This is a genomic window from Nonomuraea sp. NPDC049421, assembly GCF_040677005.1.
GTDB classification, from domain to species: Bacteria; Actinomycetota; Actinomycetes; order Streptosporangiales; family Streptosporangiaceae; genus Nonomuraea; species Nonomuraea salmonea.
In genome coordinates, this window is the sequence record NZ_JBFAQA010000011.1 from 1 (window position 1) to 57,671 (window position 57,671).

Below are 57,671 nucleotides of genomic sequence, written 5' to 3' on the forward strand. Positions count from 1 at the left end.
GACCAACATCACCGCCGCCACCGACCACTACCGCAGCCACCCCGCCGACGGTCTCCAGCTCCTCGGTCTCACCACATGAGAACGCTTCAGCCCTGCGTAAGACAGGTCTCCGTAGAGGTTGTAGTCCTTGGCGATGACGGTTCGGTAGTCGGTCAGAGTGCTGGGGTTGACCCAGGCCGACAAAGTGAGTGAGTCGGTCGGCCGGAGGGAGGAGGAGCTGTTGATGGCGACCCAGCTGGATCTGCCATCGAACGACAACGCTTTGCCGTACTTGCCGTCGACCCAGGTGGCGCTGCTGGCGGTGCCGTTGTTTTGGCCGGTGGCGTCGGTGACAGTGGTTCCGGTGCCCTCGTTCATGCCGTAGCCCGCGACGAGCCCGTCGGGCAGCGGAGGCGTTGTCGGGTCCGGCGTGGGTGTCGGATCGGGATCGGGAGTTGGTGTGGGGTCGGGAGTGGGTGTCGGGTCCGGGTCGGTATCGCCGTCGCCGCCGTCCTGTGGAGCGGTGACGCAGGTGGTCATCTGCCACTTGTAGGTGGTACCGGGCTGCACGGTGTTGGCCGGGATCTGGTAGGAGGCGCGTTCGCCGCCGTTGACGGTGCGGCTGCCGAGGGGTGCGGAGCCGACGGGCAGTCCCTGGTTGTCGTACAGGTAGTACTTGGCGGTGACCGGGCCGCCCGAGGGGCGGTTGACCATGCCGGACAGGATCGGCTGGGTCGGATCGGCCATGCCGGTCTCGGTGTCCGACGGAAGCACCGGAGCGTCGCTGGTGATGCGGTACGCAGGGCTTTCATTGCAGACCGGTGGGGTGACGCCGGTGCGGCATGCCTTGACCACGAACTTGAAGCTGGCCGGGTTGTCCAGGGTGAACACCTTGTCCAGCGCCTGGCCGGAGGGGATGTTGTTGTGGGTGGTGGTGGTCGGGACGCCGACCATGGTGCGGATGTCGGCTGCGCTCAGCACTCGCTGGTATACGTGGATGTCGTCGAGGGCGCCGTCGAGGCCGGCGTTGTCGGGGTCGAGGCTGTCGGTGAATCCGTCGCCGAGCTGGAAGGGGCCGCGGGCGTTCCAGCCGACGCTGACGTCCCGTTCGGCGGACAGTTCGCCATCGACGTAGAGCCGCATCTTGCGGGCGGATGCGTCGTACTGGGTCGCCAGGTGGGTCCATTGGCCGACCTTGGCGAGGTTCTTGGATTGGATCAGCGTGTCCCGATAGGCGTCCGGGTTGTCCTGTGCGGCCAGTGAGAGCAGCCAGTGCTGGTCGAACTCGGGTGCGTTACTCACTGCGTAGTACAGGGAGAAGGCGGGATTGTTGGTGCCCATTTGAGACCAGACGGCCTGGTCGCGGTCGCTGCTGTCCAGGCGGACCCATCCGGCCACTGTCCAGCTCTGGTTGGTGTTGAGCACCGGGCCGCTGGTCCTGGCACGGGAGGTGCTGCCGGAGAGCTTGACCGCCTGGCCGAGCTGGCCGGGCACGCGGCTGTAGGTGCCGGACAGGGTGGCGGCGCGATTGTTGCCAGAGGCATCGGTGAGCGTGGCTCCGGATGCCTCATCAAGCTTCCAGTACGCGGCCTCGCCGGTCGGTAGCTCCTGAGCGGGCGGTGCCATGGTGGAGTCGTTGACGGTCACGGTGTAGTCCAGCGGTGTCACCTCGGCCACGCTGGACTTGTAGGTGACCTTGACATTGGTACTGCGAGCGATGGCGTCGTTGCCGTCCATGGAGTCGATCGACTCGGCGGTAACAGTGGGGATCGCGGGAGGCAGCACCCAGTCCACGCTGAGCTTGGGGACGTTCTGACCCCAGAACTGCGGCCAGAAGCTGTAACCCTCGGACGTGTAGAGGTCCATGGGCAGCTCTTGGCTGAGGCTGAGCATCACGCCGTGGTTGGGTGTGTCCCCAGCCCACAGCCGGGCCATGGCGGTGAGGTCCCAGCTCCACACCGACCCCTCAGATCGCGGCAGCGCGCAGGGGTTGACCAGGGCTCGCCCTTCGTTGGTGGTGTCGGGCTGGTTGTCCCACCAGGTGTCGTCGGCCTCCCAGGAGGAGGTGATCCGTCGAGCGGCGACGCCCTGGAACTCATCGCACAGGGCCTCTTCCCGCAGCGTCAGCTGCATGGTGGCCCTGACCACCTGCTTACCCTTGATCGCCTCCGTGTCGAATTCCATCAAGGTCCGGATGAGGGTTTCCTCGCCTGTGTAGGAGTAGCGCTCGACCCTTCCCGGCGTTCCGGTCTGCCCATTGGGAGACATGATGCCGATTTCCTGGGTGACCCCAAGGGTGGTGGTGGGGTCTACCGTCACCGGGTACTGAGTGGCCGGATCGGCCAGCCACTTCGGGTCGGGCTTGAGCACCAGAACGGTGGCGCCGTTGTCAGTTTGCACTTCGGCCTCGACCTTGGCCTGCCGGCCTCGGTTTTTGGCGTCAGTGTTCGGGGTGGCCTGGGCGGCAGTGGCATCCCACATGCGCGGGGCAGGCGCGGACGCCACCTTCTTGCCCTTGGCGCCGGTCAGCGTGAGCATGCCGGACTTGGTCTCTTTGAGCTTTAGGCTCGGAGCGTGCACCGGCAGCCGGTACTCGACCGGACCAGTGGGCCGCTCACGGAGCACCACGTCGTGCCGGAACCCAGTGGGCAGTGCGGTGACCACCAGGTCCGCGGACGGGCCGGCGGCCCCTACGTAGGTGGCGACGTTGCCCTTGATCTGCGGCTTGGGAAGAGGGGTGGGCCAGGACAAGCCGAAGCTGTCGGTACGCCCGATCCGCATAGTGGCGAAGGGATCAGTGCCGCCGGCTGATAATCGCAGGTGGGACTTGGCCAGACGAGGCTTGAGGACGCCGTTCTCCTCGACCAGAGTTGTATCGATCCACGCCCAGGAGCCGTCGTCCTGCCGCATCTGCGCCGGACCAGTGTAGGACTGGGTGGACAAATGCCCATCCGGGTACGCCCACGTGCGCGATGTCTCGGTGAAGACCGCCTCCACCGGCACCGGTACTACATCCGTAGATCGCGTGGTAACGGGTCGCCTCGTCGGCGGTAGTGGCTGATAACAGCGCGGGTCTGGTGGGCTTGCCGGAATCTGGACCAGGCCAGGACATGCTCGACGGCGCTGGCGGCCGGCACGACGAGGCGGGCGAAGACACGGCGGATCTCAGCCAGGGACGGCCGGATCAACCGGCCCGCACTCAGCTGTGACTCTCCTGATGTTGCAGGCCTTTTCCCTGATCAGCGGCGGGTGGCACCGGCTCGGGAGCGCTCTGGCCGTCCAGGCGCGCGCGGCTGACGGCAAGAAAAGCCAAGGCGAGCATGGCCGTTGTCACATGGCGGTGCCAGCCGTCCCACTTGCGGACCTGGTACTCCGTCAGGCCGAGCAGGTCCTTGCCGGTCTCGTTGTTCTCCTCGATCTTCCAGCGCAGCCCGGCGACGGTGATCAGCTCGGTGACGGGCGTGCCGGCCAGGGCATGGGCCAAAAAGAACTCGACGTCGTCGGGATCTCTGACGCCGCGGCGGACCAGCAGCGTATGCGTATGGCCGTCAGCCGGGCACTGCCCCGCCGGACTCACCGCGACCGTCGCCCACTCGTAGGCGCGTGTGCCCTTGGTGCCCTGGCCACAGGAGCGACGCTCCCACAAACCCGGGACGGCCTGGGCCAGCAGCCGGTCCAGCACATGCCCGGCCGGCTCCTCGCCGCCCCGGGCGGTCACCAGCGGCAGATCCACCGGCACGGCCATCACATAGCCGATCCGATGGGTGTGGCAGTAGGCGCGCAGATGAGGATCACGGCCGTAGCCACAGTCGGCGGCCAGATAGCGAAACGGCGTGCCCACCCGCTGTTCCTCCTGCAGCATGTCGATCACCAGCTGAGGCTTGGTCGCGAACGCCACCCGCTCCGGCACGCCCGCCACCCGCCGCCGCTCGGCGTCACCGGCCCAGTCCTCGGGCAGGTAGAGCCGCCGGTTGATGAACGCGTGCCCGACCGCGGAGGCGTAGGTGAGCATCGGCATCACCTGGCAGTTCTCGACCTGGCCGGTCAGCCCGCAGTACTGGCGGGCCACCCCGACCGACCGGTCACCCTTCTTGATCGCCTGCGTGTCATCGGCGATCAGTACCCCGTCCGTGCTGCCCAGATGCTCCACGACGTAGGCGCGCACGTCATCGCGGAGCGCGTCGGCGTCCCACTTGGCCCGTGACAGCAGCCACTCGATCGGGTTGGCGGTCGGATGCCCGACATGGTCGGCCAGTTGCCAGGAGTTCTTGCGCGGCACATCGGCCAGCAGCCCGCGGACCAGGTCTGCGAAGGTCGTCTTCGGCTCGGGCCGCTTGAACAAGCGATCAGCGATCCGCGAGGTCACCGCCGTGAGCTCGGTATCCCAGGACACGACGAGATCGTAGGTGAGGCACAAGGTCACTCGCAGACCATCGCCGATACACCCACAGTCACGCTGGTGAACGACTTAAAGATCTACCGATGTAGTACCGGCTTGTTCTGCTTGATGGCCTCCTCGACGGCCGCGCGTAAGGGCGCGTCCGGGTCCTCAGGTTGGGGGAAGGTGGTTACGGAGGGCCTCGCGGAGGCCTCGGTGGGTTCCGGCTCCGCCTGAGCGGCACCATTCGCGCCTGCGACCAGCAGCGATGCTGCCACCGTGAGCACCGTCGCCATCGCTACCTGCCGGGTAGCCGGTCGGCCGCGCTTTCGCGTGCTGACTAACTTGTTCACTGACACCTTCAATCTGGTGTGAGTAGGAAACAGCAAACAAGCTTTACCTTTGATCAAGATCACCCGGCAATATGAGAAAACTCACGCCACATGACCCCCTCAAAGCCGTAACACCTATCCGCGCAGGGACGATGTACATGGTCAAAAAGGGTGCTCGAATTGGTAATCGGAATTGTCGAATACTACGTGTGAAGTCGCCGATGGCCGTACAAGAGGACAGCGAAGAGGCGTAGGCTCGACCTGGTGGCAACAGCTGCCACCTCGCTACTAGTGATCACTCGGCAGCGACTTGGGTGCTTGCAGCGTACGAACCGGCACTCACCCTGTACCGGAGATATACGCCCGACGGTCGCAACCTTTGACCTGCGGGACCTTGCCTCCTTGGCGGCAGCCGCGAGTTGAACGAGGCTACGCCGACCGGTCGCGGCAGGCTTGCTTCTCGCTTGCAAGACACGGCATACAAGCTGATGAAACGACTGCCCTCTACTTCGTGACTGACCCTGTCGACGACGTTCGCGGATACCGCTGTACTGCAGGTTTTTAGCCGCCTATCTAGTCGCCGCTCTCGTGGGCGAAGGCCCAGTCACACGCCATTACGAAACAGTTGCGCACTGTCACCGCGCCATGGTGCAGCTTCATGTGGACGGCCTTCGCCTCTTAGCACTAACGTTCTTCTCCCGAACGTATAAATCTATACGCGCGAAAAGGTCGGCCTGATAGCAGCAGGCCGACCTTCTTCATTTCGCTACGGCCGCCGTTCGAGCGTCGATGTCGAGGTGGACCCACACTGTGTGTCCGGTCGCCGGGCTGCCGATCTGGGAGAGCTGCACGACGAGGTCTCTGACGATCGCGAGCCCGAACCCGCCCACCGTCAGCTTCCCGTTTGCTGGGCGGCGGTCGAGCAGCGGCCTGCCTGCTCCTCCGAGATCACAGACCCCGAGGTAGGCCGGGCCCTTCTCCGGGAGGTGCATCTCCACCCCGAACCAGCCTCCGGCGCGGCCGGAGCGGGTGTGCAGCAGGGCGTTCGTGGTGAGTTCGGAGACGATGAGTCCGGCGTCGCCCTCGCGGCCTGTCCCCTCGAACAGTGCCTCGACCATGCGGCGTACGCGGCTTATCTGATCGCGTTCGCCGGGGAACACGCCTCGCCAGTCCATCCGGTCGGACGAGCGCATCCATTCCCATCGTTCGGGCGTATGCATGGTTTCGATCATTCGCGGTGTTCCTCCTGGTTGTCGGTGGCGATCCGCACCCGCGCGGACGCGATGGCCCAATGGGCGCTCGACTTCATGGCAGGGGTCAAGTTGTCCCCCGGTTGCGGGACTGCTCAGGAAGCTGTGCGATGCCTCGTCGATAGCGCGGCGGCCAGCGCTTCCTGGGCGAGCTTGACCGAGGCGGTGATCGAGTCGAGCAGCGGAGCGGCAAGGCTGCCGCTGCCGAGGCCGGCCGAGGTAACCAACTTGGTGAGTCCACGACGGTGGGCACTGGCCAGCTGTGTCATGGGGTGGTGGCGCAGAACGTCGCGAGCGGCGTACCCGTCTCTCGATGTGAGTGCCTCGGTCGCTACCTGGGTTAGGACATGGTCTGCAATATGCGGGTCGAAGGCGCCGGCCAAGGTGGCCACGGTCAGCCCGTAGCGGGCGCGGTAGACCGCGTAACCCGGCATCGGCTCGCTGCCGAGGAAGTGCTCCGCCATCGCCTGGCCGTCCCGGTTGAGCGTGCTGCCTGCGGACATCACGTTCAGGCAGGTTGCGACCTGTCGTTCCCATGGCTCGGTCAGGTTGCACTCCTCCAGGACGTGCCGGGCCGCTCTGGGTGCACTGTGCAGGCAGTGCGCGATGATCTCGGCTTGCCGCCCCTCCATCAGATGGACCCCGATGCCGTTGTGGGCCTTGGCATGTGCGACCGCCTCGTCCCAACGCCCGGCCATGGCCAGCACGCGGATTCCTTCCGCCAGGTATTGGAGCCACGCCCACTCGCGGAGCTTGTGACGCTCGTGTCGCGTCCCTTCCAGGGCGGCTGTGGGGAGGGTCTGCCTCTCAACGACGAGGTCGGTGCATGTGGTCGCCGCCTGGTAGACGGCAGCGAGGAGCCGCAGGGCCTTGTCGCCGTTCTCCGCGCGGATCTGCAACCGTGCGAGGTTGAGTACTGGTTCGAGCATGTACCGGGCCTGCAGCACGGTGAGGGGTTCGCCGGCCTGCCGGTAGACGTTGATGTGCTGCCAGCAGAGCTCATGGGCAAGGTCGCTCAGGCCGCAATCGCTGGCAACCAGGGCGGCCTTGTTCAGGGCGTGGGCCGCCTCGTGCAGACCGTTGTCGCCCTGGTGCCACGCGGTCTCGGCGATTCCCGCTATCTCCCGCACCCTCTCCTGGAGTGAGGGGCAGGCCGGGCGCGGGCGGCCGACGAGGGGGAAGCGGCGCACGGCGTTGTGCAGTGTGGTGAGGTCCAATGCTCAGCTCCGAGGCAGGAAGGCGGCCTTCGCCGCGTGGGCGAGGACGCCCTGGGTCGTGGCCGACAGGCCGAAGCGGTTCCAGTGGAAAATCAGTACGTGGGTGAGTACGGCTCGGAGCCCTCGATCAAGGCGTCCTCGGGCGGCCTCGTCACCAAGCCGCTGGCCGGCTGTCTCGTATGCGGCGAGCCAGGGTTCGGCGAACGCCACGGTGTCCGCGAGCAACCTGCGGTCGGCCTGCCTGGGCACCAGCAGAAGAGTGCGTACGTTGAGCGCCAGCTTCTCCACCGCTGAGGTCTGGTTGCCAGGCGGCGCCGGACGGATCGCGGCCACCCGGCCGAAGACGTCGCCGCGCTCGAACCAGTCCAGTCCCGCTTCACGGAGCAGGGCATTGATCAGCAGGAGTGAGAGTTCTCGTCGTCCTTGGTCGGCGGCCTTTTGGCGGGCGTAGGCAAGCACGCCATGGCTGTCGGCGCAGAACAGTTGGTGGGCGATGTCGGTCCCCTCTGGACCACCGAAGGCAAAGGTCTCCGGCTCGTAGATGGTGGACCACCAACGAGCGATGACGCGCTCTTCAACAAGCTCGCGGAGTGCTCTATCGACAGCAGTGCGGTCCGTTGTGTGCACCCGGAGCCGCCAGCCCGGCGGCTTGCGCAGGAACCACCAACCCTGCACGACGCCCTGGTCCTGTAGACGGTCCAACCGGAGTCCCAGGTACATCGCTCCAGCCGATTCGGCCGTACGTTCCTCTGCGAACTCGATCGCGAGCTGGTACCACTCGCTCCGCTGTTCCAAGGCGGTGAGACCGGCCGCTTGGAACAGCTGAACGGCATCAGCCAGCTCGACAGGGGACATCCTCGTCTCCGTCGCGGTGCTCTCCAGGTCCGCCCCGGAGAGTACGACGAGGACGGCGGCGGCGATCTTCGCCGGCGAAGCAGTGGTCAGGTGATCAGCAGGCATGAGTCCCATCCCGATCGGGGAGGCGTGTGTGTGGTCTCCATCGCCAGCCGAACGCCTGCCTCGCCCGTCAGCAGACCGGCGCCCTCGACATGGAGGGCCGCGGCCTGCTTCCTGAGGAGCGATGCCAGCTCGGGGAGGCACGCTGTGACGGCTTCACTGTCAGCGTCCTGGGCGGCTCTGGAGGCCGTCTGGTACACGCCGGCCAGGCCGTGGCACAGCCCCGCCTCACTCAGCCGAGCGAGCTGTCCAGCGGTCAGGCACGCTGCCATGTCTTCCTCGGCTGTGCGCTGTCGCTCTTGGTCGCCGAGGGCTATAGCGCCGAGCTGAAGGGCTCGGGTGATGCCGGGCGTGCCGTAGCACCACGACGGGCGGCCTGGACCGGACTGGGCGGGCCGTCCGCTCCGCAGATCCTCTTGGGTTAGCCACTGCGGCCACCAGGGGCCATCCCCCGAGAACTGCCGCCAGCGGTCGAACCACAGCATCAGGAAGGTGATCGCCTCGCGCTGCCCGAGCACGACGCATCCACGGCGGGCGGCCAGGGCCAGTACGGCGAGCAGCCCTGCGGCACCGTGCGCCATCCCCAGGTTGGCGTGCCCGCCGGGAGTAGGCAGGAGCGGGTCCGGGTCGTGCGGCACCCACCAGCCGGGAATCTCCAGCCCATCCTCGACGCGGGGACGGGTCAACCGGACCAAGTACCGAAGGATCTGGGCCAGGACGTCACTGCGCGGCATGCGGTTCAGCAGCAGTGCCGCGATGCCGATCAGTCCGGAGAAGAGGTCGTACTCGTGGAACGTCGCCGGCGCTCCCCCATCCATTCGCGCTGTGGCGGTGGCCAGGCGACGGCGGGCGATGCCGAGCACGAGTTCGTCCAGCTTGGCCGCTGTCGAGGGGTAACGATGTTCCCCGTCAGCGCTTGCGGCGTGCAGGACGAACGCGATGGCGGGTGCGCCGTAGTAGAGGCTGGCGTGCTCAGCGGCGACGACCCTTCCGGCAGCGGCCTGGCGGATGTGGGCGTAGATGTTCCGCCACTCCTCCGTTCCGGACAGCGCTCGCTCGATGTGCAGCAGCGCGATCCCGGCTGCTCCTCGCGAGAGCGACTGGGCGGTCATCTCATCCGCGGTCAACATCTCCGAACTCACAGGGCACCTGCCAGGGCCAGACGGCGCAGCGCGACCGCGCGAGCCAGGCGCCCGGTCACCTTCTCGAAGGCTGGATCGACGCCCAGTGCTCGTACGTGGTGCTCGTGCAGGAGGGCGCGCAGCACTGTCTCCGGGTCGCGTTGCTCGACGAGCATGCGGTGGTACGTGCGGAGAGCGTCATCGCGTGCGCGCCAAGCGGAGACGACGGCATCCCCCGCTGGCAGGGCACCGACCTGGGCGAGATCGCCGCAGCGGAGTGCGTGATCCCGTAGAACGCGGTCGAGCTGGCCCGTTGTCCGTTCCAGGCACCTGACCAGCCATCGGCATCCGGTGAGGGGGTCTGGTGCGAACGCCGCCGCGAGGTGAGTCATCGATGCTGCGGCCAGCGCTTGACCGGGCAGGTGCGAACGCTCGACTGCCGTTATCTGCGCGATCGCGGCCAAGGTGTCCGCGGCCGAGACCTGCTCGGCGACCTGCAGCGCCGCGCCTTCCCCGTACCTGCCAGGCTGCTCGTAGTGAGTGGTCAAGGTGAGGTGCGCGAGCAGGCCCCCTACTTGAAGTCTCTCGGCGAACGCCGCCAGGCACTCGGCGACCTTTCCGAACTGGCGGCGGTCGGTCAGGCGTATGAAGAGTGCAAGGTGCTGGTCCGTGTCGAGACGGATCATGTCGCGGTGCCGGCTCACCCACCAGCGGAGAACGACGTCGCCGAGTTCGTCAATGAAGGCCGGTAGGTGTCGGGTCAGGATGGCGTCGAACCGTACGGGGTTGCCGATCAGATGGGCACGTACGACCTCGGAGGCACCCGGCCGGTCCACAGCTCCTGGTGATGCGGTAGCAGGAAGCTTCGATAGGGGCGGCTGGATGGCCGTCATGGGGATCAACAGTTCGGCCGGACGCCCTATCCAGTTCTGGCCCTTGGGCGGGCTGTCCTCACACAGCTCGATCCGTTCCGCGCGGTGCAGGTGAACACGGAGCACGGCGCGATCCAGCTGCTGATCGAGGTTGAGGGGCAGGCGCAGCTCTCCGTGGCACAGCACTACTCGCGCCGGTACTTGCCACCGTGCTCGCCATGCGCGAAGTCCCTCCTCCCATTGACCAGGTAGGTCTGCGGCAGTGAGAAGCCAGCGCGCCGGGGACAGGATGGTGCGCCGGTAACGGATGCGCGGGACGTACGGCAAGGTCCGAGCGGCGCCCAGGGTGAATGGCGTGAAGACCGCGCTGCGGGCTTCGGCGACCTCGGCGAGGAATCGGGCCAGCGGCGGACTTTGAACGACGGTGTCCAGCGCGTGCGGCACCTGGGTGAACACACGCCGGCCGGTGGAGCGCTGCACCAGGTACATCTGCGCGGCATCGGCGGTGACCGCCAGGTCGTCAAGATCGATCATTCCGCGTTCGGCGTGCTCACCCAGGTGGAGGGTGTCTTGGAGAAGCTGTGGAACGCGTACGACGTTCTCGTTGTGCGGGCGCCGAGGTGGGAAGGACAGCTGGACCACCACCGCGTCTTCCCCTGCGTGCTGGTACCCGGCGGCGAGTCGGGCTCGGTCGTCGTCATCGAGCAGGTAGGCGAAGCGCCCCGCCATGCTCGTGTGAGCGCGGGGTGCGGCCGTGATCCAAAGCTCGAAGTCGCCGCGATCGATCATCTCGGAGGACTCGGCGTGCAGGGTCACGCCCAGCTCCACCCGCCGCGGCGGTACGACGGTGGTGTGGTCACCCACGGTCAACGCCTCAAGCTGCGCCTCCGTCAGCGTGATCTCCTCACATCGGGAAAGCGTCGTTTCCTGAATGAGCGAGAGGAGGGCCGCGTCTCGTTCGGTCAGCGTGCGCCATGTGGGCCTCGCGCGGGGTGCGCCGAGGTAGCCGGAGGGATAGCCGAGAGCGGAGTCGTCCACCAGCTCTCGTACGGGTACGAGGGCGCCGCGGCCGTACCTTGCGAGGAACCGGGCGTGGTAGTCCATCCATGCCGTCCGGCCGAAGGGCTCGGTGCACAGGCGTAGCAGTGCGGTGGCGGCGAGCTCTGCCTCCTTGAGCACGACTTCGGGGATGGCGATCGTCGCGTCGAGCCGTACATCAGTGGCAAGGCTGGCTTCCGGGCTGAGTGCGCTCATCCGCTTGCAGGCTTCGTCGCGGACGATGGCAGCTTCGGTCGGGTCTGTGAGAGCGTCATGGCGGGTCAACAGTTGCCCGATGCTTTCGAGTCGGCGTAGCAGCTCCGCGATGTCCGGCAGGTCTGAACAGCTCGCAGCGAGCAAAGTCTCGATCAGGTATCGCAAGGGATCGGCTGCGGTCGTCGGCGGGCGCAAGCTGGTGATGAGAACCCGCTGATCGACCAGAGCGTTCAGCAAGGCATGGATCTTGTCTGGCGATGTCGCGGGAAAGCGCCGGACCAGGTCACTGGTCAGTTCGTCAAAGCGCTTTGGGTGAGCGGCTGCCATCAGCGCCCGCCGTACAGGCCGAGTCAAGCGTACGGACGCCTCACGAAGAGGCCCGGGAGTCCTCGCTCCGACCTCCGCGCGAGCAGCGACGATGAAGCGGCCGTCGCGGACGATGCCGCAGTTGTCGGTGACCATTATCAGGCGGGGTCGCAGGCCGGGATGCTGTTCGAGCTGGTCGATCAGGGTTATGAGCCATTCGGCGTCCACTCGGGCTCGCGTTATATGGCACGTTCCAAGGCTTGCCTTGGCAGGACCGATCGTGGCCGTAGCAACCCCGGCGAACAGCCCGAACGGGGTTGTGCGTCGCTGCCAGCGCAGAAGGTATGAGGTGGTGGCGAGGATGGCCCTGCGCAGGTCCGTAGTGGCCGGGTGCTCGGAGTTGAGCATCCGGTCGATACGGCTCGCGAGGGCAGGACTCGCCACTCGAACAGCCTCGCGTACATCGCCACGCGCCCAAATCTTCGCCAGCCAAGGTCGGCCCTCGTGCTGAATCGCCGACTCATTCGAGAGGTCGAGGTCTGTCGACAGGTCAAGGTCGCCTGGATCGGTGCTCGCGCGCACCATCACCAGGCCGGTGTGTTCATACCGCGGGAGGACGGTCACCGTACTTCTTCCTTCGTCGGTTACGAGCTGGGCCGCCAGCGCCCACAAGGGTCTGGGGCGCCGGCGACCGCGAGGGCGATCAGGAAGGGTCGTTGGAGCTGGTGCTGCATGCGCTGGTGCTGCAGGTGTTGCCGCACCCGTCGCTGGTGTCGCACATCATGACGACCAGCGACGTCGTCGCCTCGACGACGCGCATGTCCAGCTCGAACTCCTCGTCAGCCACGACATCCGTGGACACGTCGGCGGCGTCAAGGGCCAGCAGTGGTGACATGGGATACGTACTCCTTGGTTGGGTTCGGTGTGGACGGCCTGGCCGTACGCGGTCACTCAGCCGCAGGCCAGGAGATCGTGAGAAGGCCGTGGGCCTTGCGCAGGACGGCCACGTTCTCGGGGATATGGGTGGGTGAGGTGCCGGTCGGCCAGTAGGCGAACGTGGGCTCAGACCGGTCCCTGGCTCGCGCGTCCCACGCCCGAATCTGGTCGACCAGCGCGTTCGCCGGCTGGCCACCGTGCGGACCGTAGGCACGAGCTCCGAACTCGACCCCCTTCCCCTGCGGCAGCGGCCTCACCGACAGGTAGGCGAAGGAGTCACCGCGCACCACGGCGAACGGGAACCAGGTCTTGCGCTCCTGAGCGAGCTCCGTCCCCTCGTCGACGGCCATCCTGCAGAAGCCGGGCAGGAATCCCGCGAGCCAAAGGTGCAGGTCGGCGAAGGACACCCCGTTCCCGATCGTCACGCCGGACCACACCTCAGTGCGTTCGCCGGCGAGGACACCGTCCAACGCGCTCGGGTCGTCAGGCGCTCCGGCGTCGAACCGAAGCGTGATCACGTGCCCCTGCGGATCCGGCAGCCGAAACTCCCGATCGGCGTGCTCCCCCGTCCCCTGCATCGGAACGAACCCACACACCACCGCAGAGGTGCTGACCAGATGGTCGCCCTCGCGCCGGAACGCTATGGATCGGCTGACACCGTTCATGCGCAACGGCAGCACGAGCCTTCCGTCTGCCTTCAGCTGGCTCAGCCAGGCCGGAGCGACGTCCCACGCGCCGACGGTCACGATGATCGCGTCGATCGGCCCATGCCCCGGTAGCTCGTTGTGCGCGTCAGCCGTGATCACGGTGACCCGATCGGCGTACCCCGCGGCTTCGAGCAGTTCCGTCGCGCGCTCGGTCACCTCAGGATCGATGTCCACGCTGACCACCTGGCCGCCCGGTCCGACGACCTCAGCCAGCAGGGCCGCGTTGTAACCCCCGGAGCCGAACTCCAGCACGCTCATCCCCGGCCGCACCTCGGCCTGCTCGATCATCGCCACCTGGACGAAGGTCGCGCTCACCGAGGAGATGGCGACGCCGCGCTCGTCCCTCTTGGTCACTATGGCGCTGTCGACGTCGTAGGTGACTTCCAGCGGCGTATCGGCCGGAACGAACGCGTGCCGCGGCACCGTACGGACCGCCTCCTCCACCGGCTCGGACCTGATGTATCTCGCCGCGATCAGCTCGTCTGCGAGTTTGTCCCTAAGCTCCGCAGCCCGAGCCTGCTTCACGATTTCGTCGATCACGATTCGTTCCTCTTTTCTGGATCTTGCTGAATGGCGAGGGGCGCAGTCGGTGCTCGTCTACGAGAGTGGGTTCACGCTGGACGAACCGATGACAGGAAGCCACCGGCCACGCCGTCAGACAGCCCAAGCGGCTATGGAGATGCCTGCGGATCGGCGAGCACAGCGAAGGCCATGGAATTGACCTCCGGTGGCCCGCCCGCACAAACGTGTCTGCTCGATGCTCGGAATGGGCACCGCGCCAGAATCAGCGAATGGGCACCACATCCTCGAGTCGCAAAGGCTTGGATGACCAGCCGGGAACCGAAGATCGTCATGTGAGTCCCTTGATCGGTGATGAGAGCAGCGCGTTTGTGAGTCTCCGAGGATTGCTCCCGGCGTGGGTCCCGGCAATGGTGACGGCCGCTTTGCCGTGCCCCTATGACTCCAGCCGTCACTACTTCAGTCACTAGAACGGGGTAGACGTAGCCAGCGACCTAACTAAGCGTGATGGACTGCTTACGCTGGATCAGCCCAGCAAGCGGACGGAGGCTGGACATGGCGCATAAACGGTCGTGTGCCGCCCGATGGCGGCAGAGGGCCCAACAATTTGGATGGGACCTCTCCCGAACGGTGGACGAGATAGTCGCATGCTGTCAGGTGAGCCGCTTGCGCGCGCAACGCTTGGCCCGCGGCTGGACCCTCGCGGACGCGGTCACCCACCTGCAAGCCCTCTGCGAGGACTTGGCGGTTGAACCACCGAAGACGGACATCCAGCAGTGGGGTCAGTGGGAAACCCGGAAAGGCCGTGTACCCCTGCCGAGAACCGTCGACCTCCTGTGCCGGCTCTACTCAGCTGACGCCGCCGACCTCGGCTATGCCACTAGCGAGGACGTCCCTGCGCACCCCCAGCGCGCAAGATCGGCTCCGCCCTCGATCTCGAAGCTGGACATGCCTCCTGGCCGACTGGGAACGAACAGCATCTCCGGAGAGCTGCTAGCTTCCACCCGGCAGATGATCGACCGCACGCTCGCCTCGGGCAGCGTGACCAAGGTCCAGCTCGACCTCCTCAATGAGCGGTTGAAGTGGCTACGGGAGCAGTACATCGTCACGCCTCCGCAGACGATGATCCCTCGCCTGCTGACCGAGCTCCGCGAGGTACAGGTTGTGGCCCGCGACAGGCAGCCTGCCACCACGCAGGCTCGCCTGTCAGAGATGACGGCGATGCTGGCCACGCTCATCGGAGACTCGTTGATGAAACTGGGCGAGATACCGGAGGCACACGCGTGGTACGGCACCGCCCGCGCCGCCGCCGACGACAGCGGCAACCGCCTGCTACGTTCCCGCGTACGAGCTCAAGCGGCAATGCTGCCCTACTACTACGGACCCATCGAGGCCGCCGTCGATCTGGCGAAGGAGGCGAGCGAGCTCAGCGCCGGCCGAGCACCGACCATCACAGCGGCCTTCGCCGCGGTGGCCGAGGCCAGGGCACAGGCCCGCATCGGCACCACGACCGCAGCCCTGCACGCCCTGCACAAAGCGCAAGACCTCTTCAGCCGGACCGTACCGGGAGGTCAGGACGACTACGATGCCTTCGGTTTCCCCGAGCGCCGTCTTCTCCTCTACATGAGCGGCGTCTTTACCAACCTGGGGCAGCACGCCAAGGCCCGTGCTGCCCAGCAGCGCGCACTCGAGCTCTACGGCGACAACCCCTGCATAGACCCTGCCCTGCTACGTATCGAGGAAGCAATCTGCTTCGCCCAAGGGCACTCTCTCGACGAAGCCTGTCAACTGGCTATCAGCGCCTATCTCAGCGTGCCCGCCGGACACCGAACCCGCATCCTGGACGTTCGCGCCCGTGACGTCATAGTCGCCATCCCAGCACGCCTGCGCGCTGCCCGACCGGCACGGGAGTTGAACGAAGTGCTGGCGCTGCCCCCGGCGCAGATGTGAGTCTGACAAGCATGAATGGTGTCCCCGTCCACGGCGGCTTCACCGAAGCCCAGCTGTCCGACCTTCTCCGACGCGCTTGCGACGCAGCGGGATTGCGTGCTGACGGCGCCGTGGTTCTTCGAGGCCAAACCAACGCCGTCATCCGGCTACAGACCGCACCAGTCATCGTGAAAATCGCCCGCGTGGGGACCGAACCAGCGGAGGTCGAGCGGACAGTACGCTTCGTCAGCTGGCTCATGAAACTGGGCTTCCCCACCGTCCCCCTATACAGGCCCGAAATCCAGCCCCTGCTCGTAGACGGCCACGCCATCACCCTGTGGGATTACCTCCCCCAGCCACCCGAACCGGTCCCTACCGAGACGCTGGCCAAGCCCTTAAGCCGTCTCCACAGCCTCGACAACCCGCCTGTTTCACTGCCCCAATCCGACGCCATTCAAGCCATCCGGCGCTCCCTCCGTGCAACCACTCTCCTCCCCGAACCAGATCTCCGCTTCCTACAAGAGCGCGTCGATCAGCTGGAGGCTGAATTGGCAAACGTCCAATACGCCCTCGACCCCAACGCGATCATCCAGGGCGACCCTCACCATCGAAACGCCCTGCACAGAGTGGAAGGGGTTGTCCTGTGCGACTGGGACAGCGCCTCCATCGGCCAGCCCGAATGGGACCTGATCACAATCGAAGTTCACTGCCGACGCTTCGGCTACGGCCAGTCCTCCTACAACGACTTCGCTCAGGCGTACGGCTTCGATGTCGCCGCATGGAGCGGCTACCGTGTCCTGCGCGATCTTCGCGAACTACGAATGATCACTACAAACGCCCGGAAGTCGATCCACGCATCCGAGAAAGCTGCCGAAGTCATCAGGCGCGTCCGCAATCTCCGCCAGGGCGCTCACGGGATGGCCTGGAACATCCTTTGATGATCTACAGCAGTGACACTCTCCTCGGCTCATAGGGTGAAGTGCGATTGAGGGCGGACGACTGACCCTGACATCAGGAATACCCGAACTGGCCGAGGCGGCGGCTGGCGATCTCAACCTCGGCAGGGCTGAACAGGCTCGCGAACTGGGGCTGTACGACCAGAGCCTCGACGGTAAGATCCAGCCTGCCCCGTTCCCAGAGGGCCGCGAACCCGTCGGAAACCGCTGGCGTGTTGAGCAGCTTGCGAGCCGTCGCAAGGCTGCCGTGCTCAGCCAGCATGCTCAGGAAGTAGCTCGCGTGATAGTTGGCCTCGCTTCTGGCCCTGTCATAGATGGAGCGCATGGCCTGATCGAACTCCGAAGGCGCCTCCTCTGAAGGCTCTGCGGGCTGCTCGACATCGCTCTCCCCTGCCCGGGTCCTATTGAGCCGCTCGGCGTAGCCGAGGAGCGCGTCCACGGAGGTAAAGACGATGAACCCAAGCTCCTCCAGACGAGCGACGTCCGAGGTCTCGGGGTCGAGTTCCAGAACGACCGGCTTACCTTGACCTGTCTGGAGCCCCTCAGGCCAGAAGGCCTCGGCCACGGCCAGAACGCGTCCGTCGGCGGGATCCGCTATCTCACTGTCGAGAGCCGGCTCCACGTAACCAAGCTGCCGCATCCTTTCGACCATGCCCTTGATCTGAGCCACGCGGACATCGTCCTGCGTCTCGCTGACACCGACGGGCACCAACTGACCAGCCTTCAGAGCACCGTCCCTGAGTTCCGTCAGGAAGGACTGTGCCGCCTCGGCCAGCAGCTCGCGCCGGGCGGCCAGGAAGTCGAGATAGCGTTCAGGGCGCCACAGGTCGGGATCCTCCGGAATCCACTGCGAGGCGAGGACGCCTGGATGCTTGTCCTGTGCTTCGGCGAAGTAGTCCTCCGGCGACCTCTTGTTGATCTTGAGGTTAGTGTCCTGGGTGAGGAAGCAGAAGTTCGCGATGGCGTTCACCTGGGCGCGGTCGTAGCCGACCCGGTAGAGCAGCGCCTTCGGGAAGATGTGGTGAACCTGCAGTGAAGCGAGTTTGCCCAGCATCTCGGCTTTCAGCTCTAGACCGCTGCCGAGGTCACGCGCTCCCTTGACCCGGGTCAGCATGTAGAGCAGCGGGTAGAACCGTGAGCCCTGGGTGGATCCTTCGAAATCATGCGGCTGGATGTCGAGATTGCCGCCACGCCAGCGCTCGAGGGCGGTGATCAGTCCGTCGATGCCGGCCCGCTCGGCGACCTCGTAGTCCTGCGCGAGCGCTGTCTCCGTCGAACCCGCGAAACGACCCCACAAGGCGGTGTGGATGTACCAGTAGAGCACGCGGTCGCGGTGGGAGCTGTCGGTGAAGGTTCCGCCGGAGGTGAGGTGGAGCAGGCGGGAGATCACGGGAATGGCGTAACGCCCCATGAGCACGCGGTCGTGGTCGAGGCCAAGTCGGCCGGAGACAGAGTCCAGCACATTGCCTATATAGCCCACTGCCTTGTTCAGCGCGGTCTCGAACTCCTCCGCCGACACCTCGTTGAGCGCGGTGAACACCGCACGGCCTGTCGCCACCGCGGTCGTGTTCCGCAGCAGCCAATCGAGGGAGAACGTGAACCCCGCCTCGGACCACTTGTTGAGCTGTTCCCGCATGACGTGGCGGGCGGGTGCCCACTGCGCGCAGATCTTGGCCAGCGCGAGGTCACCTTTGGACAGCGCCGTGCCGCCGGAGTTGACCCGGTTGAAGATGTCAACGACGACGTCGACGTCCTTGTCCGGGCCGGTGATCTTCTCTTCGTGGAATTCGCGCTGCTCGATGTTCTTCAGCCGGTTGAGGCGCTCGAGATAAATCGCGAACTTGTCCGGAAGCTGGGCGAAGTCTTTGATGAACGGCTCCAGGCCCTCTGTGAACAGGCGGGTGACGTCCACCCACCGCACATCATCCTTCATCTTGGCCGGGCCATAGAACTCGAACGCCTCCTCCTCGACGTTGAAGCGAAGGCCGGTGAACGCGGAGACATCACCTTCGAAGAAGGCCGGCGCGCGCCCACGCATGACACCGTAGAGGGAGGTGATGCGTTGCTGGCCGTCGAGCAGGAGCCGCCGCACGCCGCCGTCCGGTGCCGCCCCCCGGACAGAGGCCGGGCCCGGCTCCGTCTCCCAGATGAGCAGGCCGCCTACCGGATATCCCTTGTATAGAGATCGCATCAGGCCGCGCACCTGGTCGCGATTCCAAACGTAGCCGCGCTGGAACTCCGGCAGGAGCACCGTGCCGTTGTCGATCTGGTGGAGCAGCACCGAGAGAGTCGCCATCATCCGTCCTGTGAGATGAGAAAGGGGCTTGGCGCGCCGTGCCATGACACATAGAGGCGTTCTCTCGCCCTGGTGCAGGCGACGAAGAGCAGACAGCGTTCGCGCTGCAGGTCGTGCGCGTGTGTCAGCTCGTCCTCGGCGGCCGGTGTGATCGCGCCGGCGGGCGGAAGCTGGTGTTCGCCGGCGCCGATGACGGCGACGCAGCGAAACTCCAGGCCCTTCATACGATGCATCGTCCCGGCTCGGACGACGCCGTCGTCCTCCCGGGCCTTGGCCAGAGATTTGGCGGGAATGCCGGCGCGCTCCAGCACCGCGATGGCGGAGTCGGCCAGCATGCTGGAGCGCGCCGCGATACCGATCGCAGCCGGCTCCACGCCTGCTTCCAGCCATTCGGCGACCTTGGCGGCCAGGGCATCCAGCTCGTTGCGTTGCGAGCCGAAACCGCGCGTTTCCGGCGGCATGCCGTGCACCAGAGACCGGTATCCGGCGACCGTCTCGAGCCCGCCGTTCATGTCGTCGACTTTCTCCCCGCGAATCATGCCGAGGCTCCACGCCAGGATTTCGGCGGTCGTCCGGTAGTTCACGTTGAGGCGGGTGGAGCGTCCGGTCACATTGATCCCGACGTCCCGCAGGGAGACTCGGTTGTCGTAGATCCGCTGGTGGCTGTCACCTGCTATGAAAATGTCATCTGGTCCTTGGGCAACAGCGGCCCGTAGCAGCCGCCACTGCACTGGATGCAGGTCCTGCGCTTCGTCGACGATGACATGCCGGTACGGCTTCGTCTCCCGAGCGCTCAGCAGGCGGGTGGCCTCCATGCATACGGTTTCGTACGTCCATACGCGGCGCCGCTTGAGCTCCTCCTGAAACTCCCATAATGCCTGCCACACCTGGGCCTTCTGCCTGGCGCCCAGGCGCCTGCCTCGCCCCGCCCGCTTGGCTGCGAGATAGTCCGCGGCGCTGCTCACCTGCTGCGCGAGAACGACGTGCCGCCACTCCTCGGCCAGGAAAGCCACGCTGAAAGGCACATCGAGCTTGCGGATCACGCGGCGCCAGATGTCTTTCTCCTCGCGATCAGCCAGGATGGCGGGACGCCCGTGTTCCTCCGAAAAGATGCTGTAGGACAACTGGTCCACGTGACGGACCTCGATGGCGTCACGCACTTTGTCGGAGTCGGCCAGCAACCGAAGGCCCGCTTCCAGCGAAGCGGACAGGGTCGAGGTGAAGGTGGTCACCAGGATCGGCCCGGCTCCCAGTGACGCGAGGTGGTGGGCCCGATGCAGAGCGACGACCGTCTTCCCGGTGCCAGGACCGCCCGTGACCCGGGCGGATCCGCTGTAATCGGCTTTTACCACGCGTTCCTGCGAAGGATGCAAATAGATTTTCCACGTGGCGAACGGGTGCCGGAAAACCTCCATCAGCTCATCCGGCCCGGCCACCAGGACGACGCGTTCCGGCGTACGTTCGATCGCGGCCACGAGGTCCTCGGTGTCGTATCGCTCGGCCGACACGCTGCCGCTGATCTCCTGCCACACCTCCTCCGGCGTCAGGCCCGCCGCCAGCCCGAGAAGGGCGTCGTACTGTGTCTCCGGCAGGAACCCCTGCGCCGCCTCCAACTGGATGATGTCGGTCAGCGCGCGGGCGAAGGTGAGGACCTGCCCCTCCACGCCGAACTGCGCGAGGACCGCGTCGTCGATGTGATCGAACAGGCGCCGAGGTGCCGCGCTCGCCATCTCGGTGAGCTGTGGCAACGTCGCCTCGACCGCCGCGGTGTCCCAGATCTCGATGCGGCCGGTCGCCGCGTTGACCGAGGCGTGACGGCGCTCGGCCCAGCGATAGGCCGCGTCATGCCCCAGAACCTTCAACAGGAGATAGAGGTCGCCCGTATCGGGGACCAGCACTACTCCGCGCCAGTATTGGTTGATGCGGATCGTGCGGAAGCGCGGGTCGGCTGCTTTCTGTATGCGTTCAAGGTGCAGGCCGGCATGTGTGGCGTGCTCGAACTCGCGGAAGACCTCGTCCACGCGGTCTTGAACGGAACGCTCCAAACGCGCGTAGTCCCGCAGGAAGTCGCGATAGATGCCAAGCCTCGCCATATCCAGCGCTCATCTCCCAGATAGTCGCCGACGATCAGACCCGTATCAGGGTTCCAGGCTTTCGAGGACCTCACGGACCGCTCTCGCACTGGGATGGTTGGTACCGTACCGCCGTTCAAGATCCGCCAGTAGAGGAACGAAGGTACCCTTTGCCCGTACGGCATCGCCGGCGCCCAGCTCGAGCAGGCCGATCTGACGTCGCAACTCAAGGGTGCGTTCCTCGTCGATGCCCCATCGCTGCTCATCCGCCAGCAGTTCGCGGAGCTTGGACAGGGCGAGGCGCGTGTCGCCAAGCATGGCCAGGCAGTTAGCCTCCATCATCCTGCACCGCAAGGCCAGGTCGGTAGCTGGTCCTTCCTCCCGGGCGATGTCCGTGGCAAGGTCGGCGAACTCGGGCGCGGCTCGCCGGTAGTTGCCTCCCAGGAAGAGCACGTCCGCCAGTTCGATTCGGAGCGCGAGTACTTCAGTGTCCATGGTTCCGAGGGTCTGCGCGGCGGGCTGCACAACTCTCCTGAGGACTTCCGCTGCTTGAGTGAAGCGCGACTCCGCCTTGAGCGCTTCGGCGTCCTTTCTCGCGAGCGAGATATCACTCGGCCGGAAGACGGTGTCCGCGACGACAGGGCGGGGCGATGTCGGCAGGGGCGCTGTTTCGACGGGTGCCCCTACGTTCTGCGTGCCGATGCGGCCTATCACTCCGGCGTACATGCGCACCGGATGCGGAGAGCCGGTGCCTACATAACCGATGAAAGGCGGCAGTTCCGCACAGAACTCCAGCAGCCTTGCGTAGACGTCCGCTGCGGATGTGGGCCGCTGTCGCGGCTCCTTCTGCAGCAGCCACAGGACCAGCTGCTCCAGCTTCTCGGGAACCCCTGTCCTGCGATGGCGTAGTGGCTGCGGTCGTTCGCGCATGTGATTGTGCATGGATGCGAGAGGAGTGGGACCGCCGAACTGATTCTTGCCGGAGATCATCTCATCCAGCACGACGCCCAGGGAGTAGAGGTCAGCCTGGGGGCTGGTCGTGCCGGCCATCGCCTGTTCGGGCGCCATGTATTCGGGTGTGCCCACGGTCATGCCGGTTCGGGTCAGGCGGGTGGCGGTGGGCGAGATGGCCGCAGCGACCCCGAAGTCGAGCACCTTGACGGCGCCTTCCGGCGTCAACATCAGGTTGCTGGGCTTGAGATCCCGATGGACCAGGGAGTTCGCATGAGCCGCCGCCAGCACCGAACACACCTGGGCGGCGATGGCCGCAGCCCAGGGGATGGGGATTTCGGTCTCATCCAGCAGCGTTTGGACGGATACGCCGGGAATTTGCTGCATGACCAGGTAGAGATTGTCCTGGTGCGTGCCGCAGTCGTACACTGCGGGAACACCTGGGTGTTCAAGCCGGGCGGTGATGCGAGACTCTCTGACGAATCGCTTCGTGAGTTCATTGTCCGGTTTGCCGTCCGGTAGACGGTCCACTCTGATGAACTTGATGGCGATGGGCCGGTCCAAGCGTTTGTCGTAGCCGAACCACACCTCCCCCATGCCGCCGCCGCGACGCGACAAAGGGTCGAGTTCGTATCGGCCGCCGATCGTCTGCTTGGTCATCCGGCCGCCTCTCCATCGAACTCTGCTGTCCAAGAGGAAATTACCTGATCTCAGCGGCGTTCACAGGTGCCATGTATACCTTTGTTTTGCTTAGGATTCGCGCTATGGTCCGGCAGAACGATCGCGGCAGTGCTCCTCCTGCGCCCACGCATGTCAGGCCTCCGCTGCTCGACACCTTGAGTTTCGTGTGGGTGATCGTTCCACTCCTGTCAGTCGGCTTCCTCGCGCCCCTGAGCATCGGGTTCGCCGCCTACCGGCTCAGAAGCCGGTTGGTCGCCATCACCGCCGCCGGATACCTGAGTCTGGCTCTGGGGCTCGTGGCGACGAGAGGGATTCGCGACTGGCCTTCGGGCGACTGGCGGAACGAGTTCGTCTGGGCACTGTGGTGCGCGGGCCCCTGGTTGGGTGGAACGCTACAAGGGTTCCTGCTCAGGACCAGAGTCTTTCCGGCGAGAGCCTTGTCGTCCCCGACAGCCGATCCCTCGGACACCGGACAGGAGCCCTCGATGGCGTCATGGAATCCCTGGGGGGCTCCGCCCTCGACCGCGGACGCGCCGATACCTGAGCGGCCAACGAAGCGCGTCCTGGCAGGTCCAACGGGAGCGGCCGTTCCGCTCAGCTACATCTGGGCGGTCATACCACTCCTCACGCTCGGGTTCACCACCTCCTTGGTCATCGGCTCAGCCGCGGTGCGGCTGCGTAGCTGGAAACACGGGGTCGCGGCGGCGGCCTACCTGGTGGCCCTGGGGATCTTCGTCATCACGAACGAGCCGATGTCCAAGCTGCCGAGCACGTCCTGGCAGTACCAACTGATGCTCTGGTCCTGGTCGCTGGGACCGTGGTGGGGTGGCACCTTTCACGCCTTCATGCTGAGGCAGTCCGTCTTCCGCAGACGTCCGGCACCGGCGCCGACACCGAGTCAGGTCTCCGATGCCATCGGGTCCTATCGTCTGGTCAGGCGGCTGGGTGCGGGTGGTCAGGCGACGGTGTATCTCGGTGTGGATCCCGCCGGTAGGCAGGTCGCGGTCAAGGTCATCCATCCGTCGCTCGGTTTCGCTCCCGCCGAGCACGAGGCGTTACGGCGGGAGATCGCCGCCGCCCAGCGAGTGCCTCCGTTCGCGACCGCACCCATCCTGGATTTCGGGATCACCAGCGATCACGCCTACATCGTCAGCGAGTACATTCCGGGCCCCTCCCTGCAGGACTCGATCAGTCAAGGCGGGCCGTTGGACACGCATGCGTTGATCCGGCTCGCCATCGCCACGGCCGCGGCTCTGCGCGGGATTCACAACACCGGGATCGTGCATCGGGATTTCAAGCCCGCCAATGTGCTGCTGGGCCCCGACGGCCCGCGAGTGATCGACTTCGGCATCGCCCGCGTCCTGGACCGCGTCACCATGACATCGGGAGGCATCAAGGGGACACCGGCGTACATGTCACCTGAGCAGGTGTCCGGCCAGTTCGTCGGCCCACCGTCCGACGTGTTCAGCTGGGCGTCCACCATGTATTTCGCGGCGACCGGGCGGCTGGCTTTCGACGGACCGACGTTCGCCGCCGTCGCCTACCAGATCTGTACGCGTCCACCGGACGTAAGGATCTTCCCGCCTACGCTGCAGATGCCGATGGCCGCCTGCTTCGACCCCAACCCGCAGGCCCGGCCCACCGCGGCCCAGCTCATGCTGGCGCTCAGCCAGTGACGGGCTGAAGAGCACCTCCCGTGAGCCCTTCCAGGATCTGTGCGGCCAACTGCCTGCCCACTCGGGCGGTCTCGTCGATCGCCCGCTCGTAGACCTCCAGTTGCCGGAAGGCTTCTCCGTAGCGGCGCTGCTCGTCCAGCGGTAGCCGGGGAATCTGCGCCCTCCGTACGTCTACGCGAAGGGTCCCGGACATGGTGCTCGCCGTGCGCTCGGCGGACAGCCTGAGGAAGCCAGCGAGGAAGTGCGGATCGAACAGCTCCTGATCCACTCGGATCATGAACAGGTGGGGGCCGAGCGTCACCTCTTCAGTGATCACTCGGGCATGGACAACCCTCGTGATCGCGGGGATGACCACATCACCTGGCTGAGCGGTGATCGTGCCGGACTCGACCGTGCCCTTGCCGGTCGGCCCACGGCCCAGCGTGACGTCCTTCGCGGTCAGCAAGGGCACATCGCCGGATTCGATCTCCATGCGCATCGGCGTCTGCTCGAGTTGGACCGCGCCGGCTCTGATGAGCTCGCCGAGCGTGGTCATCGTGAGAGCGCGCGGCTCCTGGAGCACGTTCGGCACGGCATCGGCCAGCTCGCGGGCGAGCGCTGCCAGCTCCGCCCGTGACTCGTCGACGCTCCGCGTAAGAGGCGCCACTTTGCGAACCAGGTACCGGGAAGGCGTGAGATCGACCTCGTCGTCGAGGAGGTCGATGATCGCCATGGCTCCTTTGGATTGCTCGAGATAGGACCGCCATGCGGGAAGCACGTCCTCCAACTCGCAGTCGGCCATCAGGACCTGGGAGGGGACGGCATCGTCGTCGCTGGGGCGACGTAGCAGCCACAGATGTGGTGGTTGCGTCGATTGTGGAGCGGAGCCCGCGGGAAGCCCGATAATCCCTTGGAGGGCCCCGGTGCGGAGCAGCTGCGAACGGATGCGCCGGCCGGAGCGGCGCGTGGCGGCGGCAGGCGGCATCAGCACGACGACTTGGCCTCCGGGTCTGACTCGTGCCAGGCAGTGCTGTACCCAGGCCAGCTCGGATTCCCCTCGGGGTGGCAGGCCGTATTGCCATCTGGGGTCATTGGTGAGCTCTTCGTAGCCCCAGCCACGCTCGCTGTAGGGAGGGATGCAGATCGCCGCGTCCGCTGCCATGTCGGGAAAGGCGTCGGCGGTAAGGGAGTCTCCGGCTCTGATTTCCGCCTTGACGCCGCGAGCCGAGAGGCGGGCGGCGGCCAGTCTCGCCATGGCCGCGTCCCGCTCCTGGCCGAAAACCCGCCCAGCATGCCGGCGGGCCGCGTCGAGGGCGGCTACGAGAAGCCCGCCGAAGCCGCAGTGCGGGTCGAACACCATGTCCGGTGATTCGAGCAGTGCCGCCATCGTGGCGGCCACTTCCGATGAGGGAACCTGGACTCGACGAGAGTTGGTCTCGACATAACGACGGTAGAGGAACTCGACCGTTTCCGGCGTTCCGAGCTCTGCGGCGAGCCGACTCGCGGCATCGGCCAGATCCGCCGGTGGCTCGGTGCCTCCTCCGACCAGTGAGCAGGCCACATCACTCACGACGGACAGCAGTTGAAGGTCGTCGGCGGAGTTCCGAATCTGCTGCCAGACCCGCTCATCGAAGGGAAGCTCGTCCAGCTTGCCCTGGCTGCGGAGCCAGGACTCGACCTGGTTGAGGGAGAACAGCGGATTCGACGACGTCCCGCCGACGGGCCCAGGGAAGTCCTGAAATCTCCGGCGCCAATTGCTGACGGCCGCACGGCCGACACCCGCCAGCCGGGCGATGTCACCCGCTGTCACCGTGGCATCGTCCCGCATGACATCCCTCTTTCTAGGTCCGGAACCCAATTTAGTGGTTCACCGTAATCGCTCGAGAATGCCCTTCGCGCGCAGCTCTGCGATGTGCTCGGCGGCGCGGAGCGGAGCGGTGCCACCTCGTACGAGCAGACCGGCCTCGATGTTCTTCGCGACTCCCGACTGCGTCAGGTTGGCGCTGGAGACCAGCAGAGTCCGCCGGTCGGCCACCGCGAGCTTGGCGTGCATCTTGGCTCCGGCCTTGTCACGCTTGCCCAGCGGCCAGTGCCACAGCTCTATCCCGGCGACCGAGGCGAAGGCGGCGGCCGGCTCACCACCGTTCATGGCGGAGCCCGCTCCAGCTAAGGTCTCGACGACGATGGTCACCGTCACCCCGCGATCGACCGCGTCGGCGAGTGCGGCCAGCAATGGCTCGTACGGCTTGGCGGAGTACGTCATGATGGCGAGCTCCCGCCTAGCCTCGGATACCACCTCGGTCAGCACGTTGCCGGTGGCCCGGACGGGCACGGGCAGCGTGCGCGGGCCCGTCCACACGGGCTCCACCCGTACGCGGTCGGCCTGCGCCTCCAGGCCTGCGGCGAGGCCACGGAGGTAAGCGGCCAGCTCGGCACCTGCCTGGCCGGCGTCGAGCACCTCCGCGGCCACTTCGGCGAAACCCGCGCGCGGCACGGCGGCCAGGATGGCCTCGCGGTGCCAGTTCTCTTCTATGCGGGTGGCGAGCAGGCGCAGGTCACTCGCGCTCAGGCGGCTCGCCGCCCGAGCGACCGTCCTCTCCGCCCTCGCTCTCTCTGTCATAGCAGGCCGGCGAAGAGTGCCAGATCGGGGTCTTCAGCGAGCGGAACGACGAAACGGCGGTCCAGGTAACGGTTGCCGCGCTCGCAGGTCGTCTCCGAGACGAACAGGCACACGTGGCAGGCCGCACCGTGCAGGAAGTCCGCCGGCGCCTGCGGGCTTCGCTCGGCGCACAGCGGATCTGATGAGCAGTGCCGTGCGTCATGCAGGGCCCCGGACGTGAGCTCGACCAGCCGGTCAGGCTCGGCGAGTGAGACGAGGCCGCCCAGGGTGCCCTCCGAGTCGGGAACGGCGGTGTAGATGAGGATGCCGCTGCGAGGGTCGTCGGGGGTGCCGGCGTAGATGCGCTCCGACAAGCTCGCCGAGCTGTAGCCGCATTGCAGCGCGATCGTGCGGATGAGCAGGTGGGAAAGCGTGTGGAGGGCATAGAAGCGCGGCCCTGGCCAGCCACGCGCGGCGTCGAAGCCTCCCTTGATGCGGTCGGAGTACCGGTAGCTGCGGAAACGGATGTACGCCTCTAGGTGCTCCTTCATGGCCTCGGACTCGATGACCCGTTCCTCCCAGCCGCGCAGCAGATCTTCCGGCAACCGCAGGAAGATGCCTTCGCCGCGCACCTGGCTGGCCGGCACCCAAAGCGGTTTGGACCTGCTCAGCGGCGCGCGGGTGACCAGATCGGGGTCTTCTGGGTCAGGAGCGTCCAGCCGGGTGAAGCCGATCAGCGCGCGGACCTCGCGCAGCCGTTCGACCTGCAGCACGTCCGCATAGATTTCCTTGAGCCGGCCGGGAACCTCGTCGAGCCGCCGCACGGCGAAGTCGTCGTTCGGCTCGGGAAGGTCCTCGGCGGAGAACACCTCCCACTCCGGAGAGCGCAGGTCCGGGTAGGCCGGGGGCTTCTTCTCCACCTCCCCCGCCTCGATCGCGCGGCGGCGCTCCGTGGCCTCCCATACTTCCTGATCGGACCATTTGGCGAAGTGGTCACGCATGGCGGGCAGGTTCTCCCTGGCCCACGGATACATGGACAGGACCAGCGGCTTGATGGCCTCCCAGTGCCGCTCCACCATGGTGTCGATGGCCTTCGCGCCGGTCTGAGGCACGGCCAGCGCGGCCAGCGTCTGCGGGAACCACTGGTTGGACGCACCGACCACCAGGACATGCAGCGGCCTGTCGCAGCCGTTTTCGTCGAAGTAGGACAGGTGCGGGTGCCGGCCTCGGCAGCGCGGCAGCTGTTCCTGCCCTCGACGTCCCAGGGCAGCCCGGATGTTGCGCTTCTCCTCGCAGTTGGTGCACCGGACCTCGACGTTGGCTCCGAGGTTGCCGCCACGGTCGGTCATCTGCAGCGTCGGATGGCTGACCTTGGCGCACGGCCGCCCGTGATGGACGAACTCCACGTAAGGGAAGTCGTCCAGATGGCCGCCGGTGCAGGCGAGGACGAAGCGAGCCGCCACGGCGAGCGGCTTGCGTCCCTTCCGCTTGCGGCCACAGCTGTCATGAAAGAAGCGAGCCTCATGCGGTTTGCGCGGCTTGTCATTCTCGAAGCCGAAGACCTTGGAATCGATGGGCGCGAGGATGTTGCACGCCGTGCAGCGCATCCATCCGGGGAAGGGCACTGTGGGGACGCCGACCTTGGACGCCGGCCCGGACGGTTCACGATCGATCCCGGCCAGCCAGGGAGCCGGGCGCAACTCCTTCACTGAGCGGAGGTTCAGGTACTCCCGGTCACCCTTGCGGAAAGGGAAGGACTGGATGGCCGCGAGCAGTCGCGGCTCGGCGATGGCCTGCCATCCATAGGCACCGTCGTAACGCCAGTCATCGAGTCCTGAGACCAGCACGGAGAAGTTCGGCAGGTCGACGAGGGAGCCGACACCGCTGGTGAACATCAGGTGGCTGGGGCGCACCGCTCCAGCGCGGACCCGGTATTTGTCGCCGGCCAACTATCTGCCCACCTCTCCGAGTTCGTCGCCCTCAGGAATGTCCGTCGGATCCTGTTCTGTGTCCGTCCCGGAGAACGACCAGGCCGGAGCTCCGTAGGCCGGCGCGAAGATCTGGCCGCCACCCGGAAGGATCAGGTTGATCTCGTTCTCCGTCTCCCGCATCGACTGGCCGACGGTGAGGTCACCCCATTTGCCGTCACCGGCCGTTTCAAGCAGTCCGACGAGCGGCTGCTTCTTGTAGGTTCCCTCGCGGTAGCCGAGCCGCGTGGAGCCGGTCTTCTTCAGCGTCCACAGGTCGACGATGACCTTCAGCCGTTCGAGCAGGTACTCGCGAGCCCTGCTCTCCCCGACGGCTTCCGCCCGATCGAGGAACCTGCTCGTGATGCCCTCGACGATCTCCCCGTCCAGTGGGACGTCGTGCGCGTCGAGTTCGCGCGAGTACCCCTCAGCCGCCTGGCGCACCGCGGCGACGAAGGCGGCGGTGGCGCCGCGATCGAGCGCCCGCCGCGTGAACGGCGTCACCGACAGTGCCTCGACCTGCCGATAGAAGGTGGCGTGATAGTGCTCGAAGTCCTCGAAATGGGCCAGGTCGCGAGGCCTCGACCAGTTGTACAACGTGAGGACCAGACCGGGTCTCGCCGCATCACGTCCGACTCGAGAGGAGGCCTGGATGTACTCGGCGGTGTTCTTGGGCTGCCCGATGACCATCATCAGGCCGAATCGGGAGACGTCCACGCCGACCTGCAGCATGGAGGTCGCAAGCGCGACGTCCACAGGCATGCTGTCGTCGTCGTTGCGATCCGCCCACTTCCTGGCCAGCGGATGTGGTTTGCGACGCTTGTCGCGGTCCTTCTCCTTGAGCACGTCCGACCATTCCGCCGGGATCTCCAGGCGGCGGCGCGAGGTGTCGAGGTCAGGGTCGAAGCGGTGCTCCAGCCGGCGCAACACCTCGCTGATGTCTCCCGACGAGATACGCGACGTGAGCTCCTGGACGGCGAGCATCCCGGTCCTGCTCACGATCCGGTTCGACAGGCCCTTGAGTTTGCCGTGGCGGCGTACGCGCGTGGTGACGTCGTCGTCGACATAACGACGCATGCCGGCGAGCTCCCTGGTGGCGTTGAAGTAGCCGACCAGCGACATATAGGGGTCGGCGGGAGCGCCGTACTTGTCGAAGAGAGTCTGGCCCGCGATCAGCAGGATCTCCGCGAGGCGGATCTCGGCCGACTTGAGCCGTACGCCGTGCGCGCAGAGGCCGAGGTAGCGGCGGCCGGGGTGCTCGCGGGAGAGCGGGACCTGCCGGGAGAAGAAGGTGTCGCCGATGTCGACGACCTGCGGCGGGAAGATCGCCAGGTCCTTGCCGAACACTCCGAGCACCTGGGCCTTGGCCCGCTTGGTGGTGGCCGTCGAAGCGACGATCTTCGGACCGGTCTCCTGACCGTCCGGCAGCCGCCAGGTGCACAGCTCCGCGATCGCGGTCTCGAACAGGCCCACCGTGGTTCCGAGCGCGCCGGAGATCAGGTGCAGCTCGTCCTGGATGATCAGGTCCGGGGGGCGCAACCGGGTCACGGGCTCACTCTGCGGGACTGCCGGAAGGTCGTTCTTCTTGAAGTGCCGGTCGCCGCAGTCGGTCTTCAGGTCCAGGTCGTCGTGGCGGTAGCCGTGCCGCGGGCACCTCCGGGAGACCCGGCCGAACAACAGCCCGGCGTAGCCTTTCCAGGGCAGCTGCGCGAGCTTGTCGACGGTCGCGATGACCAGGCTGGGCGCGTAACGGTAGATCTCCTCGTCGATCGTGAGGATCGGCAGGCCCTCACGGTGCGTGGCCAGGGCCGCCTTCAGCTCCTCACCCTCGCGGCCGGCGAACAGCTCGCGCAGCATCGCGTCCTCGCCCCGCTTGGAGAACGGGCAGGGGTCGTCGCCCTCGCCCCGGCGGCAGTAGAGCAGGACGCGGCGGCGGTCGCCATCGGGGTGCAGATCCTTGTGACCGGCCAGTTCCTCGCCGCACCACGGGCAGATCAGGGTCTGCAGGACGTTGGTACGTTTGCCGTCACCCGCCTGCCTGGCCTCATCGATCTGATCGATGGCCTCGTCGAACCAGTTGGGCGACACCCCCGCACCCACCCACAGGCCGATGCGGAACGGCTCAGCTCCCCACGTCACCGGTTCCTCCCTGCGCAGCACCTCGGCCGCACAGATGAGCGCCGCGGCGCGCTGGAACTGCTGGGCGGTCAGCAGCCGGAGGGTGTACCGCATAAGCACGGCCACGCCCGCCGACCCGTCCCGGGGGGCCGCGCCCGTCCCGATCTTTCCCTGCAGCCTCCTGATGGCCAGCGTGAACGCGGTCAGCCCCAGGTACGCCTCGGTCTTGCCGCCGCCGGTGGGGAAGAACAGCAGGTCCACCAGCCCCGTACGATCCGCGGCACGCTCCTTGTGTCCTGGATCGGCCAGGGCCGGCAGGTTGAGCAGGACGAAGGCGAGCTGGAACGGGCGCCAGGATGCCTCGCCAGGGCCCCGGCTCTCGACCTCGGACAGCGCTTGCTCGTACCCCCAGCCGTTTTCCTGCCGGAGCTTGGCGGCGGTGCTGTGGCGACGCTGGTCGGCCATGGCGGCGTTGGCGAAGCGGAAGGCACGGAGCGCATCCTCATGGCCGGGCCGGCTGGGGTCGGTCAGCAGCTCGACGCCCTGCTGGACGCGCTGAGTGATCAGCTTGGCCTCGAATATCGCCTTCTCGGCGGTCTGGCGCAGAGCTTCGGGCACGTCGTCGCGGCGCTCCTGCTCGTCGAGCCAGGTCAGGTAGCCCTGCGCCAGCGGGGACAGACCTCGCTTCAACTCGTCGGGGCCCGCGATCGCCAGCTTGTCCATGGAGAGCTCGACGCCGGTCAGCCCGTCGCTCGCGGCGATCGTGGCGGGCACGTCGTAGTGCGGGATCCAGGTGGTGACCAGCTCGTGCGCGACCCGCTCGTCGTCACGCACCTTCGCGTGCACGGCCACGTTGCGTCCCGAGGCGTAGCGGCGCTGGTTGCGATAGAGCAGGCGCAGGTGCTTCTCCTCGAAGTCCTCGCTGCCCCACTGGTTGTCACCGTCCAGGGGATCGTCTATCGGCAGGAAGATCGCCGCGTGCCCGTCGAGCGCCCGTACCCGCAGCTCCGACTGGAACAGCCAGGCCGTGTCGGGGTTGCTCGCCGGCTCCGGCTGCGCGTTGACCAGCGTGATCTCCACGACCCTGCGGTCGTTGGGCTGCGGCCGTACGGCCACCGCCAGGTAGACGCCCTGCTCGCCACCGGTCAGCGGCACGTGGTGGGTGGGCTCGCCGTCGAGGCGGATCTCCTTGTCCACGCTGATCGGCTGGCGTGCCCAGGTGCTGACCTTCTTGTCCTCTTCGAGCTCGGCCTCCGTCTTGGCGTACCGGCCCCATGAGGCCGTGACCGAGACGGCGTCCACGCCGGCCGGGACCGCGAAGGACATACCCATGGAGGAGGCCCAGATGCGGCCCAGGTTCTGCGGCGTCAGCTTCTCGCCGAGCTCGGAGTCGCGGGCGTCGCCGCTCACCCCGGTCTCGGTGTCGGGCACCTCGCCCGCCTCTTCCCGTACGGACTTCGGCGTGTGCTTCGGGCCGAGCATGCCGAGCAGGTACCGCTCGCGCGGGCCCGCCGCCTTGTGCGAGAACGCCTCCAGGTCGCCGCCCCAAGGGCCCAGCAGGTCGAGCCGGACCAGTTGCTCGAACTCCTCGCGCACCTGGAAGGAGTCGGCCTCCGCGAACTCCTGCGGGCTGTCGAGCGGCGAGCTTGGGCTCTTCTCCGGTACGGCCTGCGCGGGGGCGAGGTCGAGTGTCTGCTGCCTGTTCCCCAAGCCGGGGAAGAGGTCACCCTGGTCGTCAATCAAAACAGGCGTCCTTCGGGTTCGGCCTTCTTGTTCACGGCTTTCTTGCGGGGGGCCTTCTTGCCCGACTTGTCGTGCAGGCCTGCCTTGACCTCCGCGGCGTAGCGGGCGTGATTGAGCTCCAGCAGCCGGTCCACAAGCTCCCGCTGTACGGCCGGGCCTACGGTGAAGCGGGTCTCGCGGGCCACCGGGTGATGACCGTGGTCGAGCTTGTCGGGCAGGTCGGTCCATCCGTAGGCACGGCAGACGGCCTCGTCGATGGCGACGTGGATGCGGCGGAGCTCGGCGATGTCGTCGTCGGTGTTAGCCGCGTTGTTGACCATGTGGTAGGTGGTCGTGAGGCCGGCCTGGCGGGAGAGCATGAGGTCGCGGCGGTAGGTGTCGAGGCGGGCTCCGAGGTCGCGCATCTCCTGGGTGAGCTCGGGGAAGGGCAGGGTCTCGAACACGTCGGAGGGCGAGTAGTTGATGTCCGCCTTCATCGTGGACGAGCGTGCCCGGGTCCACCAGTAGTGCGGGGCGCTCGACAGCATGGCGAGCATGGCCGTGTCGTCGGTTGCGAAGACGCCGAGCTTATGCGCGAAGACCTGCCCGGTGGGCACCATCACCGGCATCACGACCTTGCTCACCAGCGTGATCACGATGACCCGATCCAGGCCTTTGATAGCTTGCAACATTGCGGGGCGCTTTTCGGCGTATTGCCACCAATAGTCGCTATATACCTTGCGATTATTGTTGTCTCGCTCGGGCTTGACCAAGCGAAGAACCTGGCCGAAAGGCTCCGGATATGCCTCGGCTTCCCCTTGTGACCAGTCATGGAAGTTGACGACCCACCGGCTGCCGGAGTTGTCAGGCCGGGAATTGAGATCCTGCCCGTTCAGATAAGGGAAAAGCACGTCCGCACTGCGTGAATCCCGCCCGATCATCGCCTTCGCCGCCTCTGGCTCCATCGTGAACCCGAGGCCTAGTATGGTGGAGCCCTGAAATGACTTGCCGCTGTTTTCCAGCAGGCGCTTCGGATTGCCCACGACCCGAGACACGGGATCGAGCGAGGGCGTGATGTCCCGGACTCCAATGCCGTCGGCGATGCGCTCTGCCTTCTCCCCCAGGGCTCTCCGGCTGGTCCACACCGCACAGTACTCAAGCACCGCACTCGAAGCCGGCCACGGCTGGCTCTTAACCGACCGGCGAATGACGACCCCGCTGTCCACGAGCTGGTCGAGGCCGACCTCACGACTGTCCCCTTGCGCGAGGGTATTGGTGGCGATCAGCCCAGTCTGCCCGCCCTCATTCAGCACATCATGTGCTCTGATCGCAAAATAAGCGACCAGGTCAGCACTTCCTCGCGCCCCTCGCCCGATGGCCCCAACAAGGTGCTCTCGATAGGCAAGTCCCATCGTTCCCGTAAGCTTCTGTCCGCCCAGGAAAGGCGGATTGCCGATAACGGCGTCAAACCCGGCCCCATTCGGTCGCTCTTGGTCGAATACCTCGGGAAAGACCAGCGGCCAATGGATCGGATGCCGATCGAAAGACCCTCGGATCCGACTGGTCTCCAGCCACTCTCGCCGCTGAACCTGCACCTTCAGCATGCTTTCCGGGTCATTCCGCACACTGGCGCTCGCCAGCGCCGACGTCTTCAGCGACGCCGCGTCGAACCCCCGAGCCCGATCCCGGTCGAGCGGCCCCGGCACCGGATGGTCCGCCTTGAGCCGTCCCTGTTCGACCGCGTGCGCCAGCGAAGCCCCCACCAGCAGGTCGGCGAACGACCGCGCCTGCGCAGTGTCCACCTCGATCTGCCCGAGGATACTCCGCTTCCTGGCCAACGCCCCGAGCGGATCGCCCTCATAGACCTCGATGCCGGTCAGCACCCGCCGCCGCTCAGCCACGTCCCCCAGCAGCGAACGCACGTCCTTGGTGAAGTCGACGGCCACGTCCTTGTAGAGCTTGCGCCCCCGCCGCGGATCGAGATGCATGTACTCCAACTGGTCCACCGAGGTGATTCCGAGCAGCGAGTCTCCGGCGACGAGCCGGTCGTCGAGGAAGGTGAACGGTCGCCGCGGGTCCATGGAGACCAGCCACAGCGACAGCTTGGCCATCTCCACGGCCATCGGGTTGATGTCCACGCCGTACAAGCAGTGCTCGATGACCTGCCGACGGGCCTCGACCACCACGGGATCCTCATCGGCGTCGAGTGCGCGGTCCGTCGGGCCGGAGACGTAGGCGGCGGCTCGCTCATCGCCCTCGCGGGACCACGCCTCCACCAGGCGGTCTCCGAGGTAGCGGGCGGCGGCGACCAGGAAGGCGGCCGAGCCCATGGCGATGTCGGCGACCTTGAGGTCGAGGATCTGCGCGGCACTCTTCGGCACCCACTGGCTGCGGTCGGCGGTTTGGAGCGGTCCGACCCGGTAGACCAGCGGCTCCAGGGCACCTTCGGCGACCTGCTGGGCCAGGTCACGTGGCGTGTAGTGGGTGCCGGTGTTCTTGCGGAGCGAGGACTCGGTAACGTACAGGGCGCCGGGCAGGATGACCGTGGGCTGGCCGCGCAGGTCGGCACGGATGACCCCGTAGAACGGTAGCAACCGCTCGGCCAGCTCGGCGTCTCCCTTGGTGACGGCGAGCAGCTTGCTCCGGGCTTCCTCGGTCTCGACCGGGCCCATCGGCGCGAGCGCCTTCTCCACGGCCAACACGCTGCCGATGCCCGAGTCCTTGTACTTCTCGGCCAGCTCACGCGGGGAGAGCCGTTCGAGGTCGCGGAGACGTACCTCCTCCTCCAGACCTTCGGTGCCGACGAGGCCGACAACGACGTCGGTGGCGCGCAGTCCCTCGAACGAGAGCAGACCCTCGTAGACGTAACCGATCTGCTCCACGTCGAGGGTGCGGAAGCTGAGCTTGCGCCGTTCGCCCTTCTTCGCCTTGTCGCGATTCTCGAAGTCGGGCACGTTCATGCTGCGGTTGGTGCGTTGCTTGCCGGCGCTGATCCAGACGTACTGCACGGCTCGGAGCATGTGCAGGACGGTGCGGTCGTCGACCGACAGCGGCAGCCATGCGTACTGGTCGGGGTCGAACAGCGAGCCGTCGTGCGCGTGCATGGTCAGCTTCGGGTGGTCGACGCCCCGGTAGACGGCGTTGCACAGGGCGAGCAGCCGGTGCCAAGCGGCGTAGGTGTGCTCCAGCTCGGTCTCCGAGCCGGCGTTGGCCCGCTGCTCCAGCTCCTCGCACAACCGGCCGGCCGAGTACGCCTTCAGGTAGAGGTCGTTGTCGGCGGGAAGCAGGCCGCGTTCCTCGGCGAAGAGCAGGAAGACGACCCGCATCATGACGGTGACCGCGCCCCGGTAGACATCATGGGGAGTGACGTCCTTGCCGAGGCCAGGGCCGCCACGATCGCGGTCGGCGGCATCGGCCCGGCCGATGGCGGCGACGAGAAGCTCGACCGCCTGGCGGACCTGGGAGCCGAGCCGTTCGGTGATGACCTCCTGGTTGTCCTTGCTGGCCACGAGCAGCGCGGGCAGCGTCTCGTCGTCGGTGACCCCGAGGAAGCGCTCGCGGCTCAGCAGCGAGACGAAGGCGCGGACGACGACCAGCTCGGCTGCCTCGTTCCAGGCCATGGCGTCGAAGACCGCGGTGGTGGTGACGCTCTGCCGTGGCGCCCACACCAGCGCCCAGCGCCGCCCGTCGGTGGCCAGGCCGAGCGGCACGTCGTGCACCCGGCACAGATGCGCGACCCGGTCGGCGGGAGTGGCCGCCCATTCCGAGCCGGGGATCCGCTTGACCGGGTCACCGTCGCAGATCAGCCCGAGCAGCCGCCCGTTCATGGTGAAGTCAGGAACGAGGGTGGTGTCGTGCTCGGGCACCGCGACCTCGTACTTGCCCAGGTCCTCGGTCCGCAAGGCGTCGCCCCAGCCGAGCAGGTCGCGCAGGACATAGGTGATCCACGCGTCCCGGTCGCCGGAGCTCTGCCAGGCGCTGTGCCGGGAGCGCAGCCGTTCGCGGTCCTGCTTGGTGAGCGCGTCCAGCGAAGGCCAGGTCTTCCGCAGGACCGGCAGGCTGAGGAAGGGGCCGGAGACATCGACCAGGCCGAGCCAGTCGAGATGCTCCCTGTTGGGGTCACGGGGCTTGCTGAACTTCATCGGGTGGCTGCCTCACGCTCGGGAACGACAAAGATCAACGCGACGGGGAAGGTGTGGGGGCGAGGGTCAGCGTAGCGGGCCGCGATCGCTTCCAGCTCGCGGTCACGCTCGACGGCGAGCTGTTCGAGACGTTCCTGCCACGACTGCCGGTCCCGGCGGTACTGGGCCAGCTCGCGGGCGTCCTTGGTGATCTCGCTCATGCTGATCAGCGCGCCGTCCTCGTCCTCGGCGAGCTTGCCGCGCAGCGTCGCCTCGAACTCGCGCAGGTTGGAGACGATCGTGTTCTGCTCGGACTCCTGGCGCCGGGCGAGGACGCCGGCGAGCGACTTCTCCCGGTCGGCCGAACGGGAGTAGACGGCGTCGAGCAGGCCCTCGCGAGCCCGCGGCCACGCTTCGGCCAGCCGCGAGCGCAGGTGCGCCGGGGCGGGGACGCCTTCGGCGAGCGCGTGGTCGAGGATCTCGCGGGTCTGGGTCAGGGAGGCGGCGCGGGCGAACCACGGATGGCGATCCCGCAGCCATCCGCCGCTGTAGAGGATCTCTTCGTGCAGCAGGATGCCGTCACCGCCGGCCACGACGAAACGTGAGTAGGCGCCGACGAAGATGCCTTCGAGTGCGGGGTGGTCGCTGACGACCGCGGTCACGCGGTTGAGGTCGATCTCCGGGTTGGAGACCGCGGCTCGCAGCAGGCCGGTCGACATGGCCACCAGCGGATGGTTGAGGTGCGCGAGCACGACGTCGTCACGGACCCGGCCGTCGGCGTCACGGGTGCCGGCGGGATCGAAGGTGATGGGCCTGCGCCGGGGCACGACGCCCTTCGCGAGGTCCTCGTCGGAGAGCTTCTCCAGCAGGCCGGCGCTGCCTCGTTCCCAGGATCCGGTGAGGATGGGCACCTCCCAGAAGCCGTCCGCGAGCCGCCGTTCGTCCGTGTGCCGCCGGAGCGGCTGCTGCCGGGTGAGCTGGAGAGCGGTGTCGACGACTCGCTTGACGTTGGCCGGCGTGATGCGCAGCTCGTCGATCGTACGGTCGAGATTGGCGCGCAGCTTGCGCACCTGCTCGGGCAGGTCGTGCTCAACGGGGACCTCGTCCGGGGGCGCCTCCTCATCGACGTGGTCGATGGAGACGTTCTCGCCGAGCAAGCGGCGCTGCAACCGCTCGGAGATGACCGCGTTCACGGGGCCGAGATCCTGGGTCTGCTGGGCGACCTTGCGCGCCACACGGGACAGGAACTCCAGGTCGGCCTCGTACGTGTCGGTCGTGCCGCCCTTGACGACGCCGACGAAGTGGCGGATCTCCGGGGTCCGGCTCTGGCCGTACCGGTCGATGCGGCCGATGCGCTGCTCGAGCTTGTTGGGGTTGAACGGGATGTCGTAGTTCACCAGGCGGTGACAGTAGTTCTGCAGGTCGATACCCTCGCCCGCGGCGTCGGTCGCGAGCAGGATGCGTACCGGATGCTCTTCCGGCGCCTTCTGGAAGGCGCGCCGGATCTGCTCGCGCTCCCCTGCCGGCTTCTGCCCGTGCATCGTCTGCACGGCGTCGCCGCTCAGACCTTCCTGCGCCAGCAACAGCTGCAGCCAGTCCAGGGTGTCCTTGTACTCGGTGAAGACCACCACCCGCTCTGACGACCAGGTGCCACCGTCCGGCATGCAGACCGCCTTGAGATAGGTGATCAGCTCCGCCGCCTTCGCGTCCGGCAAGTTCGCGTACTGGCCCGCCCATGCCCGCATGCGGCGCAGGAGATCGGCCTCCTCAGCGGTGGCCCCGCCCTGGAGCGGGTACGCGCGGGAGACCGCGTCGTCCTCGGCCTCGGCGAGTTCCTCGTCGCCGAGGTCGGCGACGTCCTCATCGAAGTCCTCCATCCACTCCGGGATGTCGTCGCTGTCGGCCAGTGTCTCCACCCGGCTCTGGACGGACTCCAGATAGACGTCGATGGTACGCGCGAACGCCTCAGGGCTGGAGAACAGCCGCTTCTTCAGAAGCAGCGTGACCAGGTCCGCCGCCCTCCGCCCGCGCCGCTGTCGCAACCGTGCCCTCCGGAGCTTGGCCAACTCCTTGAGCAGCTCGTGAGCCTCGCGCTCGTCCTCCGGGTAGAGGACGGGGATCTCCTTGGCGACCCGCTTCGGGAACTTCTCCTTGCCGTTCTCGCGGATCTGGCTCTTCAGCCGCCGGACGACGGTCTCGTCCAAGGCGCTGCGCTTCGGCTTGACGCCACGAGCGAACCTCTGGTCGTCGAGGATCTCCAGCAGCGCGGTGAAGGACGCCTCGTAGCCGTTGTGAGGGGTCGCCGAGAGGAAGAGGCGGTGCGTGAAGTGCGGCGCCAGCCGGCGGATCAGTTTGGTCTGCTGCGAGTCGACGGCATATGCCTGCTTGGGGGCAGCGGGCGCCACATGGTGGGCCTCGTCGAGGATCAGCAGATCGAAGGTACGCGGATAGGACGGCCCGTCTGCCGGCAGCAGCTCGGCCAGCAGCCGCTGCGCCTTCTGGCCGCGCAGCCAGGGCAGGCTGACGATGCTGAGCGGGTAGATCTCGAAGGGGTTGGCGGCGCTGCCGTACGAGCGGCGTACCTTGGCGCACCGATCGGTATCGATGATCGTGAAGTCGAGGCCGAACTTCTCGGCCATCTCCTCCTGCCACTTGATGGTCAGACCGGCCGGACAGACGATCATGATACGCCGCCCGCGATGACGCAGCAGCAGCTCCTCGGCGACGAGCCCGGCCTCGATGGTCTTGCCCAGGCCGACGTCGTCGGCGAGCAGCAGGTTGACCCTGGGGGCGTCGACGGCGCGGGCGACCGGCTCTAGCTGATAGTCCTCGATGGCGACCCCGGAGCGGAATGGCGCTTGCAGCGTCTTGACGTCAGCACTCGTCACGGCCGACCAGCGGATGGCGTCGAGGAATGCGGCCAGTCGCCCGGGTGAATCGAATCCTGCGGCCGTCACTTCGGGAAGTGCCCCGCTGGGCAGCACTCTGCCTCCGGGCTCGACCTCCCAGACGACGGTGAGTGTGTCGCCGTAACGCCCGTCCTCGACGCTCTGCAGCGTCACCAGCGTGCTGCCCGGCCCGGGTTCCACCTCACCGACTACCCAACGCTGGCCTCGAACCGACACAAGCCGGCCTATCTCCGGCCGCTCTACGGCAGTGCTCGTCACCGTCAGCTCCTCGCCCCAGGGGGCTATCAGTCTGGCAGAACAGGGGTCGATACGTGTGCGGCATCCTACGGCCAACATCCGCTTACTGTCTAGAACGGCAATAAAGTTGTGCGCTGAGTTCACAATGTGCTTCTCTAGTAGCGAACTTCACCTCCGAGGAGACCTTCGATGATTCTCCGTTCCCTGGCTGTCCTGGCTCTGGTCTTCGCCACCCTGCTGGCTCCGACCGCCGCGCACGCCGACAAGAGCTACACGGGCATGGGCGACCAGGTGCTCCGCATCCGGTCCACCAAGAGCCCCGGTCTGCTGACCCTCAAGCACACGGGCGAGTCCAACTTCATCGTCACGACCGTCAACTCGTCCGGGAAGCAGGAAGAGCTCCTGGTCAACGAGATCGGCTCCTACAAGGGCACCGTTCTCTACAACGGCGACAGCACCAACAAGAGCATCGCCGCCGTGCAGATCAAGGCCGACGGCGCCTGGAGCGTCGTCTTCAAACCCTTGAGCAAGGCCAGGTGCTGGTGCGCGGCCAGCGTCCAGGGCGCCGGCGATCAGGTGCTCAAGCTCTCCCTCACTCGCGGCCTGCGTACGGTGACCGCCACACACACAGGAGAGTCGAACTTCATCGTGCAGAGCTACACCCGTCCGGGCAGCTGGGGTGACCTGCTCTTCAACGAGATCGGCAGCTATCAGGGCAAGGCGGTGCTTCCCGCGGGCACCCGCCTGGTCACTGTCCAGGCCGATGGTTCGTGGACGCTCAAGCGCCGCTGACAGGAGATCATTCGTGCATATCACTGCTCATCTCGACGTGACCGTCGTGCCCTTCGACCGGGACGACGAGATCACCCTCATGCTGGAGATCTCCGCTCCTCCCCCCATGACCGCCGATCGGCCGCCCGCGACCGTACAGGTCGTCCTGGATCGCAGCGGTTCAATGACCGGTGCCCGGCTGGCCGGCGCCCAGCGTGCGCTGCTCGGCCTGGTGGACCGTCTCGACCCTGCCGACAACTTCGGCCTGGTCAGCTTCAACGATTCCGCGCGGGTCGAGGTGCCGGCCGGGCCCCTTGCCCACAAGGCCGCGGCCAAGCGGACGATCGAGGCCCTGCGCCCGATGAGTTCCACCGACCTGTCCAGTGGCCTGCTCCGCGGAATCCAGGAAGCCCGTCGCGTCGCTGACGAGCGCGGCGCCACGCTGCTGCTCATCTCCGACGGCCACGCCAACGAGGGCATCGTCAACCACGAACTGCTGGGGGACATTGCCCGCGATGCTCATCAGCACGGCATCACCACCACCGCGCTCGGATACGGCCTGGATTACGATGAACGGCTCATGGCGGCCATCGCGGACGGCGGCGCCGGAAGCTCCCTGCACGCCACGGATGCCGACACCGCCGTTCAGCTCATCGCGTCAGAGGTCGGCGTTCTGCTGTCCAAGGTCGTCCAGGCGGCCTCTCTCACGATCACGCCGCGCACTGCCGTCTCCGGCCTCCGGTTGTACGGCGGCCTGCCCTGCACTCAGCGCGCCGACGGCGCAGTGGTCACGGAGCTGGGCGACTTCTACGGCGGAGAGACACGCAGGCTTCTCATCCGGATGCCCGTGGCCGGGATGGCCGTGCTCGGTCTGGCCACCGTCGCCGAGCTCGAGCTCACATACGTGGAGAGCCGGACGCTGACCACCTATACCGTCACGGTTCCCGTGTCGGTCAACGTGGTTCCCGGAGACGAGGCCGCCGGGCGCATTCCCAATCCCGCCGTCCGTGCCGAACAGCTCTTCCACGACGCCCAGGGGGCGAAACGCCGCGCATCGGACGCCCTGCTCCGTGGGGACGTGAACGCGGCCGTGACGATCCTCAACGCGGCCGGTGATGCCCTGGAGCGGAGCCTGGCCTGTGCACCGAATGCCGACGAGTTCCTGGCCGAGATGGAGAAGCTGCGCAGGCACGCGCTCGAAGCCCGGCATGACGCGGCTCGGATCTCCAAGCAGGCTCGCGCGGAGTGGCACATGCGCACCCGCAAGCGGGGCCGCTCCTACGACGACCGGGAAGGCGGCTGAGATGCGGAGAGGACTGCTTGTGAACATCATCAACAACTGCTTTAATTCTGCCCTATGCCCTTCCAACCGGCCCGTCAAGCCGAAACGTTGGAGAATGCGATACGTCGGCATCGCGGGCTGCTCGCGCCGCTCGGCTGCTGAATGACAGGCGGTGCGCTTACATGTCCTCCCAAAGCCACGCGTCAGAAATGTCGGCTACGGAGTCGGCCGAGCTTCTTGACCGCCGTGAATCCGAATGGCGTCCCCTGATCCCCGCCGTCTCCCTGCTCACGGAGGTTGAGGTGGGCCAGGATGTCCTCGATTCCATGGGCAAGGCGCTCGGGGCTCTGTATCAGCTGAAGGTGACGAAGGGGAAGTATCTCTCCCTTTTCGACCGTTGGCCAGCCTGCGTCGCCCTGACCCTCACCGGGGTGGCGGTTCATCACTATCGGCAAGGCACTTTCTGGCCTTATCTGAGGACGACGCTGGGTTACCGTTCGTTCACCATTCCGCAGGACTCAGCAGCGTGGGGAGCCGCGTATCTCGACGCGTTGAAGAGGTTCCGCCTGCCACTGTTTTCCGAGCGGGAGCAGAAGTATGTGGGACCGATTCTCATGCATGCGGGCATACCGACCTTCTGCCTGGACGACTTCTTCGCTCTGCTCCTCCGCCGGCACAAGCAGGATCCCGCGATCGACGCCGACGCTCTGCTCTCGTGGGCGACCGCGAGAGAGACTCGACTGCACTCCTTGGACGTGCCTGCGCGCAGGTTCATCAGGAATGGCACCGACTTCGCTGTTGACGTGATCGACCGTTGCCTCGATCTGCTGGACCGCATGAGATCTCCCGAACCCGACCTGGGCGGCCTTGGCCTACCGGTCCGCTTCATCGAGCGCGCCCAGGAACTGATCGAGCAAGGCCGACTGGACCTCAGGCGAAGCACGGCCACGCCCGCTCGGCACACGCAGGTAGAGCGGCCCCGGCTGGGGCTGGACCCGTTCGGGCAGGGCGTCCAGATTGTGCTGCCTCCCGTCGGGGAGGCACCGGACGGCATGGCGCGCTGGAACGTGACAGTCGATGGCGTGCCGAATCTCGTCAGGAGCCGGCCACTATGGGTCGGCGCAGCGGAGGGAGCACCGACGACGTCCTTTCCCTTGACCAGGCCCGCCCGTGTCGCGCAGGTCTTCCTCCAGGGGGCGGAGCACGAGACTGAGATCGGCATCGTCGATTCCGGCGACCCGTTGCTGATCTTCACTGAGAGCGGCCGCCAGCTCCAGCCTCACCTTGGTGTCCCTCCAGACGCCGTATGGTTCCTCCACCCCCGTGACAGGAAGGTGATCGCCGACGCCCCGCCCAGGATCATCGCCGAGAGCCCCCTGCCCGTGGGCTGGGACGGCTGGCGTCTCGTCCAGGTGGTGCTGGAGGGCGCGACATGGGTCGCGCTGAACGGTGATGACGCCAAGCGCAGGCCGATACGTGGGCACAGCAAGCCGCGAGTGATCACCGGCGATCCAGTACCGGGTGTCACCACGCCGTACGGCTCACCCGTCTACTCCAAGCCCCCCGCCGTATGGTTGCCTGCGGAGACACCGACGACCTGGCTCATAGACATTCGGTCGGCGACAGGCGACGAGAAATTCCTCACCCGCCGATTCACGGTCGAGGAGCCCACGGAAATCTCCGAGCAGCTTTGGGCCGATCTGCCGCGGCCACTCCTTGGAGCGTTCGAGGTCACGGTACGCGGCCCGATCGGCCGCAACGCCCGCAGGACCATCTCTATCGCCGAGGGCTTGGCCCTGCGCTGTGCCCCATCGGTACGACTGTTCAACGGAGACGGCCTGGTCCCGGGAGAGGCGTCGCTGATCTGCGGGCCGGGCATGACGGTCGACCGCCCCGCTCTCTCCTACTCCTCTGTGGAGAGGGAACGGGTTGTCACTTGTACGGCATCCGACAGGACGGAACCGCTTATCGTCGCCCCCCGCTCCATGCGGGTCCTGGTGGAGGAGGCGAACAGCAGCCCTCGGTGGAACGCCGGCCCCGTGCGGCTGCACACGGAAGGCTTCCACAACGCCGACGCCCTCCTCGTCGAGGTACCGGGCATCGACGCGCTGCCTCCGCTCCAGGTGCAGGCGGGGCGGCAGGTCATCCAGGAGATCGCGCCATCCGGACGAGGCCGCTACAGCTTGCGGCGCGCTCTGGACACCGTGCAGGAACACCGCAGTGTCGACTTAGTCCTTCCCCTCGCCGGCGTGCCCGTGCTCGTCGGCAGCGTGCGGCCGGCCCGGCTTGCCGCTGGCGTCACCGCGGCCGGTGAGTCGTTGCAACTCGACGAGTGCGTGTGGGTGGAGAACCTGACCGCGGGGCTCTACCTGTGCACCGCCCCATGGCGAGAGCCGGAGATCGTCCCGGTGGAGAAGGACGGCTCGATACCGCTCCCCGACGACCTGGTGAACGCCGGGCGCATGCACGTGCGACTGGCCGTAGAAGATCCCTGGGTCGCCTCCGAATGGCCGCGATGGCCCCATCCGCGGGAGATGCTGGTCTGCGAGGCTCCCGGGCAATTTGAGGGAGGCGATGCGGAGGACCGGCAGCTGTCCGGCTACCTGGCGGGAGCGAACGCGTTCCCAGAGAATGTGAGCCACCTGGACCGCCTGTGGACGATCGTCGATCTGGCCAATCGCATCGACCATTCCACCGCCGCTCGCTGGATCGAGGACTCCGCTGTCCTGCTGCGCAACCATCCCGAGGCGATTCGTTCACTGCCGGATGCCGGCCTGCCTCCTGACCGCGCGGTGGTCGCCCTGATCACGACCGGTCTAGCGGCCGCTAGAGTGGACCACTGCGTGGAATCCGACATCGCGTTGTGGCGCAAGGCTCCCGTGGCGGCCGTCCTTCTGACGGGATCTTCGCTCGCCGATGCCGTGGAGGACTCCGACCTGCTGGCCGAGGTGGGCGCGGAGTGCGGCGAATCAGCGCTCGCGATTCTCAGGGGCGAGGATGATCCCTTTGCCGCGGCCGGCTTGTTCGACGTGGGCGCGGAGCTGATGGCCCGCCAGGATCCAGAGATGCTCGAAAGCCTCTGGAGCGCCGCGCAGGTCGTCCCCTCGGCCCTGCTCGATGAGGACACCCGCGTGACGGCCGCACGCCTGCTGTTCGACCAACGCAACTGCCGTGACGGCCGCAAGCTCGCCGATCAGGCCGAGCGCGTCGTGCGCGAGGGCTTGGCACTGCCTATCAACGAGTACCGGGCGGCGGGCAAGTACGTGGCCCTACGCTGCCATCCGAAGCGGCTGCACGGTTGGGTGTCGCTGCCCGCGATGTCGATCGCGCTCGCGCTCATCGCCCGCATGGCCGCGCATGGGCACGCGAACTGCCGGGTCCTTGAGGAACGCTTCCGCTTCCTCTGGCGAATGCTGGCCAAGATCGCCCCGGCCCTGACGACCATCGACCTGGTCCGCGCGGAACTCATCGTGACCGCCCGGCCGGCCTGCTGAAAACCTTCTGATCTCCCCGTACATCGGAGCTGACCATGGATCCGCTGAAGACAAGCGCCCTCATCACGAACACGTACCGGCGTTATCTGCGCTCGATCCTTCCCGTACGCGATACAAAGATCGCGCAGGCACTGGCGACCGAGATCACGAGCAGCCCGACGCTGACGAAGGGACCATTGCTGGAGGCGACGCCGCCGTACCAGCCCGGCGCCACGCTTCAACAGCTCATCGAGGAGAACGTGCTCTCGCCCGCGTTCGAGAAGCTCGGCGGGCCGGCTCTACCGCTGGACCGGCCGCTCTATCTCCACCAGGAACAGGCGATCCGCAAGGCCACGAGCGGCAGGAACCTGGTGGTGGCCACGGGCACCGGTTCCGGCAAGACGGAGTCCTTTCTACTGCCCATCCTGAACACACTGGTCGCCGAGCATGAGAAGGGAGAGCTCACCCCCGGGGTCCGGGCGCTCCTCCTCTACCCCATGAACGCCCTCGCCAACGACCAGCTCAAGCGCCTGCGCCTACTGCTGGCGCAGACGCCGTTCATCACCTTCGGCCGGTACACCGGTGACACGAAGGAACGCAGGCACGAAGGACTCGCGCAGTTCGAGGAGCTTAACGATGGACACCATCGGCTGCCCAACGAGCTGCTGAGCCGGGAGGAAATGAGGGCCACACCACCGCATATCCTCCTCACCAACTACGCGATGCTGGAATACCTGCTCCTTCGGCCAGCCGACATGGAGTTGTTCGAGGGTGAGCACGGCGGGCGCTGGAAGTTCATCGCCCTGGACGAGGCCCATGTCTACGACGGTGCCAAAGCCGAAGAACTCGGCATGCTACTGCGCCGCTTGCACGACCGGGTAGCTCCGCAGCAGCGGCTGCAGTGCATCGCCACCAGCGCAACGGTGGGTGACGAGCCGCAGGCGGTCATGGACTTCGCGACCAAGCTGTTCAACGTGCCCTTCGAATGGACTGAGAACGACGCGAAGCGCAGGGATCTCGTCAGCGCCACCCGCATCAGCATGCCGACGGGGCCGTTCTGGGGACCGCTGTCGGCGCAAGACTACAAAGAGCTCGCGCGGAGCGACGATCCCGCGGACGACCTTTTCTGGCGAGCGGGCCAGCAGTACGCCGACGCCTCCGCAGCTCTCACACATGAGCACGCGATGGCGCGGTTCCGCGGCACCCTGGCCACAGGCCCGCGGTCCTTCGACGACCTGGCCGAGCTCATCTTTGGCGGCCAGGACGATCCAGCCGGCGGGCTCGCCGCCATGGTCGACGTAGGCAGCCGGGTCCACGACGCGACCGGCGCCCCCGTTCTGTCGGCGCGTTATCACCTGTTCGCCCGGGCAACCGAGGGCGCCTACACATGTCTCACCGCAGGCGGGCCCCACGTATCCCTGAACCGGCACGAGTCCTGCCCGCAGTGCGCTGGCGCTATGTTCGAGATGGCCGGGTGCAAGCGCTGCGGCGCTGTCCATCTGATCGGCGCGATCGTGCTCTCGTCCGGCGGCCAGATCTTCACCCCGCGAGGCGGCAACGACGGCGTCCGGACCTGGCTGCTGCTAGACGACGCGCCGGAGGTGACCGACGAAGACGAGGTCACACTGGAAGAGGCCGCCACCACCGAGAGCCAGACGGCCTTCCTTTGCCCGCGCTGCGGCGCGCTGCACACTCAGCCGCAACTCTCCTGTGGCAAGGACGGCTGCACGGAGACTGCCCTGCGACCAGTGCGCAAGCTCAAGACCAAGGCCGCCTCCCCCAGCGGTTGTCTCGTCTGCGGCGGGCGAGGCTCCGAGCTGATCAGACAGTTCGAGAGCGGCAACGACGCCGCCACTGCCGTCCTGGCGACCGCGCTTTACCAGCAGATTCCGCCAGCACCGGACATCGAGATCGCCGACCACCCGGGGGAAGGCCGCAAGCTCCTCACGTTCAACGACAACCGCCAGGCGGCAGCCTTCTTCGCGCCCTATCTTGAGGCCAGCTACGGCGACGTGCAGCATCGGCGCCTCATCCTCCAGGGCCTGCACCGGGCGACCGAGGAAAACCAGAACGTCAGCATCAAGACCCTGATCTTCCACGTGAGCCAGGCAGCAGAGAAGGCCGGCGTCTTCCCTGCCAAGGACGACGCGCCGACCCGCCAGCGAGAGGTTTCTCTCTGGGTGATGCGTGAGCTGCTCGCCCTCGACGAGCGCAAGTCCCTGGAAGGCCTCGGTCTCATCCGGGTCGGGCTCGACCGTGACCCCGGGTGGAGGCTGCCCCCACCACTCCTCTCGCTCGGCCTGTCCGAGGCCGAGTGCTGGGACCTGCTGGAAGAGCTGATTCGTTCGGTACGCAACCAGGGCGTGCTCACCATGCCCACGGACGTGGACGCGAGGGACGAGGCGTTTAAACCCCGGACAGGGCCGATCTACGTCCGCAGGGACGGCGCGGAGGCCAAGCTCAAGGTGCTGAGCTGGCTGCCCACCCGGGGACGGAACCGACGGCTCGACTACCTGACGCGCTTGCTCGCGGTCCTGGGCTCCAATGCCGATCCAAAGGCCGTGCTCGAGGGCTGCTGGAAGTTCCTCACGAACCAGAAGAACGGCTGGCTACCCAGTGACAATCCCCGGCGGGTCGGGATTGTCCACCAGGTAGACTATAGTCGGATCCGCCTCTCCGAGGCCGATGTGTCGTACCGGTGCGAGCTCTGCCGCCGTTTCACCAGCGTAAGCGTGCGCGGTGTGTGCCCGATGATGGGCTGCGAAGGGCGGCTGATCGAGGCCAAAGCCGATCCTGATGAGCACTACACGGCTCTCTACCAGTCGATGACGCCCATCCCGCTCACCGCGCGGGAGCACACTGCTCAGTGGACGGGTGAGGAAGCAGCCAAGATCCAGCAGCACTTCCTACGTGGAGAGGTGAACGTGCTGTCGTGCTCAACCACCTTTGAGCTGGGAGTGGACGTGGGCGAGCTGCAGACCGTGATGCTGCGTAACATGCCGCCCACCACGGCCAACTACATCCAGCGCGCCGGGCGCGCGGGCCGACGTGCCGCCTCCGCGGCGCTGGTGCTGACCTATGCCCAGCGGCGTTCTCACGACCTGTCTCGCTATCAGCAGCCGGAGGCGATGATCGCGGGTCAAGTACGTGCGCCATACGTGCCGCTGGGCAACGAGCGCATCGATCGCCGACACGCTCACTCGGTGGCTCTGGGAGCGTTCTTCCGGTATGCGAAGTCCACGAGCGGCGCGGTCTGGCGTACGGCCGGCGAGTTTTTCCGGCCGGGCGGTGAGCAGGACGCTCCCTGTGACCGCGTGCTCCACTTCCTCAGCCCCGTACCCGCGGAAATCACTGCGACGCTGCGTCAGGTTCTGCCCACCGAAGTGCGCGCTGAGATCGGGGTGGAGTCTGGAAGCTGGGTAATTGATCTGTGCGAACACCTGGAGAAGGTGCGGCAGGAGCTGAACCAGGACATCACGATCTTCGAGCAGAAGATTCAGGAGGCGGTTGCGTCCAAGCGGTACAACCTGGCGGATCGCTACCAGCGCACGATCAACACCCTCACCACCCGCAACCTCATCGGTTTTCTGGCGAACCGGAACGTGCTTCCCAAATACGGCTTCCCCGTCGACACGGTCGAGCTGCGCACGCTTCACTGCGACAACCCCGTGGGCTCAAAACTGGAGCTCGCTCGTGATCTCTCCAGCGCGATCTACGAGTACGCCCCTGGCTCGGAAGTGGTGGCGGGCGGAGTCCTGTGGCGTTCGGCCGGCGTTTACCGCCTGCCTGGGCGCGAACTCATCAGCAAGCGCTACTACGTCTGCCGGAACTGCCAGCATTTCCGCCACGTCGAGGACGACCCAGATCCCATCTGCCCGGCATGCAAGACGATTTCCGACTCGCCGGTACGGCAGTATTGCATCCCCGAATTCGGCTTTGTGGCAGAGCCGAGGACGAGCAAGCCGTCCACGTCGCCGCCGAGGACGTCCTGGAACGGCGCCACGCTCGTCGTCAAACTCGCCGACGATCCCGCTCTCTTCCGCTGGCGCACCGCGACCGGTGTGGTCGTTCAGTGCCGATCAGGAGCGAGGGGGGAAATGATCGCCCTGTCCGAAGGGCCGATCGGATCGGGTTACGTGATCTGCGAATGGTGCGGCTGGGCGAGCGCACACCTGGGCCGCCTGCCGAAAAGCCACACCAGCCCCCTGCGGCAGGGCGAGTGTACCGGCCCCCTGCAGTGGCGCACGCTCGCGCACAAGTACGAGACAGACATCCTAGAGATCCGATTCGAGGGCTTGAGCCAGCCGAGGGAGGACTGGTTGTCCACCTTGTATGCCCTGCTCGAGGGCGCGGCCCATGGCCTGGAAATCGGCCGGGACGACATCGACGGCACAGTTCACGCGGGAGCCGACGGCCACACGAGCCTGGTCATCTATGACAACGTGCCGGGTGGCGCAGGGTCGGTGCTGCGAATCGCCCAGCGGCTGGACATCGTGGCGGAGACCGCGCTGCAACGGATGTCAACCTGTGAGTGCGGTGAGGAGACATCTTGTTATGGCTGTCTTCGCAACCGGCGCAACGAGCGCAACCATGAGCTTCTGTCTCGTGGAGCCGCGCTGAACGTGCTTCGCATTCTGAGCGGAGACGGACGCCTCCGGGCGGAGTAGATCGATAACATGCATTGGACGAACTCTTCACATTGGCGCAGATGAACAGCTCATTACCTGATGGCGTCACACGCGCGGAGGCGGTGGCTGCATGGCGCCAGAACCGCGCGCGGCGCAAAGCGGCCAGATCTCCCGACGGGAGGATCGTTGACCAGTCCGCAATGGCCTGGGCAGACTTGGGGTTGCACGGCCGGGACACTATCGAGTCCCTCAAGCGAGGCCTGCGCGACTTACTCGAGCGTTCACCGAGCGCCCCGGAGCAGGATCGAGTAACTGTCGAAGAGGCGATCATTTCCGCACCGGATCCCGATCTTCCCAAGGCGGTGCGAGGTCTCCTGAGTGTTATGCCGCCTCTCCAGGTTATCGAGGCCCTGAACAGCCTCGTGCAAGCAGGCATGCCCTGGCTTAGCCTGCGAGGTGAACGGCACACCCAGTTGCTGGCCATGGACCTGCCCGGCATGGGTGCGATACAGCCGCTGTCCGACGAGTTCCTGGACGGCGGCCCTGGATGGCGTTGCTACCTCGCCGCACTGGGACACCCCACCCGAGTCACGGCCGATGAGATTGGTCAGAACATCCCGCGAGTTCCTCTGACTGTCGTCGACGACCTCATCGATCTCGGGCTGGTCGACGCGGACGAGCAACCGTGGCGGCTGAGGTCCGACGCCAGCGAGGGCGTCTACGTACGAGCCCGGCTGGCGCCAGAAACCATCACCCGCGCAGACGCGAGGCAGCTCCAGTGGAGCGAGATGGAACGCCGGCACGCCTTTCTGAATGGGGAGCACCTCGGCGGCGACGACATTTATGGCATGCTCACCAGGCTGTGGCAAGGAGAGGTCGACGTACGGCTCCGCGGCCAATTACGCCTGGAGCAGCAGACGCTGCTCGACCAGATGCAGCACGGCGCCCAGGTAGGACGGTGGCCGCAGGAGTTGATCGACGATCACGGCCTGTGGGGCGCGCTCGCCGCCCTGTGGACACCAGGAGAGGCGATCGAGGCCAAGCTGAGCGAGTTCCACGCCTGGCGCGGGCTCTACGTCTGCTACCGGCACATTCTCGCGGGAAATTTCAGGAAGGCCAGCCTTCAGGTGCAGAAGCTATTGGAGGCGGCCTCTGCCGTCGACGAGAAGGGCGGATGGCTACTGGACAAAGAGACCTTCGCCGAGGTCCGCAATATGGGCGCATACCTGGCCCAGCAGAGCAACGAACTGGAGCTGGCGATCAAGCTGCTCGCTGACAAGGACGTGGCGAGCGATGAGATCGCTGCCCAGAACCTGGCCCTCGTCCGGAAGCGGCGCGAGACGCTCGTCAATGATCGTGAAGACTGGCAGAATCCCTACCTCGCGCTCGGGCTCGCACACGGCGACCCTAACTGGAAGGAGGAATACCGTTGGTTACTTCGACAGGTCCGAGGAGACACCGAGCAAGAAGCTGCCATCAACCGAGCCGAGCGTCGGCTGAGGCGGGCCACCAGCGAGACCCAGTTCTTCGTGGTGCCGCTGAGCGAGGACATTTTCCTCCCACCGGCTGACTGCCGCTCCACCGCTCTCCTACCGCCCCTAGAACCGCTCCCTCGACGCACCCCAGCGAGCACCAGCGCGGACTTCCTGACGCTGCGCGAGCAAGCCATAGAAGAGCTACTCGCCGAGTTCCATGTACCTCCTCCAACAGAAAAGACGATCAATGCCGAACAGTGAGAGAGGGCCCCGGGGCAAGGGCCGCGGTCACAACGGCCAACCATCCGGTTCGGGAAGGTCCAATCCAGCGTCCGCAGGTCGACGTCCTACGCCCCAGATGAAGGACGGTGATTTGAAGGCCGCCCTCGACGCCGGGTTTGACCAGCTCTCCTCGAACTTGGAGAAGACCGTCAAGAAGCACGTCCGGCAGGCGCTTAAAGCCGAGATCCGCCAGGAGGTTGAACTTGAGGTCCGGGCGGAGATCGAGCTCGACGTTCACCGGGAGATGGCGGCACGGCTCGCCAAACTGGTCGACGAGCATCAGCATCTAGACCCTGCTCCCATCCTGCAGGACTTCGTTCGGCAGGCTACCGAGTTGCTTTCCGCCTCGCCCCAGCCCGCAGCAGACACTCTCACACAGCAGGAGCTCGTGGAGGCTCTGCGGCAAGGCGTCCTAGATTCCTTCCGCGCCCGTCGGCTACACATGGCCCACTTGGCCGAACTCGACTCCCATCTGCGTGAGGCCACCGACTTGGAGGGCATCAGGCTGCTCGTCGACGAATGGTTCGCGGTGACTGGGCTCAAGCGTGTCACCAATCCGGCAGAGAGTCCAGAATGCTTTACCACCGTTAATCCGCCAGCCGACGGTCCTTACCTGGCTGTCGCACGGCCCGCCTACGTCGATATGACCACCCGCAAGACCGTACGGAGCGGGCAGCTGCGCCACACGGACGACCCTGCGAGTGCGATCCACGACGACTCCCCCGTTGGAGGACACTGAAGATGACAACGGGCATCGACTTCGGCACGACGAACTCTGTGGTCGCGCAGTGGAACGGAGACGAGGTCGAGGTTCTCCCCCTCGACGCGGACAACATCGACTCCGACTGGCTCTATGAGGAGTTCCAGGGCATCTTTCCCACCATCGTGGGCGAGAGCTCCACCAGGCTCGGCGCACTCTTCGGCTGGGAGGCGAAGCTCCGTTCCAACCGGGTCTTCGAGGCGTGCAAGCGCATGCTCCGCAACGACGAGAGCATCCGGCTGCGCGACGCTTCCGTCCCCGCGAGCGTGGCCGCGGCCGGCGTCTTCCGCGCCATGCGTGAACGCGCCGAAGACAACCTTCTGCGGCCCTTCGACAGCGCGGTGATCACTGTGCCCGCCAACGCCCGCGGGGCCGCCCGCTACCGTACGCGTGCGGCGGCACGGGCGGCCGGCATCCAGGTCAAGGCGCTGCTGAACGAGCCAACCGCCGCCGCACTCTCCTACATGCACGACATGCAGGAAGAGGGCCGCATCATGGTCTTCGACTGGGGCGGCGGGACCATCGACGTGACGATCCTCGAACACATCGATGGACACTTCGAGGAACTCGCCTCCAAGGGCATCACCCAACTGGGTGGCATCGAGTTGGACAAACGACTTCGCGAACTGCTCCTCCGTAAGCTCCCAAGCCATCCCGTCCTCTCTGAGCTGGAGAGCCGGGAGTTGGACCTCGTCGTCGAACGGACCAAGATCCGTCTATCAAAGGAGCCGACGGCGGTCGCCCGTATCCCTGGCAACGGCAAGTTGGTACAGGTGAACCGCGACGAGTTCGAGCGGGAGATCGCCGACCTCGTGGAACAGGCGCTCCAACCAGCCCGGCAATGCCTCAACGAAGTCGGCATGCACCCCGACGAGGTAGACGGCGTCCTTATGATCGGTGGGACCAGCCAGCTCCCATGCGTACGGGATGCCGTTGAGAGGCTCATCGACGACGAGGTCGTTCCAGACGTCATCTGCCATCCCATGACAGCTGTCGCTCGGGGAGCGGCCATCGCCGCGGCCATCCTCGACGAAAAAGTCGACAGCTACCTGCGAGTGTCGTCGATGTTTGCCCTCGGCACCAGCACTACTGACCAACGCAGTGGCAAAAAGATCTTCAGCGCGATCATCGATCAGCACACACCGCTGCCCGCTATTGAAGAGAAGAAGTACACCCCAATCGACGACGGACGGCCCCAGCTCACCGTTCCCGTATGGGAGGCAGACCCGGCCAAGCCACTCGATGACCCCGAGAATTTCCAGCTGACCAAACTCGAGCTCAAGTATCCAAGGCCGCTTCCGCGGGAAGAGGCCATATTCAATCTCCGCTATACATACACGGTGGACGGTCTGCTGCATGTCAAGGCAACCCTCGACAAGTCCGGCGAAGTTCTTCTAGATCAAGAAATTCGGGATTTCACGAGCGGCGACACCCTACCGATCAGCGAGATCCAGCGTCGAATGAGCGCGTTGGACCGACTAACTCCATCAGGAACCTCAATCCCCCAAGTAATGTCCACTACAGCGAAGTCGTTCGTTGTGGACGGTTCAAATCTGGCCTGGTACGGGCGAGACGCCAGAAAGGGTGATATTCCTAGCCTCAGCCTACTTCTCAGCGGCATCCAGGCGCTTCAGGAGAAATTCCCTGGCGCAAAGGTGACCGTCTTTGTTGATGCGACCCTGCGGCATAAATTGACGCTAGCGGAACAGATGATGCTAGACAATGCCATTCGACAGGAAATCATCCTGCCAACCCCCGCTGGAACCCATGGAAAAGCTGACAGATTGGTAACGATGTTTGCTCACGACACCGGCAGCATCATTGTAACCAACGACAGCTATAAGGAGCTCCAAATCGAATTCCCTTTCCTGTTAGACGATGGGCGCTTTCTCGGTGCTACGCCTGCTGGCGGTCATTGGTTGTTTTCACCGCGGTCGCCGGTCCGATACAGGCCCAACTCCTGAGTATCGCCAAGTAGGTCATGTATCAAGGTCCCAACTGACCATCGAGTGACGCGATGGCCCGCCACGATGAGCGCGGGGACGTGTGGGGGATGATCTCCCAATTTGTGCAAGCACCACGAAGTATCCACGCAGGTCAGAGCACCCAATGTAGTCGCAGAGCTACCACGCTCCTACAGCAGGTGCTGCAGTTCCTAGTAGCGCTTGTGCCTCACGAACGTCCCATATGATCCGCAGCTTTCACCACCGCGACACCGTTGGCGACCATCACCTCCTCAGCGATCGAAAGGATCTCTTTGATCGTCTCGGCTCGCCGCCGTCGGCCGCACCGGCTACGGCTGATGCGGTTGCACCACTTCAGCAGCGGGGGCGGCCCGTACTACGCCGCCGACCGGGCTTCCACTCCGACGGCCGCTTCACCGCCCTGCACCTGTACTCCCCCACCGAACGGTGTAAGCCAGCGGCTACACCGATGCCACTAGCTGGTGCCTCAACGCCTTGCTGGCCTACAAGAACCGACGCGCCTTGCAACGCTGCGACGAATTCCCGGCCGCCACCATCGGCGACACAGAACGTGCTGGACGCGCTGCCGATCGCTCAAGCCGTGGCCATGCGGTATCGCCGGCCGTGCCGTGCGTCCGTCCCCGCCCCAGCGTAGAAGAGACGGGGACATTCTCAGGGCAGCTCGCAACTCACGTGATGACCTGCTCAGCCTCTTCCGGAGCCATGTCAGCCAGCTGGGTTCGCCAGTCGGTTGGCAGAGTTGGAAGGACAACGCACCGCGGTGGGCAGCCGACCAGGTCGGCGACCGCGGCTTCTATCATCCGCACGGCACGGACCGGGGTGTCGTCGCGCAACCCGATGACCGCCACGCGGGCCCAGTCTCGCAACCGGTCCAGGTGCTTCCGCTGATGCTCACTGACGACTCGCTGCCATGCGGCGGTCGAGGTGCGGCGAACCGCTGACCCGACATAGTCGATGCGGTATCCGTGGAGGTGCTGCCGTAGCGGCACGTACACACACCGCCGATGGGACAGCGCGCGCAACGCTGGCGGGAGGTACAGGACGGGGTCGTGCGCGACGCGCCACTTTCCGGCCCGACCGCTCATGGCCTCCCACAGTCGAGGTTCGAACCGCAACGTGGTTACCGATCCCCTCACACTGCCATCGCTGGCCCGAGTGCTCGCGTGAGTCGTCACAGATTCACCTGCTCATCACCCATGTCCTCAGAGTTGGTCTCGAAGACATCGTTGGCCTGTGCCTGGGTGCGTGCTATCTCATTTTTGGAGATCAGCGCGTCCAGGCGCGGCGTTAGAGCGCCGAGAGTGAGCGGGTTGACCATGTTGCGCAGGTCGCGGGAGATGCCCTCCAGGCGCTGGTGATGCTCCTCGGAGAACAGGTGCCCTGTCTGGCCGACTTCCTCGAGCGTGTCGACGACCTCGGTGAGGTAACTCAGATTGGTCACGAACCGTTCCAGCGCGCCATGGACGCGCTCCTCGATCGTCTCAGGCCGCGGGACAGCCTGGCCGCCTCCTCTGAGCTTGTATGCGTCTGATGCACGGGTCTGCATCCGTTGGGTGGAGAACGAGTCAAGTACTTCGCGGGGCACGGGGACCGGGACGGTGATGAGGGTCCGCTTTACCTCGCCATTCTCCTTGCACACGTTCCCGTCCGCGTCGAGAACTGTGGCGACCACCTCACGCATCTTCGGCGTGCCATCCTCTTCCAGGAGCCCGGTCCCTGAGTCCGCCCATTGCTGCCAGCGGCCAGTGCTCGGAGCGTCCAGCTGTATCCCAGCGATGACCTCGGGGGTGGGTTCCTCCCACAGCAGTCGGCCCTTGAGCAACTCGCGGATGTAGATTTCACCTGAGGGCACCTTCACGTGATGCTTGATGCCGCGCTCCTTGTCGACGGTGGCATCCATGCCCGCGACCGCGTTGAACGTCTTGGGTCGGAAAAATCCCCTAGCGGTGCCCTGGGAGCCGAGGTCGACCACCGACATGCGGTTCTCCACGCCAGCGACGATCGTGACGATGTCGAATAGGGCGCGCTCTACCTCTGTTGCGGTCCGCGAGGACACCTTGGCCACGAGGGCATCAGTGTCACCGTCCCAGCGTATCGGCGGGTCATCCATCAGCGCTCTCGCCGACAGCGGCTCGAAGACCCGCTTATTCACCCCGGAATCCAAGTCCGGGAAAGTCATCTCGCGTAGTAGGTTCGCCCGGCGTTCCGCCATGATGTTGTTGTAACTACCGCCGTTGCGCTTCGAGCCCAAGGCCTTACCAATGACGGCCCGTTCAGGTCCGTTGCCGTAGACCAACATCGCAGCCGCCACGCCGGCGCCCATTCGGTCGGCCGGTAACCCGAGACTGGCGAGGTCGCTGTACTGGCCATGGCCGGCGAGCACAGCGATGAGCTCGTGGGTCCATTCGATTGGGACCTTCTCACCGTACTTGTTAGTGCGGGCATCGGCGTTGACGACGGTGAAGTGGCCGCCGTCGATGGCGGCATAGAGTGCTTCACGGGCCTTGTCCGCCACGAGCCGCTCAGCCTCGGCGTCGGGGTGGCCAAGGTGGTCCTGGCCATGGAAGTGCTCCTGGATCTCTCGGAACAACGCGACCGCGTCGAGGTTCGCGGGACGGCCACGGTTGTCCTCCACGGCGTAGACGAGGCGAACCGGCATCACAGTGGTATGGAGCCGCTCGCGGACATCGTCGTCGAGCTCGTCCAGGTAAGATGCGGCACTCGTGGACAGGACTCTCTTGAGGTGGCCGAGGGTCATCCCGACTGACTCGGCGATGGTCACTGGTGCCTGCGGGTCCGTTGATGCGTCGGGGTAGATGTCGGCCCGTCGGGGAGCCAAGAGCGGCATGGCCGCCAGCTTGCCCTCGGGGTCGATGCGGTCGTCGCAGACGGCCTTACGGCTGGCGGCGTCCGCAGGTGCGAGCCCTGCCTGAGCAGATTCGAGGTTGGGGCTGCCATCTGGGTTAAGCTGCGC

General features: G+C 66.2%; 29 protein-coding genes (1 of these 29 running past the window's edge). 10 read left to right on the top strand and 19 right to left on the bottom strand.

The genetic code is table 11. From position 1 onward, the window contains the following. Positions 1–27: 27 nt before the first annotated feature. From AB0K18_RS19955 to fxlM, 9 genes are all read right to left on the bottom strand, one after another. The gene (locus AB0K18_RS19955) at positions 28–2,982 is read right to left on the bottom strand and encodes a LamG-like jellyroll fold domain-containing protein (protein WP_364915963.1); all 2,955 of its coding nucleotides are present in this window, start codon (positions 2,980–2,982) and stop codon (positions 28–30) included. 196 nt (positions 2,983–3,178) lie between these two features. Continuing rightward, entirely contained in the window at positions 3,179–4,402 is a 1,224-nt protein-coding gene (locus tag AB0K18_RS19960) for an IS701 family transposase (RefSeq protein WP_364915965.1), read from the bottom strand. A gap of 1,045 nt (positions 4,403–5,447) precedes the next feature. Continuing rightward, positions 5,448–5,921 carry an ATP-binding protein gene (locus tag AB0K18_RS19965; protein ID WP_364915968.1) on the bottom strand — a complete coding sequence of 158 codons (474 nt, stop codon included), beginning with the start codon at positions 5,919–5,921 and terminating at the stop codon, positions 5,448–5,450. A 113-nt stretch (positions 5,922–6,034) separates the two neighbouring features. Beyond that, complete coding sequence (locus AB0K18_RS19970) at positions 6,035–7,156, bottom strand: hypothetical protein (protein ID WP_364915970.1); 1,122 nt, start codon at positions 7,154–7,156, stop codon at positions 6,035–6,037. A gap of 3 nt (positions 7,157–7,159) precedes the next feature. After that, positions 7,160–8,116 (bottom strand): thiopeptide-type bacteriocin biosynthesis protein, encoded by a 957-nt coding sequence (locus AB0K18_RS19975; RefSeq protein WP_364915973.1) that lies wholly within the window; start codon positions 8,114–8,116, stop codon positions 7,160–7,162. Continuing rightward, positions 8,098–9,255, bottom strand: coding sequence for a lanthionine synthetase C family protein (locus AB0K18_RS19980; RefSeq protein WP_364915975.1), 1,158 nt, complete (start codon positions 9,253–9,255; stop codon positions 8,098–8,100). Before AB0K18_RS19980 ends, AB0K18_RS19975 begins: the two co-directional genes overlap by 19 nt. Then, positions 9,252–12,290 (bottom strand): lantibiotic dehydratase, encoded by a 3,039-nt coding sequence (locus AB0K18_RS19985; protein WP_364915978.1) that lies wholly within the window; start codon positions 12,288–12,290, stop codon positions 9,252–9,254. Before AB0K18_RS19985 ends, AB0K18_RS19980 begins: the two co-directional genes overlap by 4 nt. Before the next feature lie 79 nt (positions 12,291–12,369). Continuing rightward, a complete protein-coding gene (locus AB0K18_RS19990) occupies positions 12,370–12,561 on the bottom strand; it encodes an FxLD family lanthipeptide (RefSeq protein ID WP_364915980.1) in 192 nt (63 codons plus the stop codon). A gap of 52 nt (positions 12,562–12,613) precedes the next feature. Continuing rightward, positions 12,614–13,849 carry a methyltransferase, FxLD system gene (gene fxlM / locus AB0K18_RS19995; protein ID WP_364915983.1) on the bottom strand — a complete coding sequence of 412 codons (1,236 nt, stop codon included), beginning with the start codon at positions 13,847–13,849 and terminating at the stop codon, positions 12,614–12,616. Between the two features lie 990 nt (positions 13,850–14,839). Between fxlM and AB0K18_RS20000 the strand changes: the two genes are divergently transcribed. After that, positions 14,840–15,778, top strand: a complete 939-nt coding sequence (locus tag AB0K18_RS20000; protein WP_364915986.1) for a hypothetical protein — start codon at positions 14,840–14,842, stop codon at positions 15,776–15,778. An 11-nt stretch (positions 15,779–15,789) separates the two neighbouring features. Beyond that, positions 15,790–16,695 (top strand): aminoglycoside phosphotransferase family protein, encoded by a 906-nt coding sequence (locus AB0K18_RS20005; RefSeq protein WP_364915989.1) that lies wholly within the window; start codon positions 15,790–15,792, stop codon positions 16,693–16,695. A 73-nt stretch (positions 16,696–16,768) separates the two neighbouring features. Here the strand turns inward: AB0K18_RS20005 and AB0K18_RS20010 are convergent, their stop codons facing one another. The 3 genes from AB0K18_RS20010 to AB0K18_RS20020 are packed head-to-tail and all read right to left on the bottom strand — an operon-like array spanning position 16,769 to position 22,692. Continuing rightward, on the bottom strand, positions 16,769–19,009 hold the full coding sequence (locus AB0K18_RS20010; protein WP_364916580.1) for a DUF262 domain-containing protein: 2,241 nt from the start codon (positions 19,007–19,009) through the stop codon (positions 16,769–16,771). Continuing rightward, positions 19,009–21,102: a UvrD-helicase domain-containing protein gene (locus AB0K18_RS20015; protein WP_364915992.1), complete on the bottom strand. Its 2,094-nt coding sequence runs from the start codon at positions 21,100–21,102 to the stop codon at positions 19,009–19,011. The genes AB0K18_RS20010 and AB0K18_RS20015 overlap by 1 nt, the downstream gene beginning before the upstream one ends. 45 nt (positions 21,103–21,147) lie before the next feature. Then, the gene (locus tag AB0K18_RS20020) at positions 21,148–22,692 is read right to left on the bottom strand and encodes a serine/threonine-protein kinase (protein WP_364915995.1); all 1,545 of its coding nucleotides are present in this window, start codon (positions 22,690–22,692) and stop codon (positions 21,148–21,150) included. Positions 22,693–22,796: 104 nt separating this feature from the next. Between AB0K18_RS20020 and AB0K18_RS20025 the strand changes: the two genes are divergently transcribed. Beyond that, positions 22,797–24,389 carry a serine/threonine-protein kinase gene (locus tag AB0K18_RS20025; protein ID WP_364915998.1) on the top strand — a complete coding sequence of 531 codons (1,593 nt, stop codon included), beginning with the start codon at positions 22,797–22,799 and terminating at the stop codon, positions 24,387–24,389. On the opposite strand, the gene AB0K18_RS20030 is transcribed toward AB0K18_RS20025, so the two are convergent. From AB0K18_RS20030 to drmD, 6 genes are read right to left on the bottom strand one after another with little or no spacing between them, the layout of a single operon-like run. Continuing rightward, the gene (locus AB0K18_RS20030) at positions 24,379–26,196 is read right to left on the bottom strand and encodes an N-6 DNA methylase (RefSeq protein ID WP_364916000.1); all 1,818 of its coding nucleotides are present in this window, start codon (positions 26,194–26,196) and stop codon (positions 24,379–24,381) included. The two genes, AB0K18_RS20025 and AB0K18_RS20030, sit on opposite strands and share 11 nt — an antisense overlap. 39 nt (positions 26,197–26,235) lie before the next feature. Continuing rightward, positions 26,236–26,988: a DISARM system phospholipase D-like protein DrmC gene (gene drmC / locus AB0K18_RS20035; protein ID WP_364916003.1), complete on the bottom strand. Its 753-nt coding sequence runs from the start codon at positions 26,986–26,988 to the stop codon at positions 26,236–26,238. After that, entirely contained in the window at positions 26,985–28,916 is a 1,932-nt protein-coding gene (locus tag AB0K18_RS20040; protein WP_364916004.1) for a DUF1998 domain-containing protein, read from the bottom strand. The genes drmC and AB0K18_RS20040 overlap by 4 nt, the downstream gene beginning before the upstream one ends. Then, positions 28,917–32,795: a DISARM system helicase DrmA gene (drmA, locus tag AB0K18_RS20045; RefSeq protein ID WP_364916007.1), complete on the bottom strand. Its 3,879-nt coding sequence runs from the start codon at positions 32,793–32,795 to the stop codon at positions 28,917–28,919. Beyond that, positions 32,792–36,916, bottom strand: coding sequence for a type IIL restriction-modification enzyme MmeI (locus AB0K18_RS20050; protein ID WP_364916009.1), 4,125 nt, complete (start codon positions 36,914–36,916; stop codon positions 32,792–32,794). Before AB0K18_RS20050 ends, drmA begins: the two co-directional genes overlap by 4 nt. Then, a complete protein-coding gene (gene drmD / locus AB0K18_RS20055; RefSeq protein ID WP_364916012.1) occupies positions 36,913–40,062 on the bottom strand; it encodes a DISARM system SNF2-like helicase DrmD in 3,150 nt (1,049 codons plus the stop codon). The genes AB0K18_RS20050 and drmD overlap by 4 nt, the downstream gene beginning before the upstream one ends. Positions 40,063–40,230: 168 nt before the next feature. Between drmD and AB0K18_RS20060 the strand changes: the two genes are divergently transcribed. The 7 genes from AB0K18_RS20060 to AB0K18_RS20090 all read left to right on the top strand — a co-directional run bounded on the left by AB0K18_RS20060 (position 40,231) and on the right by AB0K18_RS20090 (position 54,676). After that, on the top strand, positions 40,231–40,833 hold the full coding sequence (locus AB0K18_RS20060) for a hypothetical protein (RefSeq protein ID WP_364916015.1): 603 nt from the start codon (positions 40,231–40,233) through the stop codon (positions 40,831–40,833). Between the two features lie 13 nt (positions 40,834–40,846). Beyond that, positions 40,847–42,115, top strand: coding sequence for a VWA domain-containing protein (locus AB0K18_RS20065; protein ID WP_364916018.1), 1,269 nt, complete (start codon positions 40,847–40,849; stop codon positions 42,113–42,115). A gap of 161 nt (positions 42,116–42,276) precedes the next feature. Beyond that, on the top strand, positions 42,277–45,588 hold the full coding sequence (locus tag AB0K18_RS20070; RefSeq protein WP_364916020.1) for a hypothetical protein: 3,312 nt from the start codon (positions 42,277–42,279) through the stop codon (positions 45,586–45,588). Positions 45,589–45,623: 35 nt separating this feature from the next. Next, positions 45,624–50,234, top strand: coding sequence for a DEAD/DEAH box helicase (locus AB0K18_RS20075; protein WP_364916022.1), 4,611 nt, complete (start codon positions 45,624–45,626; stop codon positions 50,232–50,234). A gap of 14 nt (positions 50,235–50,248) precedes the next feature. Then, positions 50,249–51,931, top strand: coding sequence for a hypothetical protein (locus AB0K18_RS20080; RefSeq protein ID WP_364916025.1), 1,683 nt, complete (start codon positions 50,249–50,251; stop codon positions 51,929–51,931). Between the two features lie 112 nt (positions 51,932–52,043). Continuing rightward, on the top strand, positions 52,044–52,691 hold the full coding sequence (locus tag AB0K18_RS20085) for a hypothetical protein (protein ID WP_364916027.1): 648 nt from the start codon (positions 52,044–52,046) through the stop codon (positions 52,689–52,691). Positions 52,692–52,693: 2 nt separating this feature from the next. After that, positions 52,694–54,676: an Hsp70 family protein gene (locus AB0K18_RS20090; RefSeq protein ID WP_364916030.1), complete on the top strand. Its 1,983-nt coding sequence runs from the start codon at positions 52,694–52,696 to the stop codon at positions 54,674–54,676. Between the two features lie 1,192 nt (positions 54,677–55,868). On the opposite strand, the gene AB0K18_RS20095 is transcribed toward AB0K18_RS20090, so the two are convergent. Further along, positions 55,869–57,671, bottom strand: the 3' portion of a protein-coding gene (locus AB0K18_RS20095) for a hypothetical protein (protein WP_364916033.1). It continues 738 nt past the right edge of the window; 1,803 of the gene's 2,541 nt are visible here — the last part of the coding sequence; its start codon lies beyond the right edge, outside the window; the stop codon is at positions 55,869–55,871.

Coding starts and splice junctions, on each gene's coding strand:
- AB0K18_RS19965 (WP_364915968.1), bottom strand. CDS start 5,921: ATGATCGAAACCATGCATACGCCCGAACGATGGGAATGGATGCGCTCG.
- AB0K18_RS19975 (WP_364915973.1), bottom strand. CDS start 8,116: ATGCCTGCTGATCACCTGACCACTGCTTCGCCGGCGAAGATCGCCGCC.
- AB0K18_RS19990 (WP_364915980.1), bottom strand. CDS start 12,561: ATGTCACCACTGCTGGCCCTTGACGCCGCCGACGTGTCCACGGATGTC.
- AB0K18_RS20000 (WP_364915986.1), top strand. CDS start 14,840: ATGATCGACCGCACGCTCGCCTCGGGCAGCGTGACCAAGGTCCAGCTC.
- AB0K18_RS20005 (WP_364915989.1), top strand. CDS start 15,790: ATGAATGGTGTCCCCGTCCACGGCGGCTTCACCGAAGCCCAGCTGTCC.
- AB0K18_RS20010 (WP_364916580.1), bottom strand. CDS start 19,009: ATGGCGACTCTCTCGGTGCTGCTCCACCAGATCGACAACGGCACGGTG.
- AB0K18_RS20015 (WP_364915992.1), bottom strand. CDS start 21,102: ATGGCGAGGCTTGGCATCTATCGCGACTTCCTGCGGGACTACGCGCGT.
- AB0K18_RS20020 (WP_364915995.1), bottom strand. CDS start 22,692: ATGACCAAGCAGACGATCGGCGGCCGATACGAACTCGACCCTTTGTCG.
- AB0K18_RS20025 (WP_364915998.1), top strand. CDS start 22,797: ATGGTCCGGCAGAACGATCGCGGCAGTGCTCCTCCTGCGCCCACGCAT.
- AB0K18_RS20030 (WP_364916000.1), bottom strand. CDS start 26,196: ATGCGGGACGATGCCACGGTGACAGCGGGTGACATCGCCCGGCTGGCG.
- drmC (WP_364916003.1), bottom strand. CDS start 26,988: ATGACAGAGAGAGCGAGGGCGGAGAGGACGGTCGCTCGGGCGGCGAGC.
- AB0K18_RS20050 (WP_364916009.1), bottom strand. CDS start 36,916: ATGAAGTTCAGCAAGCCCCGTGACCCCAACAGGGAGCATCTCGACTGG.
- AB0K18_RS20060 (WP_364916015.1), top strand. CDS start 40,231: ATGATTCTCCGTTCCCTGGCTGTCCTGGCTCTGGTCTTCGCCACCCTG.
- AB0K18_RS20070 (WP_364916020.1), top strand. CDS start 42,277: ATGTCCTCCCAAAGCCACGCGTCAGAAATGTCGGCTACGGAGTCGGCC.
- AB0K18_RS20075 (WP_364916022.1), top strand. CDS start 45,624: ATGGATCCGCTGAAGACAAGCGCCCTCATCACGAACACGTACCGGCGT.
- AB0K18_RS20090 (WP_364916030.1), top strand. CDS start 52,694: ATGACAACGGGCATCGACTTCGGCACGACGAACTCTGTGGTCGCGCAG.